The 57,671-nt window shown below is 39.8% G+C and carries 49 protein-coding genes and 1 other RNA gene (2 of these 50 cut by a window edge); 32 read left to right on the forward strand and 18 right to left on the reverse strand.

Annotated elements, in window-relative coordinates:
• Nucleotides 1-1,056: the 3' portion of an L-serine ammonia-lyase gene (locus U735_RS0114240; protein ID WP_031444466.1), read on the forward strand. The gene continues 369 nt to the left of window position 1, outside the view; 1,056 of the gene's 1,425 nt are visible here — the last part of the coding sequence; its start codon lies off the left edge, out of view; it ends in the stop codon at nucleotides 1,054-1,056.
• 554 nt (nucleotides 1,057-1,610) lie between these two features.
• Here the strand turns inward: U735_RS0114240 and U735_RS0114245 are convergent.
• Nucleotides 1,611-2,606, reverse strand: a complete 996-nt coding sequence (locus U735_RS0114245) for an IS110 family RNA-guided transposase (protein ID WP_031442240.1) — start codon at nucleotides 2,604-2,606, stop codon at nucleotides 1,611-1,613.
• Nucleotides 2,607-3,722: 1,116 nt separating this feature from the next.
• On the opposite strand from U735_RS0114245, the gene U735_RS0114250 reads away from it, so the two are divergent.
• The 3 genes from U735_RS0114250 to U735_RS0114260 are packed head-to-tail and all read left to right on the forward strand — an operon-like array spanning nucleotide 3,723 to nucleotide 9,530.
• Nucleotides 3,723-5,963, forward strand: a complete 2,241-nt coding sequence (locus U735_RS0114250) for a ligand-binding sensor domain-containing protein (protein ID WP_031444467.1) — start codon at nucleotides 3,723-3,725, stop codon at nucleotides 5,961-5,963.
• A gap of 53 nt (nucleotides 5,964-6,016) precedes the next feature.
• On the forward strand, nucleotides 6,017-7,390 hold the full coding sequence (locus tag U735_RS0114255) for a DUF3748 domain-containing protein (protein WP_180994033.1): 1,374 nt from the start codon (nucleotides 6,017-6,019) through the stop codon (nucleotides 7,388-7,390).
• Nucleotides 7,391-7,400: 10 nt separating this feature from the next.
• On the forward strand, nucleotides 7,401-9,530 hold the full coding sequence (locus U735_RS0114260; protein ID WP_051892157.1) for a two-component regulator propeller domain-containing protein: 2,130 nt from the start codon (nucleotides 7,401-7,403) through the stop codon (nucleotides 9,528-9,530).
• 144 nt (nucleotides 9,531-9,674) lie between these two features.
• Here the strand turns inward: U735_RS0114260 and U735_RS0114265 are convergent, their stop codons facing one another.
• Nucleotides 9,675-10,136 carry a 3-methyl-2-oxobutanoate hydroxymethyltransferase gene (locus tag U735_RS0114265; protein WP_031444470.1) on the reverse strand — a complete coding sequence of 154 codons (462 nt, stop codon included), beginning with the start codon at nucleotides 10,134-10,136 and terminating at the stop codon, nucleotides 9,675-9,677.
• 123 nt (nucleotides 10,137-10,259) lie between these two features.
• Between U735_RS0114265 and panB the strand changes: the two genes are divergently transcribed.
• Together panB and U735_RS0114275 are read left to right on the forward strand one after the other, a co-directional pair.
• Entirely contained in the window at nucleotides 10,260-11,078 is an 819-nt protein-coding gene (gene panB / locus U735_RS0114270) for a 3-methyl-2-oxobutanoate hydroxymethyltransferase (protein WP_031444471.1), read from the forward strand.
• Nucleotides 11,079-11,160: 82 nt separating this feature from the next.
• Nucleotides 11,161-11,859, forward strand: coding sequence for an RluA family pseudouridine synthase (locus U735_RS0114275; protein WP_031444472.1), 699 nt, complete (start codon nucleotides 11,161-11,163; stop codon nucleotides 11,857-11,859).
• 12 nt (nucleotides 11,860-11,871) lie between these two features.
• On the opposite strand, the gene U735_RS0114280 is transcribed toward U735_RS0114275, so the two are convergent.
• The gene (locus U735_RS0114280) at nucleotides 11,872-12,732 is read right to left on the reverse strand and encodes a DMT family transporter (RefSeq protein ID WP_031444473.1); all 861 of its coding nucleotides are present in this window, start codon (nucleotides 12,730-12,732) and stop codon (nucleotides 11,872-11,874) included.
• Nucleotides 12,733-12,741: 9 nt separating this feature from the next.
• Entirely contained in the window at nucleotides 12,742-14,286 is a 1,545-nt protein-coding gene (locus tag U735_RS0114285) for a hypothetical protein (RefSeq protein WP_031444474.1), read from the reverse strand.
• 147 nt (nucleotides 14,287-14,433) lie between these two features.
• Between U735_RS0114285 and U735_RS0114290 the strand changes: the two genes are divergently transcribed.
• Both U735_RS0114290 and leuB read left to right on the forward strand, forming a co-directional pair.
• A complete protein-coding gene (locus U735_RS0114290) occupies nucleotides 14,434-15,606 on the forward strand; it encodes a 2-isopropylmalate synthase (RefSeq protein ID WP_083260688.1) in 1,173 nt (390 codons plus the stop codon).
• A gap of 1 nt (nucleotide 15,607) precedes the next feature.
• The gene (leuB, locus tag U735_RS0114295) at nucleotides 15,608-16,726 is read left to right on the forward strand and encodes a 3-isopropylmalate dehydrogenase (protein ID WP_031444476.1); all 1,119 of its coding nucleotides are present in this window, start codon (nucleotides 15,608-15,610) and stop codon (nucleotides 16,724-16,726) included.
• Between the two features lie 167 nt (nucleotides 16,727-16,893).
• On the opposite strand, the gene U735_RS0114300 is transcribed toward leuB, so the two are convergent.
• The gene (locus U735_RS0114300) at nucleotides 16,894-18,117 is read right to left on the reverse strand and encodes a peroxiredoxin family protein (protein WP_031444477.1); all 1,224 of its coding nucleotides are present in this window, start codon (nucleotides 18,115-18,117) and stop codon (nucleotides 16,894-16,896) included.
• A 212-nt stretch (nucleotides 18,118-18,329) separates the two neighbouring features.
• Between U735_RS0114300 and pheT the strand changes: the two genes are divergently transcribed.
• On the forward strand, nucleotides 18,330-20,756 hold the full coding sequence (gene pheT, locus U735_RS0114305) for a phenylalanine--tRNA ligase subunit beta (RefSeq protein WP_031444478.1): 2,427 nt from the start codon (nucleotides 18,330-18,332) through the stop codon (nucleotides 20,754-20,756).
• On the opposite strand, the gene U735_RS0114310 is transcribed toward pheT, so the two are convergent.
• Complete coding sequence (locus U735_RS0114310; RefSeq protein ID WP_031444479.1) at nucleotides 20,748-21,314, reverse strand: fasciclin domain-containing protein; 567 nt, start codon at nucleotides 21,312-21,314, stop codon at nucleotides 20,748-20,750. The two genes, pheT and U735_RS0114310, sit on opposite strands and share 9 nt — an antisense overlap.
• A 249-nt stretch (nucleotides 21,315-21,563) precedes the next feature.
• Here U735_RS0114310 and U735_RS0114315 point away from each other — a divergent pair, with 249 nt between their 5' ends.
• A complete protein-coding gene (locus U735_RS0114315) occupies nucleotides 21,564-22,283 on the forward strand; it encodes a hypothetical protein (RefSeq protein ID WP_031444480.1) in 720 nt (239 codons plus the stop codon).
• Nucleotides 22,284-22,308: 25 nt separating this feature from the next.
• Here U735_RS0114315 and U735_RS0114320 read toward each other — a convergent pair whose 3' ends face one another.
• Together U735_RS0114320 and U735_RS0114325 are read right to left on the reverse strand one after the other, a co-directional pair.
• Nucleotides 22,309-23,436: a hypothetical protein gene (locus U735_RS0114320; protein WP_069859174.1), complete on the reverse strand. Its 1,128-nt coding sequence runs from the start codon at nucleotides 23,434-23,436 to the stop codon at nucleotides 22,309-22,311.
• 26 nt (nucleotides 23,437-23,462) lie between these two features.
• Nucleotides 23,463-25,091 (reverse strand): ABC-F family ATP-binding cassette domain-containing protein, encoded by a 1,629-nt coding sequence (locus tag U735_RS0114325; protein ID WP_031444482.1) that lies wholly within the window; start codon nucleotides 25,089-25,091, stop codon nucleotides 23,463-23,465.
• A gap of 173 nt (nucleotides 25,092-25,264) precedes the next feature.
• Here U735_RS0114325 and U735_RS0114330 point away from each other — a divergent pair, with 173 nt between their 5' ends.
• Entirely contained in the window at nucleotides 25,265-26,656 is a 1,392-nt protein-coding gene (locus tag U735_RS0114330; RefSeq protein ID WP_031444483.1) for a hypothetical protein, read from the forward strand.
• 173 nt (nucleotides 26,657-26,829) lie between these two features.
• On the opposite strand, the gene fsa is transcribed toward U735_RS0114330, so the two are convergent.
• From fsa to ffs, 3 genes are all read right to left on the reverse strand, one after another.
• The gene (gene fsa / locus U735_RS0114335; protein WP_031444484.1) at nucleotides 26,830-27,483 is read right to left on the reverse strand and encodes a fructose-6-phosphate aldolase; all 654 of its coding nucleotides are present in this window, start codon (nucleotides 27,481-27,483) and stop codon (nucleotides 26,830-26,832) included.
• Between the two features lie 72 nt (nucleotides 27,484-27,555).
• Nucleotides 27,556-28,365: an SDR family oxidoreductase gene (locus U735_RS0114340; protein ID WP_031444485.1), complete on the reverse strand. Its 810-nt coding sequence runs from the start codon at nucleotides 28,363-28,365 to the stop codon at nucleotides 27,556-27,558.
• Nucleotides 28,366-28,483: 118 nt separating this feature from the next.
• An RNA gene (gene ffs, locus U735_RS25340) (signal recognition particle sRNA small type) lies at nucleotides 28,484-28,582 on the reverse strand.
• Between the two features lie 203 nt (nucleotides 28,583-28,785).
• Between ffs and U735_RS0114350 the strand changes: the two genes are divergently transcribed.
• The 8 genes from U735_RS0114350 to U735_RS0114385 all read left to right on the forward strand — a co-directional run bounded on the left by U735_RS0114350 (nucleotide 28,786) and on the right by U735_RS0114385 (nucleotide 37,108).
• Nucleotides 28,786-29,826, forward strand: coding sequence for a glutaminyl-peptide cyclotransferase (locus U735_RS0114350; protein ID WP_031444486.1), 1,041 nt, complete (start codon nucleotides 28,786-28,788; stop codon nucleotides 29,824-29,826).
• Between the two features lie 2 nt (nucleotides 29,827-29,828).
• Entirely contained in the window at nucleotides 29,829-30,227 is a 399-nt protein-coding gene (locus U735_RS0114355) for an acyl-CoA thioesterase (protein ID WP_031444487.1), read from the forward strand.
• An 81-nt stretch (nucleotides 30,228-30,308) separates the two neighbouring features.
• Nucleotides 30,309-31,769, forward strand: a complete 1,461-nt coding sequence (locus U735_RS0114360; RefSeq protein WP_232233267.1) for a hypothetical protein — start codon at nucleotides 30,309-30,311, stop codon at nucleotides 31,767-31,769.
• 147 nt (nucleotides 31,770-31,916) lie between these two features.
• Nucleotides 31,917-32,648, forward strand: a complete 732-nt coding sequence (locus U735_RS0114365) for a LytR/AlgR family response regulator transcription factor (protein ID WP_031444489.1) — start codon at nucleotides 31,917-31,919, stop codon at nucleotides 32,646-32,648.
• A 141-nt stretch (nucleotides 32,649-32,789) separates the two neighbouring features.
• The gene (locus U735_RS0114370; protein ID WP_157365026.1) at nucleotides 32,790-33,314 is read left to right on the forward strand and encodes an LptM family lipoprotein; all 525 of its coding nucleotides are present in this window, start codon (nucleotides 32,790-32,792) and stop codon (nucleotides 33,312-33,314) included.
• A 106-nt stretch (nucleotides 33,315-33,420) separates the two neighbouring features.
• Entirely contained in the window at nucleotides 33,421-35,487 is a 2,067-nt protein-coding gene (locus tag U735_RS0114375) for a tetratricopeptide repeat-containing sensor histidine kinase (RefSeq protein WP_031444491.1), read from the forward strand.
• Nucleotides 35,488-35,510: 23 nt separating this feature from the next.
• Nucleotides 35,511-36,179 (forward strand): response regulator, encoded by a 669-nt coding sequence (locus tag U735_RS0114380; RefSeq protein ID WP_031444492.1) that lies wholly within the window; start codon nucleotides 35,511-35,513, stop codon nucleotides 36,177-36,179.
• A gap of 257 nt (nucleotides 36,180-36,436) precedes the next feature.
• Nucleotides 36,437-37,108 (forward strand): hypothetical protein, encoded by a 672-nt coding sequence (locus U735_RS0114385; protein WP_031444493.1) that lies wholly within the window; start codon nucleotides 36,437-36,439, stop codon nucleotides 37,106-37,108.
• A gap of 94 nt (nucleotides 37,109-37,202) precedes the next feature.
• Here the strand turns inward: U735_RS0114385 and glyA are convergent, their stop codons facing one another.
• Nucleotides 37,203-38,477, reverse strand: coding sequence for a serine hydroxymethyltransferase (glyA, locus tag U735_RS0114390; protein WP_031444494.1), 1,275 nt, complete (start codon nucleotides 38,475-38,477; stop codon nucleotides 37,203-37,205).
• Nucleotides 38,478-38,588: 111 nt separating this feature from the next.
• Between glyA and fahA the strand changes: the two genes are divergently transcribed.
• The gene (fahA, locus tag U735_RS0114395) at nucleotides 38,589-39,878 is read left to right on the forward strand and encodes a fumarylacetoacetase (RefSeq protein WP_031444495.1); all 1,290 of its coding nucleotides are present in this window, start codon (nucleotides 38,589-38,591) and stop codon (nucleotides 39,876-39,878) included.
• A 113-nt stretch (nucleotides 39,879-39,991) separates the two neighbouring features.
• A complete protein-coding gene (locus U735_RS0114400) occupies nucleotides 39,992-41,179 on the forward strand; it encodes a hypothetical protein (protein ID WP_031444496.1) in 1,188 nt (395 codons plus the stop codon).
• 76 nt (nucleotides 41,180-41,255) lie between these two features.
• Here the strand turns inward: U735_RS0114400 and ytxJ are convergent, their stop codons facing one another.
• Nucleotides 41,256-41,657: a bacillithiol system redox-active protein YtxJ gene (gene ytxJ / locus U735_RS0114405; RefSeq protein WP_031444497.1), complete on the reverse strand. Its 402-nt coding sequence runs from the start codon at nucleotides 41,655-41,657 to the stop codon at nucleotides 41,256-41,258.
• Nucleotides 41,658-41,822: 165 nt separating this feature from the next.
• Between ytxJ and clpB the strand changes: the two genes are divergently transcribed.
• Together clpB and U735_RS0114415 are read left to right on the forward strand one after the other, a co-directional pair.
• Nucleotides 41,823-44,423, forward strand: coding sequence for an ATP-dependent chaperone ClpB (gene clpB, locus U735_RS0114410; protein WP_031444498.1), 2,601 nt, complete (start codon nucleotides 41,823-41,825; stop codon nucleotides 44,421-44,423).
• A gap of 111 nt (nucleotides 44,424-44,534) precedes the next feature.
• Complete coding sequence (locus U735_RS0114415; RefSeq protein WP_031444499.1) at nucleotides 44,535-45,131, forward strand: TetR/AcrR family transcriptional regulator; 597 nt, start codon at nucleotides 44,535-44,537, stop codon at nucleotides 45,129-45,131.
• 7 nt (nucleotides 45,132-45,138) lie between these two features.
• Here U735_RS0114415 and U735_RS0114420 read toward each other — a convergent pair whose 3' ends face one another.
• On the reverse strand, nucleotides 45,139-46,749 hold the full coding sequence (locus U735_RS0114420) for a PorP/SprF family type IX secretion system membrane protein (protein ID WP_031444500.1): 1,611 nt from the start codon (nucleotides 46,747-46,749) through the stop codon (nucleotides 45,139-45,141).
• 96 nt (nucleotides 46,750-46,845) lie between these two features.
• Here U735_RS0114420 and U735_RS0114425 point away from each other — a divergent pair, with 96 nt between their 5' ends.
• Complete coding sequence (locus tag U735_RS0114425) at nucleotides 46,846-47,376, forward strand: SixA phosphatase family protein (RefSeq protein ID WP_031444501.1); 531 nt, start codon at nucleotides 46,846-46,848, stop codon at nucleotides 47,374-47,376.
• Here U735_RS0114425 and U735_RS0114430 read toward each other — a convergent pair.
• Nucleotides 47,373-48,119 carry a DUF6503 family protein gene (locus U735_RS0114430; RefSeq protein ID WP_031444502.1) on the reverse strand — a complete coding sequence of 249 codons (747 nt, stop codon included), beginning with the start codon at nucleotides 48,117-48,119 and terminating at the stop codon, nucleotides 47,373-47,375. The genes U735_RS0114425 and U735_RS0114430 overlap by 4 nt on opposite strands.
• A 137-nt stretch (nucleotides 48,120-48,256) precedes the next feature.
• On the opposite strand from U735_RS0114430, the gene smpB reads away from it, so the two are divergent.
• Nucleotides 48,257-48,718, forward strand: a complete 462-nt coding sequence (smpB, locus tag U735_RS0114435; protein ID WP_031444503.1) for an SsrA-binding protein SmpB — start codon at nucleotides 48,257-48,259, stop codon at nucleotides 48,716-48,718.
• Between the two features lie 8 nt (nucleotides 48,719-48,726).
• Here smpB and U735_RS0114440 read toward each other — a convergent pair whose 3' ends face one another.
• Complete coding sequence (locus tag U735_RS0114440) at nucleotides 48,727-49,368, reverse strand: protein-L-isoaspartate(D-aspartate) O-methyltransferase (RefSeq protein WP_031444504.1); 642 nt, start codon at nucleotides 49,366-49,368, stop codon at nucleotides 48,727-48,729.
• A 279-nt stretch (nucleotides 49,369-49,647) separates the two neighbouring features.
• Between U735_RS0114440 and U735_RS0114445 the strand changes: the two genes are divergently transcribed.
• The 7 genes from U735_RS0114445 (at nucleotide 49,648) to U735_RS0114475 (ending at nucleotide 56,010) form a co-directional block, all read left to right on the forward strand.
• Nucleotides 49,648-50,616 (forward strand): Gfo/Idh/MocA family protein, encoded by a 969-nt coding sequence (locus tag U735_RS0114445; protein WP_031444505.1) that lies wholly within the window; start codon nucleotides 49,648-49,650, stop codon nucleotides 50,614-50,616.
• 73 nt (nucleotides 50,617-50,689) lie between these two features.
• Nucleotides 50,690-51,577 carry a 3-hydroxybutyryl-CoA dehydrogenase gene (locus tag U735_RS0114450; RefSeq protein ID WP_031444506.1) on the forward strand — a complete coding sequence of 296 codons (888 nt, stop codon included), beginning with the start codon at nucleotides 50,690-50,692 and terminating at the stop codon, nucleotides 51,575-51,577.
• 83 nt (nucleotides 51,578-51,660) lie between these two features.
• Nucleotides 51,661-52,314: a YggS family pyridoxal phosphate-dependent enzyme gene (locus U735_RS0114455; RefSeq protein ID WP_031444507.1), complete on the forward strand. Its 654-nt coding sequence runs from the start codon at nucleotides 51,661-51,663 to the stop codon at nucleotides 52,312-52,314.
• 71 nt (nucleotides 52,315-52,385) lie between these two features.
• A complete protein-coding gene (locus U735_RS0114460; protein WP_031444508.1) occupies nucleotides 52,386-53,753 on the forward strand; it encodes an exonuclease domain-containing protein in 1,368 nt (455 codons plus the stop codon).
• Between the two features lie 3 nt (nucleotides 53,754-53,756).
• On the forward strand, nucleotides 53,757-54,584 hold the full coding sequence (locus U735_RS0114465) for an ion transporter (RefSeq protein WP_031444509.1): 828 nt from the start codon (nucleotides 53,757-53,759) through the stop codon (nucleotides 54,582-54,584).
• On the forward strand, nucleotides 54,584-55,495 hold the full coding sequence (miaA, locus tag U735_RS0114470) for a tRNA (adenosine(37)-N6)-dimethylallyltransferase MiaA (protein WP_031444510.1): 912 nt from the start codon (nucleotides 54,584-54,586) through the stop codon (nucleotides 55,493-55,495). The genes U735_RS0114465 and miaA overlap by 1 nt, the downstream gene beginning before the upstream one ends.
• Entirely contained in the window at nucleotides 55,495-56,010 is a 516-nt protein-coding gene (locus U735_RS0114475; RefSeq protein ID WP_031444511.1) for a gluconokinase, read from the forward strand. The genes miaA and U735_RS0114475 overlap by 1 nt, the downstream gene beginning before the upstream one ends.
• Before the next feature lie 340 nt (nucleotides 56,011-56,350).
• Here the strand turns inward: U735_RS0114475 and U735_RS0114480 are convergent, their stop codons facing one another.
• Together U735_RS0114480 and U735_RS0114485 are read right to left on the reverse strand one after the other, a co-directional pair.
• The gene (locus U735_RS0114480) at nucleotides 56,351-57,058 is read right to left on the reverse strand and encodes a response regulator transcription factor (protein ID WP_031444512.1); all 708 of its coding nucleotides are present in this window, start codon (nucleotides 57,056-57,058) and stop codon (nucleotides 56,351-56,353) included.
• Nucleotides 57,059-57,065: 7 nt separating this feature from the next.
• Nucleotides 57,066-57,671 carry the 3' end of a sensor histidine kinase gene (locus U735_RS0114485; RefSeq protein WP_031444513.1) on the reverse strand. 969 nt of this gene lie beyond the right edge of the window, so the window shows 606 of its 1,575 coding nt (coding positions 970-1,575); its start codon lies beyond the right edge, outside the window; the stop codon is at nucleotides 57,066-57,068.

A 57,671-nucleotide genomic window follows, 5' to 3' on the forward strand; every position in this document is an offset into this window, starting at 1 on the left:
CATGCCAACGGACTCACTTTTACCGCAACCCTATCCAATGGAAAGCAAATAAAAGAAACCTACTACTCCATTGGCGGGGGCTTTGTAGTCCAGGAAGAACGTAAAAACTCGAAAAAAAAGCTGGAAGTCTTCAAATCCTTCCCCTACCCCATAGAAAATGGCATGGAACTGTTGGCCAGCTGTAAGAAGGAAAACAGAACCATTTCCCAATTGGTTTTGGAAAATGAGCGATCACTGCGTTCCGATTCTGAAATAGACCAGGGACTTCGACATATTTGGGACACCATGTTGGAGTGTATGTATATAGGTTGCCATACCGAAGGGAACCTCCCCGGCGGACTCAATGTACGGCGAAGGGCCTATGACACCCACCAAAAATTAAAAGGCGACCTCCCCTACGCGACCCCTCAGGAATGGCTGCAAACCATTAGACAGACCGAGGTTAAATTCAGATCCATTCTAAAATGGGTAAGTTGCTTTGCCCTGAGCGTCAATGAGGTAAATGCCTCCTTGGGAAGAGTGGTCACCGCCCCCACCAATGGCAGCGCAGGGGTAATCCCGGCCGTGCTCATGTACTATATGGTCATAGAAAATCACGAAGCTAGCTTTGAACACGTCAAACAGTTTTTGCTGGTGGCGGGAGAAATTGGCAGTATTTTTAAAAAAGGAGCTACCATTTCCGCGGCCATGGGCGGTTGTCAGGCCGAAATTGGCGTGTCTTCTGCCATGGCCGCCGCTGCACTGACAGAACTTATGGGAGGTAGTCCGGAACAGGTACTCATGGCGGCAGAAATTGCCATGGAACACCACTTGGGCCTTACCTGTGATCCCATTGGCGGATTGGTACAGATTCCTTGTATAGAAAGGAACTGCATGGGCGCCATAAAAGCCATCAACGCGGCGGAACTGGCGCTGGACTCCGACCCTGCCAATGCAAAAGTACCCTTGGATAAAGTGGTCAATACCATGTGGGAAACCGCCAAGGATATGAGCACCAAATACAAGGAAACCTCTGAAGGCGGACTGGCCGTGGGTGTGTACCTGAGTGATTGTTGATGCTGGATAGTATTGAGAATGGAGTAGTGAGAATTGAGTAGTGAGTATTTAGAAATGAGATTCTAGAACCAGGAGACTAGAAACTGGACTAGGGACTTATGCTGGAATGTTTAAAGTTCAAGGTTGAATGTTCAAAGTTCAAAGACAGCCGTCACTTCGTAGCCTGCCTATCGGCAGGTAGGTGATCCGACGAAGGAGGATTGTATCGAGAAGTAGACGGTGTGCACCAAACATATACTCCTCTTGGGAGGGGCTAGGGGTGGGCTTTTGCGGGAGTCGAGACCTCATAGTTCATAATAAGCCTTAAGTAGTAATCAGTGAACAGTTTTCGGTTTAATGTTCAAGGCCGTCACTTCGTAGCCTGCCTACCGGCAGGTAGGTGATCCGACGAAGGAGGATTGTAGCGAGAAGTAGACGGTGTGCACCAAACAAATTCCCCTCATGAGAGGAGCCTGCCTTGCCGGTAGGCAGGCCTGTCCCGCTTTTTAGCTGGAGTTAGCCTGCCTGTATCCTATGGTTAAAACAAATTTTTTCTCATAAATTTTTTCTATAGTTCAGGATATATACCCCATGGTGTTGACATACGGTGTCCCTCTTACCACTACTGCAAATGCCCTGGCCAATAATTTGTTTCTTATTATATTCAGGGTACTCATTTTATTTTTTCCCGCATCTATTCTTCGGGTATAATAGGCCTTCATCTCTGGATTACATTGAATGGCGGAACCGGCGCAAAGATTCAGCAATGTCTTGCCTTCCTTATTGGCCAGTTGGCTTACCTTGGTCCTTCCCCTTATACTGGTCCCCGATCTGTTGGGAAAAGGGGCAATGCCACAATAGGAGGCGAATTTCCTCCACGATTTAAAAGCTGTGAAGCCAACGGTATGAACGATCATGAACCGGGCCGTTACCGCTCCGATGCCCTTGATGCTGACCAATAACCGATATATAATCTGCAGTTCTGGATCCTGCTCGATAAGCCTATCGAGTTCTTTTTCTATTTTGGTTATCTGCACATCCAGTACCCCGATAATATCGCGCTGTACCTGTAGCAATATGGGCCCCAGATCATTGTTCAGCACTCTTATTTGTTCCCCTAGAGTGGCAATATGCCCTGCGCGCTGTGAAACCAGTTTTCTGCGCATGGACATCAACCGTTTCAGGCTTATCAAAGATTCCTTTGGCATTTGATAGGGCCTTGCCTCTTCCCGGATGCGATATCCGTAAAGGGCGATACGTTTTGCATCCGCTCTATCATCCTTCCCCCTGGCAATGCCCAGGGACCGTTTGATCTCCAGCCCAGGGACCAAGAGAAAGTAATAGCCCTGTTCGCTCAGATAACGGACAAGTTGATGGGTGTAAAGGCCCGTGTGCTCAAAAACGAACAAAAGCTCATTTTTGGCCAGGCCACTAATTTTTATAGACCAATCCACCAAAAACACGATAGCTTCGGGAGTATTTTCAAAAACCTCTTGGGCCCCACTTTTGTGAAGGCAACAATCCAGTGTCAATTTACTGGCATCGATACCGATTACATCTTTTATTTTCATAATTTTATAATGTTTTAATATGGTTGCCTAAACTAAGACCTTTAAAAGATCTGGCTGAAATCCTATATGGTTCTTGGCAACCGGTTAGAAGAACGGGGACTGATACAGGCAATAGGTCACAAACCTTTGCGGCAGGAAAGTTCACCCCGTTCTTTTTTGTTTTACATTAAATTTATGAACATTTTAAAAGTTATGAGTCTCCCCCGGACCCCCTCTTTTCAACATTATTATAGATTATATTTATAATACAAATCTAAAGGCAGGCAGGGGGTGTGTTGCTTTACCAAGGACCCCAATCATTCCGCTAAGCTCGGGCTTTCAAAACCCTCCGTCTTCGCTTATGGCGAAGCCACCTCCCTTCGTCACAAGGGAGGAGCTTGTGTTGTCGTCACTTCGAGTAATCCGACGAAGGAGGATTGTAGCGAGAAGTAGACGGTGTGCACCAAACCTGTTCTCGATACAAAATGCCTAACGGCATTCCACTCGAACTGACGCTAGAGTTTATAATCTTAGCACCAAACAAATTCCCCTCTTGTTATCGTCATTGCGAGAGAAGCGAAGCAATCTGTGTTCTTATCTAGAGATTGCTTCGTCGCTATCGCTCCCTGCCTAGCCAGTCAGGCAGGCCTACCTGCCGGTAGGCAGGCTCGCAATGACGAATTCTTACTAAAATCTTACCCATTTTCAAATTAACCCATCACTACATTAACCCATTTGTAAATCATCAAATCACCACATTTACAAATTGATTCATTTCCAAATTGCTACATTACCCCATTGGTACATTTTCAAATTATCAAATTAACCAAATTATCAAATTGATTCATTGCTACATTAAACAATTGCTACATTCCCACATTAACCCATTAACCCATTAACCCCACCTCCTTAATACGCCAAATCCAAAATTTCAATTATTCTAACACTTTATTTGAAAATTAAAGAAGAAATGGATAATAAAGTCAATATATGATGTAAATCATGTAAAATATAGGAAGTCCAATACATTCAAATAAGGTTTATTTGTACAGGGCTGTAATACCTTTAGCTGGAAAAACCTAATAATGTTTTCGTTACAGACCGCCTGATCTATTGCAACCAAAAATATTTATTGATATGAGAAAAAGCTTTCGAAATTTATTATGGGGCGTACTCCTTGCGGGCGTATCCTGTTCAGAGGCCCCAAAAGGGGAAACAGCCGCAACATCCTTGCCCGTTTATAAGGATGTACCCTATCTGCAGGATTACAGCATAAAATATGACAAACAAGAGGATGACCTGCAATTATTCGAAGCTTTTATGGACCGTAACGGGGTTATTCAGGTTTCCTCTTCGGACGGAATTTTACGTACCCACGATGGACAATTTCTATATCCCGGTGTTCTTTTACAGGATAAAACCTACCGCCCGCTGACCGATAAAAATATTTCGGCCATGACCACCTATCAAGACCAGTTTGTATATCTGGATGACAAGGCAGTACTCAGCAATGCCTGGGCAGGAAGCCTATACCTAAAACACTCCTTACCCAAAGCAAATATTATTGCGCCAGGAAAGGATTTCGAATTCTTGATCGGCGATGGACAATCGCTTCAATATGTTTCCAAAAACAGTAATGGTTGGCAGGGAGCCCTATCCAAGGATAAGGCCATAGCCATTAAATTCGACCAAAAAACCAATGCCTTCTGGATTTTGGGGGAAGAATCCGTTAGCACCTTCAATCCGAAAGAAAAAAACTTAAAAACCGTCTTTGAGGGGAGTAATTTTACCTCCTTCGCCCTGTTGGACAATACATTGATATTGACCACCCTGGATGGCTATTTCGAAGTAGATGCCACTTCTGGACAACAAATTGGGGAGAAAAAGACCAAATTGCCCTGGACGGAAATCAATTATGTAGAAGAAATTGACGGAAATCTGTGGTTCGGTTCTACCAAAGGGGCATTTATGCTGAAAGATGATGGCAAATTTAATTACTACTATGGAAAACGTTGGATGCCCAGCAACAATGTTCAACACATTTCCAAAGGTACTGATGGTTCCATCCTTATATTGACCGAAACTGGTCTTGGACAAATCGTTTTTGAGGAAATGACACTTTTTGACAAGGCTCAATTTTATGAAAAACAGGTACGAAACAGGCATATTAGACTGGGGTTCAATGCCACTCTTGTGGATATGGACAATGGTAATTTTGATACGGGCCGACTCTCGGATTCCGATAACGACGGACTATGGACCACTATGTACCTAGCAGGACAAGTTTTCCGATACGAGGTAACCAAATCCGAAGATGCCCTTCAAAACTGTAGGGAGGCTATGGATGCCATGGAAAGGTTGTTCAGTATTAATCCTGTTCTAGGATTTCCTTCCAGGTCCTTTGAGCGAAGTGGGTATATAGAACAATTACATGATCCAGACAGATGGCAACATAGCAATGATCCTGAATGGGATTGGAAATCAACCACAAGTAGCGATGAGGCCATTGGTCACATTTTCGCCTATGGTGCCATGGCAGAGCTTATGGACAACGACCTAAAGGATCGTGCCATTGTTCTAATCGACACGCTAATGAGCCATATCGTTAGAAATGATATGTATATGGTAGACTACGATGGCAAACCTACCACATGGGGCCGTTGGAATCCGGAGTACGTAAATGCCCGTCCAAAAATGGTGGGAGATCGTAAAATAAACGCTTCCAATATTATTGGCATGCTGCAAACGGCCTATCATTTTACTGGAAAGGAAAAATATAAGGAAAAAGCTTTTGACCTAATGGACAACCACGGGTACTTGGACAATTTAATGTGGCCCATGAAAGATGTTGCCATGGCTCCGGACGATGCGGATGATTGGAGCAAAATGCTATCCGAATCCTGGAACCATTCCGATGACGAAATGTACTTTGTAGGCTATTGGGGCCTTTATAGATATGCCTTTAACGACACGCTAAAAACCAAATTCAAGGAAGCTATTCTAGACCATTGGGAAATTGAACGCCCAGAAAAAGAAGGTGCCTGGAATATTATGACGGCCCTCACCGGGACCCAGGAGTTCGACTTGGGGGAAGCGGCCTGGTACCTTAGGGAACACCCTATGGACATGGTTGCCTGGGAAGTCATGAACAGCCATAGAAAAGATATTACATTTATAGAACCTAATTTTAGGGAACAGACAACAGCAGAGGTATTACCCCCTGATGAGCGCCGAGTACAAAGACATAACGCAAACATGTTCACATTGGATGGTGGCCGAAATGGTACAGAGGAATTCTCTGCAGGGGATATCTGGCTACTCCCCTATTGGATGGGCAGATATTTAGGGGTTATTAGCGCTCCTCAAATTGAGGATTGAAAATTGAAAATAACAGAAACAGGTAAAATGGTATGGACATCCAAAAAAAACTCATGAAATTAAATTTAGAAAGTAAACCAATACTCCTTCTCTTCATGACGCCCATACTTTTTAGTGCTTGTGGAAAAGACAATTATAAAATGGAAAAGCAGATTACCCAGGATTTCACTTATAACCATGACTTGGACAACAACGACAATTTTTCCCCGGACGATGAATGGCTGGTATATGACACCCGAACCGAAACAGGTGGTATTGGGGCAAATGGTAAAATTGAAAAGGTACATGTTGAAACCGGCGAAAAAGTAGTTCTGTACGAACTAGAACAAAACAGGGCCTATGGTCCGGGCGTGGGAGCTGTCAGTTATAGCCACACCAACAATGAGGTGGTTTTTATACATGGATTATTGAATTGTACCCAGGATAAGCCGTATGAGCAATGGAGAAGAACCGGGGTAATAATCAAGGACGACCAACCTGGACAGCCCATTTTTATGGATGCCAGGGACATTTCCTTTCCGTTTACAGTGGGGGCCTTGCGCGGGGGAACCCATAGACATGAATTTAGTGGCGATGGAAAATGGATAGGCTATACCTATAATGATGCCATTATGAAGAAACTTGAAGATTCCACCGGTCTTACCCATAACCTTAGAACTATAGGGGTTTCCAAAAAAGATCATCCAGTATCAGTTGCGGAATCCCAGGACGGTGAGAATTTTTCTGGAGAATGGTTTAGTACGTTGGTGGTAAAAGTAGTACCAAATCCCGTTCCCGGATCTGATGAAATAAGTAGGGCGGCAGGTGACAGCTGGGTGGGACATTCCGGCTACTTGAAATCCGATGGCGCTACACAAAGGGCAAGGGCCTTTATAGGCTCCACAATAGGTAAAAATGGGGAACAGGTAGATGAGGTCTATATAGTGGATATCCCGGAAGATATCACCATTCCGGGAGAGGCTGCCCTTGAGGGTACCGAAACCAATTTGCCCGCGCCCCCTAAAGGAACCCGGCAACGTAGATTAACCTATACAGCCAATAACAAGTATCCTGGTTGCGAAGGTATTGTACGTTCCTCCTTTGGGGGAAGTATGCTTGCCTATATTGCCAAAGATGACCACAACATTAAACAGATCTTCACCATATCTCCCTGGGGAGGCGAGGCCATACAACGTACTTTTCACGACTCGGACGTGCAAGGCGGTATACGTTGGCATCCAAAAGAGCATCGCTTGGTCTATGTCTGGCAGAACTCCTTGGTAGGACTTAAAATAGAGGATGGCACAAGTACCATCTTGACAAAACCTTCCCAAAATCCACCAAAAAATCCGGTTTGGTCCCACGATGGAAATAAAATAGCCTACAACCGAATTGTTTCCAAAGACGGGAATACACCCACCATGCAAATATTCGTCATTGAAATGTAACCAAACCAATATGTATAGAATTCTATTTTCATTAGCCTTAGCCCTGATTTTTTCCTTGGGAATCTGTGCACAGGAGACCACATTTTATCAGGATGTTGCTTTTATAAATAACATTTCTGTTGGACTTCCCGAGGGCAGTATTGATCAGATATCAATAGTTGACAATACTCCTATAGCTACAACCACTTCTGGGCAGTATGAATGGAAGGATTCCAAATGGATCAGAAGTAAAAAGGGGTATTCGGCCGCTTCCCTACCCAAATTAAAAGGTCTACCAGAGGAAGCCGGTAGGGTCCTCAGCAACACAAATTTCGGGAATACCACCTATGTAGGTTGTGAAAACGGACTTTATGTGAAAATTGACAACAACAAGTGGAAACGGGAGCTTCCCTCGGACATAAATTATAGTTGGGCCCTAAAAGAGGTCGCAGCCCTAACAGTAGATACAAAAAACCGATTGTGGTTTGGTGCCAAACAAGGCATAGGCCGATTAGAGAAAGGTAAATGGACGCTGTTTACCGGAAAGGAAGGAGTGCCCTACACTAATTTCACCTGTGCAGCTTCCGGCCCAAAAGGTCAGGTGTGGTTTGGTACTGAATATGGAGCATTCAGAGTGGAAGAGAATGCTTTTTTCTATAGGGCAAACCGCAGATGGCTTCCGGACAACCACGTAAATTCCATTGCCGTTGATGCCAAGGGTACAGCCTGGATCGCCACCAAAAATGGCCTTGCCCAAATTGTTTCCCAGAAAATGACCTACCCCGAAAAGGCAGCCTATTTCACACAACAGGTAGAGGACAGACATAACAGAATGGGGTTTATCTGTCAAAGCCACTTAACAGAACAATTTGATATAAACACCAGCCAACTGGCCATCTCGGATAACGATGGGCAGTATACCGCCATGTATGGAGCCGCCCAGGCTTTCCGATATGCCATTACCAAAGATCCCGAGGCCCGGGAACTGGCCAATAGAAGCTTCTACGCCCTAAAATGGCTGGTAGACATTACCCATGAACCTGGGTTTCCCGCAAGGGTGATCATTCCTGTGGATTGGCATGAACCTGTTAACGAGCAGTACAATAGGGAATACAATCTCCGACGTCAGGAAATCGACCCTTTCTGGAAAGATATATTTCCCCGTTTTCCACTTAGTGATGACGGAAATTATAGATGGAAATGCGATACCAGCTCGGACGAATTGGCCGGACATTATTTTTATTACGGTATTTATCACGATTTGATAGCGGAAACCAAGGAAGAAAAGGATGCCGTTAAGCAGGTGGTCGCCGATGTAACTGATCACCTTATAAAACATGGTTTCAAATTGGTGGATTATGATGGGAAACCCACGCGTTGGGGGAGTTTTGACCCCGACTATTTTAATTCCATCTGGGGCTGGGATCAACGTGGACTAAATGCCATGATGATGCTTTCTTTTTTAAATGTTGCCTCGCATGTAACCGGAGATCCCAAATATGATGAGGTTGCCGAAATGTTGCGGGAAAAGGAAAATTATGATATCTATGCCATGCATGCCAAAGAATTTTTCCCGCCGGAGAATGCAGTGCCCTGGGACAATAATTTAGGACTAATGAGTCTGTATGGCCTCATCAATTACGAGAAGAATCCGGAAAGACAAATTATGTACCGTATTGCCCTAGAGAATGCATGGTTGCATATCAGTAAGCAGAAAAATGCCTTTTGGGACGGGCTCTATGGTGCTATGGCCGGTTTTTTTACCCAAAAGGTGGATGAAGGCTTTTTTAAGCCACAAGAGCTGTTTACAGAAAATCCCTTGTTTGCCAAGGCCAGTATTGACAGGTACTACAAGAGTAGCTTGGACAACCGCTATATGACAGAAACCCTACAACGTATTCCCTTGGACCTTATAGGATATGATATGGACAACACCCACCGCCTGGACATACAATTGGACCCAACTCCGGGACAAGTAAAGGATATGGGCTGGGGCAATGACACCTATGCGCTGCCCATTGATGAAAGGGGCCACGTAAGATTGGACAGGGATGCCACTGTTCTCCATGATAACGAAGGTAATGGCTATGCCGAGCACGAAGGCACCTTTTACCTCCTTCCCTATTATTTGGCGGCCTACCATAAACTAATTGAACCTTAGTTGGAAATAGTAAGTATATAATCGGTGTCGAACCTTATTGTTTTAATCAAATGAAAAGGTTTTATACAAAAGTGTTATTGAATGTCCACATAGATCATAATTATGGCTCTCCTCAAAATGTGTTGCCAAACCTTATTTTACCAATTACTCACAACCCTCTTTTCTTCTTGTATCAATCAAATAAATGATCTTATAAGTGCCTTGGTCATTAAACAGTTGAAAGGAATTAACGCCACAATGACTAAAACTATCGTTCACCCAAAATTCGTAGTTGGTCCATGCATTGGCCATAGCGCCGTCAATTTGAATATTATAGGACTTTATTTTTTCTTCAAATTTGGTGGTAACGGGTATGGATACTATGGATCTTAGAAAATGGCTAAAATTATCCGTTTTTACTACCTCCCTCCCATCCGCATCTTTTCCAATGGTCTGTAGCACAATATCCTTGGAAACCGTTTCCTTTAGGGCCATTGAATCCTGCTGGTGAAAAGCCTCGAAAAAAGAATCTATGGTCCTTTTAACCATTTCCTCCCCACTGTTTTGGGCATAGGCAAAATTAATTGCCAACAAAAAAACTAAAACGAAAATTCTAGTATTGTTCATATTTATAAGGTCTTGAACGTCACATAAAAAAAATCAAAAAATAAAAAAAATTGGAACTAACTATTGCTAGATTCACAATTTTTGGAACAAATCATTACTTTTATCCCACCAAATACAATCTAGATGTCCACTGCCAAAAAAGAATACAAAAGAGTAACAGTAAAATCTCTCGTTGATATGAAAAAAAACGGAGAGAAAATATCGATGTTGACGGCTTATGATTATTCCATGGCAAAAATTGTCGATGCCGCCAATGTGGATGTAATATTGGTAGGAGATTCTGCCAGTAATGTTATGGCCGGACATGAAACCACCCTACCCATTACCTTGGATCAAATGATCTATCATGCCTCTTCGGTTATACGGGCGGTAAACCGTGCTCTGGTAGTAGTGGATATACCATTTGGAAGTTATCAAAGCGACCCCAAGGAGGCGCTGCGCTCTGCCATCAGGATCATGAAAGAAAGTGGAGCCCATGCCGTAAAGGTTGAAGGTGGGCAGGAAATAAAGGAATCTGTAAAAAGAATTCTTAATGCAGGCATCCCCGTAATGGGACATTTGGGCCTAACCCCTCAATCCATTTATAAATTTGGCACTTATACCGTAAGGGCCAAAGAGGAAGAAGAAGCACATAAACTCATTGAAGATGCCAAACTTTTGGAAAAAATGGGGTGTTTTGCCATCGTTCTTGAAAAAATACCCGCCAAATTGGCCAAGGAAGTAGCAGAAAGTGTCTCCATCCCCATTATTGGCATTGGTGCAGGAAATGGTGTGGATGGACAGGTGTTGGTGATTCACGATCTATTGGGAATAACCCAGGAATTCAATCCAAGATTCCTGCGCAGGTATCTCAACCTGTTTGAGGAAATGGGCAATGCCATTTCCAAGTATGTAGACGACGTAAAAACGAGGGACTTCCCTAGCGACGAGGAGCAATACTAAATAAAAGTAAAATTATTCCCGCATAAGGCCCGCCATTTTATTGCGCGCATGTGCTATGAACTAGATAATCAATTCTTTACAAGTGTCCACAAAAATTATTTCCACCCCTGAGAATCTTCAGGTACTATACGAGGATAACCACCTTATTGCCATCAACAAAAGGGCGGGTGATATAGTGCAGGGCGATAAAACCGGGGACACTCCGCTCAGCGAAGTTGTAAAACAGTATCTAAAAACCAAACATAATAAACCTGGGAACGTTTATTTGGGGGTGGCACACCGGCTAGATAGGCCAACTACAGGTATTGTGGTCTTTGCCAAAACCTCGAAGGCCCTGCCCAGACTCAACAAATTGTTTGCTGAAAAAGATGCCCAAAAGACCTATTGGGCGGTAGTCAATAAAATGCCTGAGAAGGAATCGGATACCTTGACCCATTGGCTGAAACGAAATCCAAAACAGAATAAGTCCTACGGCCATAAAAAGGAAGTTCCCGATAGCAAAAAAGCCATTTTGGACTATAAGGTAATTAAGCAGCTAGACCGTTATTTTTTATTGGAAATCGATTTGAAAACAGGGAGGCACCATCAAATTAGGGCACAATTGGCGGCTATTGGGTCTGTTATAAAAGGGGATCTAAAATACGGGGCGGATCGAAGCAATAAGGACGGAAGCATACACTTGCATGCCAGAAGCCTTTCTTTTATACATCCCGTTAAAAAAGAATTGTTGCAACTTATAGCGCCACCCCCAGAGGATAGCATTTGGAATGCTTGTTTATGATATTTATAGCCATCATTTATAGGACCTTACACTCTCAATAACTACAGAACTTAAAATAAGTATTCCGCCCATTACCGTTGTCCAACTAGGAATTTCCGAGAGGAAAAACACCCCTATCAATATTCCGTATACCGGTTGCACACTGCTTAGGATACTCACCGTAGTAATACTAAAATGCTTAAAACAATTGAGGAATAGGGTATGCCCAATAGCAGTAGTGAACAGGGCCAATGTTAGCAGTGCCGGCCATTGGTCGGCAATGGCATCGACCTTATAAATAAAAAATGCCGGGGCCAATATAAACCCTACTATGCCCGTTTGGTAGGTCATCATTAAAGATCCGTTGTAATGGGCCGCCCTGGACTTTAGTATAATATTCCTGATAGCATAGACAAGTGCCGAAAAAACACCAAGACCCACGGCCACGCTATGGGTATTGCCGGTTTCAAAGTCGGGAGCCAGCAAATAAATGCCGCCCAATACCAAAAGTCCCAAAACAAAATGAATTCTTTGGAACGGCGTTTTTAAGATCAATGGCTCCAATAATGCTGTTATAATGGGGTAGGTAAACATGGACAACATACCAATGGCCACATTGGAAAGCTGTAGGGCATAAAAATAGGTCAACCAATGAATACCCATGAAAATACCACTTAAAAAAATAATAGGGTAATCCTTTTTGGCAATGCGGAACGATATTTTCTTCCACTTACAATAGAGCAAGAGAAACAAAAATGCCAATCCCGCCCTACTGGCTATGGTAACAGGTACCGGCAATTGTACATATCTACCCAGAGCTCCGGAAGTACTAATAAAAATCATGGCCAGATTAATCTCCAGCAAATGGTTTATGTGAAGGCTTTTACTTTTCAAGAATATATTTTATCGGGTCACGGACATGGCCTTCTCTTTAATAATTTGTGCTACGGGTTTATTTTGTAGATGACTTTCCAACCAAGAAATAATATCCAAATATAAGAAAGCACGTTTTTCATAGGGATGGTTTTCATATTTCTTTAATTCATCGTACAGTTTTTGGAACTCATTGGGCAATTCGTGTGGGAAAATATCGCCCAAGCGTCTTAAAAATTTGATCATTTCCTTCTGTACGGCATGTAGATCGTTCATTTTTAATAAGAACTTATAGGTGCTTTTCAGCTGCACTTCCAAATGATAGTCCATACCTGCCTCGTAATGGGCAATAAGACTTAGCACTCGGGCAAAGCACATTAAATCTTCCCGCATTTTTAGGTTCTTATTGTTAATGATCCTCTTTAAATATTGAATACAGGTTTTGTTGTCACCATATCCAAAATAAAGGCAGGCTATCTTATAGTACAATACCATTACGTGATGCTGGTCTATCCTATCCTTATGTTTATTGATACCGTATTCTACTATTTTGACCAAATATAGGCCCTTTTCAAAATTGCCCTCCAAGAAATGAAGGTTTAATTTATTTAAATTGATATATAAAAAGGCCAAGGACGCTATATTGTCATTGTCCGGAAATTCCTTGCTTCCCACAATTTTTTCCAATTTCTCCAAGGTTTCCTTGAATTGGGAGCTATATTTTACATAAAATAAGGATTCCAACAAATAATGATTTCCCTTTAAAAAGAATACGGGGTTTAAATAGATCATTTCCTTATTATCATAAAAAAGATCTACCCATTTACTGGAATACTTATAACAGGACAAAAAATCCTGGGTCAGGAAACTGTACCAAAGATGCGCCTTGTACAGCCAAAGTTTTTCCCTAAAGCCCAAGTCTTCCATCTTGTACTTTGGCATGTGCTTCTCGAAATATTTCTGAACCCTTTTAATATCCTCATCGCTTCTAACATAGCCAATTTTTAACATCTGTCCATATAGCTGTAGTGCCAGATTGGATAATTTACTGGTAATTACATTTTGTGCCGAAAGTTGTTTGGCCTGTACGGCAAGTTCATCTGCCCTGTCCGGAATACTACGGGTTATATACTGGGTCTCTATCAACTTCTCAAATTCAACAATTTCATAGGCCACGTTTTTCTCCTCATTTTCAATTGCGGTAGCCTTGGCCTTATCCAATATTTTGAGACTCTGCTTGTACAGTCCCTTTTGGTAAAGAATTGTGGCAAAATCCAATTGCTCCCGGATCTGCACCCTTATATTTTGATTTACCGGGTTTAACCTAAGGCTCACCAAGATCTGCTTGTACAGGTGGGCCTTAAGGTTGGACAACTGGGCCTTCTTTACTATCCCATTTTCCAGTATTAATTTTTCATCATATACCTTAATTTTATCCATTAAATTAAAAAGGGCAAGAAATTTGGCATCGGTATTCACTCCCAAGCGCCCAACATACAATTTAAATTGACGTTTCTCTGACTTGGAAAGTGATTTGACCAAAACGAATAATGCATCTTTATGAGCATTTGTCATCGTAATAATAAAGGTTTATATAATTGATAATCAGTGTTTTAAATACTTCAAAAAGTTATTTAACGTTGTAAATGCTATTTTGTAATTAGGACAAGCAAACCTACTAGTACTATATTCGTATAGCGCACATAAAATTACGTAAATATAATGAGCAAAGAAAAGGTACATATTTTTGACACAACACTTAGAGATGGAGAGCAAGTCCCCGGATGTAAATTGGATACGGACCAAAAATTAATTATTGCTGAGAGATTGGATCTTTTAGGGGTAGATATTATAGAAGCCGGTTTTCCTATTTCGAGCCCAGGAGATTTTAATTCTGTGCAGGAGATTTCAAAAATTGTAAAGAATGCAACGGTATGTGGACTTACGCGTGCTGTTAAGAAAGACATTGAAGTAGCTGCAGAGGCTTTGAAATATGCCAAAAGACCAAGGATACATACAGGTATTGGAACCTCCGAATCCCATATTAAATTCAAGTTCAACTCCAATAAAGATGCTATAATAGAACGGGCCATAGAGGCGGTAAGTTATGCCAAAACCTTTGTTGAGGATGTAGAATTTTATGCCGAGGACGCAGGAAGAACGGATAATGAATTTTTGGCAAGGGTCTGTGAAGCTGTAGTTAAGGCAGGAGCCACCGTATTGAATATCCCTGATACCACTGGTTACTGTTTGCCAGAGGAATATGGGGCCAAAATAAAATATTTAAAGGAAAACGTAAGCGGTATTCACAAGGCTATTTTATCCTGTCATTGTCATAACGACCTGGGATTGGCTACCGCAAACTCCATTGCCGGGGTAATCAACGGTGCCAGACAAATAGAATGTACCATTAACGGTATTGGTGAACGGGCCGGAAATACTGCACTAGAGGAAGTGGTAATGATCTTAAGGCAGCATCCTACCCTAAATTTGGACACCAACATCAACAGTAAATTGTTATACGACACCAGTCAGATGGTATCCCAAAAAATGGGAGTATATGTTCAACCCAACAAAGCCATTGTGGGTGCCAATGCATTTGCACATAGTTCAGGAATCCATCAGGACGGAGTAATAAAAAATAGGGAGACCTATGAAATAATAGATCCGGCAGATGTTGGGGTAAACGAGTCTTCCATTGTACTTACCGCTAGAAGTGGTAGGGCGGCCTTGGCCTACAGGGCTAAAAATGTAGGATACGAACTTACCAAGACCCAACTGGATGTGGTTTACCAGGAGTTTTTGAAATTCGCGGATAAGCAGAAAGAAATTTTCGACGAGGATATACATGATATCATCGTTGCCAGTGGCATTAAAATAAAAAGCATAGCTTAAAATGAATCTAAAGATAGCTCTTTTAGGGGGAGATGGCATTGGTCCAGAGGTCTTGGCCCAGTCTGTAAAATGTTTACAGGCTGTTGAAGAGACATTCAACCATCATTTCACTTATACAGAAGGGTTGATCGGAGCTGTAGCAATGGACAAATACGGCTCCCCGTTACCAAAGGAGACCATAGATCTTTGCAAGGCTTCTGATGCTATTCTTTTTGGGACTATAGGTACCCTGAAATATGATGAAAACCCAAGTGCAAGAGTACGCCCCGAACAGGGATTACTTCAGTTGCGCAGGGAATTACAACTTTTCACCAATATTAGGCCCGTAAAGATTTTTCCAACCTTGGTAAATAAATCACCTCTAAAAAAGCACGTTATTTTTGGAACGGATTTCGTTATCTATCGTGAGCTTACCGGTGGAATCTATTTCGGTGAAAAAAAACTAAGTGAGGACGGAACAGTTGCTTCCGACCTATGTGAATACTCCGAAAAGGAGATTAGTAGAATTGCCCATTTGGCCTTTAAAGCCGCCAAAAATAGACGTAAAAAATTGACATTGGTAGACAAGGCCAATGTCTTGGAGACCTCTAGGCTATGGCGCAAAGTGGTCATCAGAATATCGGAGAGCTATCCAGAAGTACAGTTAGATTTTTTGTTTGTGGACAACGCTGCCATGAAAATGATGTTGGATCCAAACGACTTTGATGTTATCCTGACCGATAATATGTTCGGCGACATTTTATCTGACCAAGGCAGTGCCATTTGCGGATCCAAGGGACTCCTACCTTCGGCCTCGATTGGTAATGAACATGCCATGTTTGAGCCTTTTCACGGTTCCTACCCCCAGGCAGCGGGAAAAAATATTGCCAATCCCGTAGCCTCAATTTTATCTACTGCCATGATGCTGAGCCATTTCGGATTGCATGAAGAGTCGCTAGCCGTGGTTATAGCGGTAGATAAGTCCATGAAAAAACATGTGGTTACCAAGGATTTGAACGCTTCAAGCAAATACGGCACCAGTCAGGTGGGGGATTTTATAGCCGGAAACATTATAGATTCTGATGAAAACCTCAATTATAACTACGAAAACATAGGGTTGGGAAGATCCACTATCATCTAATTACCGTTTAGTAGACTACCTCGGGGCAAGCGTTGGAGCACCTACTTGCGGAAGGCAGGTTTAAATCTCGATTATCGAGTAAAGTTCATTTTCTTTTTATGGATTTTTTCTTTCTAAAATAGGAAGGATAAATATCTGGGCCAAACTCTAATTTAATGCTGATTGCTTTATACCTCAAGTAGTTGAAGTATGAAGTTGTGAAAGTCTTTCTTAAAACTATCGTAATTGCTACCCGTTGCCGGACCGTTGAAACCAGTGTATATTTTTTGTACCTCACCCCTTTTGCCTATAATTATAGTTGTTGGAAAGGAAAGTACATGATTCAACATGGGTAATTTTTTTTGAGCCATTTCCTTATCTATACCTCCGTATTGAGCCAACAAAATGGGGTATTGAACCCCTATTCTATTTTTAAGCCTATTAATGGATTTATATGCGGCCTCCTTGGTTTTAGCGTATTCGAAAGCTAGGGCGATAACAGCTATTTTTTCATTGGAATGTTTTTCTACATAATCTACCAAAAACTTGGTTTCATCCAAACAGTTTGGGCACCAGGTCCCCATAATCTGAACGATCACTACCTTATCCTTAAAAACGGGATCAGTCAATGAAACCAAATCACCTTCAGAATCAGGGAACGAAAAGCTTAGCCTATCATACCCTTTTTTCAAATACGTCAAAGCCTCGGAATTGGGCAACTCGTAGTTTTCGTTTCTTTTCGCCACGAAAAACTCCTTGGAATGCTTTCCGGAGTAAAAAACTCCCACCATGGAGCTATCTGTAGTTTTGGCTTTGAACAAGTATGCCCGGGCGCCATCAAAAGTGGAGAACTTTACAGAGTCCACACTATTGATCCCTTCCAAAAAACGGTAATCTCCTGTGGCGGTCCTAAAGGTTCCGGAAACCTTGTCATCTACCTGCCTGAAGGTTCCCTTGGCCATATAGCTTTCCCCATTTCCAGGTTTGAACTCCACCTCCCAGTCACCAGAAATATTGGTATTGGGTATACCACTGCTCTTAAAGCGTTCCTCTATCCCATGGACCGCCTTAAAGGGCAAAACCCTTTCTTCATTTTCTTTAATAAATTTTCCTTTTATCTCTTTGTCCGTAAATTTTCCTGCCAAGTATCCTTCAAAAACCGGCAATCTAATGACCACAGAATCTTTCATCACCTTTATTTCGTCAATAAAAATAGTTTCATCGGCGTTGTACAATTCAATTGTGTTTGCTCCACTTGCGGTGTTCTTAAGGTTAAAATTGAAAGGTAAAAGTTGATGGTCACCTACTTCCAATTGGGCCAACCAAATGCCTTCTTCCAATACAATAGCATTAGAATCTTTACAGCTATTGAACAGTGTAAATAGAAAAAATATGAAGAAAATGTGCTTCATTTTTAAATTATAATTAAGTTGAGAGGGAACCTCTCTTAGGGGGGATTTTTGGCCAAATTCACATAATGATCGAGTGAATTGAAAAGAATGTTGGAAAAAACATAAAGTTAAGTAACAAAAATTTTTGGATATTAAAAAATAAAACATTCAATCAAATACGTATTGAATGTCTTCTAGCATTGTTTTATATTTGAGGTCTTTAAAAAAACTCGATGAAAATATCTTACAACTGGTTGAAGCAGTTCTTGAAAATTGACTGGGATTCCAATAGGACAGCTGAATTATTAACTGACTTGGGCCTAGAGGTTGAGGGTATTTCTCCTTTTGAATCTGTTAAAGGAGGATTGAGAGGAATTGTGGTTGGTGAAGTTTTAACCTGTGTAAAACATCCTAACGCCGATAAATTAAAATTGACCACTGTAAATATAGGTCTTGAAGCTCCTTTACAAATTGTCTGTGGCGCACCCAACGTAGAGGCCGGACAGAAGGTACCCGTGGCCACCATAGGAACAACCCTATACACTGGGGAAGGAGAAGCCTGGGTCATAAAAAAAGGAAAGATTCGTGGAGAGGAAAGCCATGGCATGATCTGTGCCGAAGATGAGCTTGGATTGGGCGAAAGCCACGACGGAATTATGATACTCCCTGATAGCTTAAAGGTTGGAACACCCTGTTCCGAAGTTTTCGAGGTTGAAGTGGATGAGGTCTTTGAAATTGGGTTGACCCCAAACAGGGCCGATGCCATGAGCCACTTTGGAGTTGCCAGGGATTTAAAAGCCGGATTTAAGCAAAAGGATATCCTTAAGGAACTGATTACCCCCCCTGTGACCAATTTCAATATTGTAAACAGATCATTAAAAATTGATGTTGAGGTAATCAAAAGCGAACTGGCTCCAAGATATTGTGGAATAACCATAAGCAATCTAATTGTGCAACCATCACCGGACTGGTTGAAAAACAGATTAAGATCTATAGGAATTACCCCAAAGAACAATGTAGTGGACGCTACCAATTATGTGTTGCACGAATTGGGGCAGCCCTTGCATGCCTTTGATGCTGCAAAGATCAAGGGAAACAAAATAGTGGTCAAAACACTTCCCAAAGGAACCAAATTTACCACTTTGGACGGGGTTCAGCGCACATTGAGCGATGATGATCTTATGATCTGCGATACCGAAAAGCCCCTGTGTATAGCCGGAGTCCTTGGCGGGCAAAATTCCGGGGTTACCGAAAGTACCAGTAGTATATTCCTGGAAAGTGCCTTCTTTAATCCAGTATCCGTAAGAAAAACTGCCAAAAGACACAGTATTAATACAGACGCTTCCTTCCGATTTGAAAGGGGGATAGATATAGATAATGTTGAATATTGCCTAAAACGGGCTGCTCTCCTTATCCACGAAATTGCAGGGGGAGATATTACTTCGGACATTGTAGATATTTATCCTAAAAAGAAGGACGACTACCACGTGTTTTTGACTTTCGACAAAATTAACAAGCTTATAGGCCAGGAACTACCTAAGGACACCATAAAATCCATTCTGGCATCATTGGATATAAAGGTTAAAAATGTTACTGAATCCGGACTGGGGTTATCAATTCCATTTTACCGTGTGGATGTACAGCGTGAGGTAGATGTTATTGAAGAAATTCTTCGTGTTTTTGGCTATAATAATGTAGAGTTCAAAGAAAAACTGAACGCTTCCATTGCCCCTACTTCCAAATTTGAGGATTATAAGATCCAAAACATTATAGGTAATTTTTTAGCTTCAAAAGGATTTAATGAAATATTGGCCAATAGCTTAACTTCCCCTGCCTATAATAAATTATCGGAAGATATTAGGGAAGAGCAAACTATTAGTATGTTAAACCCCCTTAGTACCGATCTATCGGTAATGAGGCAATCTATGTTGTTTTCAGGTTTAGAGGCCATTGCCCACAACAGCAATAGGCAAATGCACAACCTCAAAATATTCGAGTTTGGAAAGACCTATCATCAATATCAGACCCAGAGAGAGGAGAAAAAGCACCTAAGCATTCTTGTGACCGGGAACAGACTGGAAGATACTTGGACTACACCTCCAAAAAAGGCAGATTTCTTTTACCTTAAAGCTATTGTGGAAAATCTCTTGAATAGATTGGGACTTACCCATCTTATTTCCCAACCTGCTTCCAGTGATATTCTATCTGAGGGGATTTCCTTGTTATTGGCCAATAAGGCAATGGTTAGTATTGGAGTGGTAAAGAAATCCATTTTAAAGGAATTTGATATTAAGGAAGAGGTTCTATATGCGGATTTTGACTGGGACTATATTTTGGAAGCCATTGTGAACAGCAAAATTATTTATAAAGAGATTCCAAAATATCCCGAAGTAACGAGAGACTACGCCCTTTTAGTGGACGAGCAGGTAAGTTTTAAGCAGATTTACGACATCGCACTTCAGACCGAACGGAAATTTTTAACCAATGTAAACCTTTTTGATGTGTACAATGGTGAAAATTTGCCCGAAGGCAAAAAGTCCTATGCCGTAAGCTACACCTTGCAAGATGAAAACGGCACCTTGACCGACAAGCAGATAGATAAGATAATGAACAAGCTTTTACAGCGTTATGAAAGCGAATTAGGAGCAGAATTACGGTAAATTTGTCGCTGAAAGGGCATTGGGCAATATAACACTGTCTATCTCATGGATAATCCCATTGCATTGATTGGCATCGGCACTGGTTATTTTGGCCCTATTTCCAGCCTTGTCCGTAAGTACAATATCCAATCCGTCCATGGAAGCGAAAATTTTATCACCCTGTACAGTTGTAAAACTAGCTTTTCCATTCCCGTTGCACAAAGCCTTTAAAATTTTGGAGGCCGTTATGTTGCCAGCAACAATGTGATAGGTTAAAAGTGAAAAGAGCTCCTTTTTATTTTCAGGTAATAATAATTCCTTCAAGTTTACTTTGGAGAGTTTTCTAAAAGCCATATCAGAGGGCGCAAAAACAGTAAACGGACCATCCTCGTTCAATATCTTGTCCAAATTTGCCGCCTTTACAGCTTCCAATAATGTATAATGGTTACCAGAATCTGCGGCACTTTCTATAATGGAATTTTCCTTTTTTAAAAAACTATTTTCGGTGAACGACGTTTGGCCATAACCAAGGGAAGTGATTAAAAATAAAAGAGCGCAAACGGACACATAGCTTTTCATTGGTTCTGGGCTTGGGAATTTTAAAAAAATCGATAAACGGTTAAATTCGTCGACAATATACAATATTCAGTCTATTGTTCTAAAAAAAGTTATTAACTAATTTCAAAATATCACAATATTGAAATATGGGTTGTGAATACACCATTTTAATACAGGTTTTAATACATATTTCTAACTTTTAACGCTTTAGACCAAAAACAAAAACCTTAATTCCTTAACTTTATAACAATTGCTCTAAAAGAATATAATATGTTATTGAGAAGAACCAATATTCGGGAAAAACTTATTCTAACTAAGCAAAAGGACAAGTCTGCCGATAAAATTTTAGACGAAGTACATCGGCTTTTGGCCAAAGAGGATGAAGCAAGGAAAAGAATCGAGGTCAACCTTAATAGTAAGTACACAATAATTTCCAATGATTTTGATTGTGATCTATTGGAAACTGCAGAAATTTACCATCTACGTCATATAAAAAAAATAGCGGTGGACTATAGGTTGCGTTTTTTGGATTCCCGATATTTTAAAGGAGAAATTCCACAGGAAGCCATTTCCAAAATAAAAAATCTGGAAAAGGAGCATAAACTGGAATTAAAGGGATTTAAGATACTGGCACCCTCAAAACTTTTTAAATTGGAAGACAAGGATGATCCTATTTTATTTGCCCCGATCGGCAATGACCATTACTATTTAATACATAAATGGGGCCGCGATCTGCATCCCTTGAGGAAAATATTGATGTGGCCTTTCAAAAGCCTGGTAAATCTAATTTCTTTGGTAGTAGGTATTAGTTATATAATAACCTTGTTGGTCCCTAACGGATTGTTCTCTAAAGAAAGTTCCAGTTTTCAATTTTGGGTAATTTTCTTTTTTATGTTTAAATGTCTTACTTCCATAGTAATATTTTATGGCTTTGCCTTGGGCAAAAACTTTAATCCTGCCATCTGGAACTCCAAATACCTAAAAACCTAGGACCAATTCTTTATACTGAAATGTTTTAATTTTGAAACAATTCTACAGGAATGCCGTCCAAATCAACATTATCCAGAAATTTGGGATCCGGTATTGGCTTTATCCTCATTAGTCCTCCTTTGCCACTTCCCCCTTTTTTCCTATACCCTATCAAAATCAAATTATTCTTGGCATCATAGGAAACCATTGTGGTATCCTCTATTTCGTATTTTAGATTTCTCTCCTCCAGGCTAAGGAAATTTTCATAAATATATAGGACAGACATATTTTCCCTAAAATCATAAACCGCAGCAATATGGGGATAGGAACTTTTTGATCCCGATTCCATGGGGTAATACATTGCCTGGTTCCCAAAATATTCAGATTTGGCATACCCAAACTTTGGTTCTTTCCCCAACAGATAATTGGTGGTAATACCCAAAATCATTGTATTCCCATCAATAAGGCTATGCAAATTGGGATAACTTACCAGAATATTGCCCATGCCATCCTGTGATATCTTTAAAACATCGGTACCAAGGCCAACCTCGTGGGTAATGGCCCCGCTATCAATATTTATGGCCACAAGGGCGTATTTATTGGTGATATCGGTATCCAAACAGAGGATAAAGGCCTTATTGTTGGAAACCAAAAGTTGTATGGGTTCTTTGGCAAGGGACACATCTGTATAAGTGCTAGGGCTTTTTAACAGATCCAAAATCCTTATAATATAATCGTTCTCTTTATTGTCTTTGGGAACTACATAGGCCAACAAGGCTTTATTTCCAGAAAAAGCAAGGGATTTTACATCCCGGTCGCAATTTGAATCTTCCGCAAATACACTAGAATGGACCGCTGTACCATCGCTAAAGTCGTGGACGGTAAAGTTGGCACTGCAGTCCTCCTCGGGGATATAAAATCCCATTCTGGAGCCATTCCTATAGAATAGTTGCGGAACGGGCAACATCTCAAAAACGCCAGCTTCAGGGTCAACAATAATTCCCTCAGTATCTGCATTCAAAAGTGCAGTTTTCATAAGCCCGTCTTTATGAAGCAAAACGGTATAGTCGGCCAGCAGGCTTGGAGATTCGTCAATTTTATCCCCAACCCCTTCCTCAGAACAGCCTATGACAAGACATGCAATAAACATGCATATGAATAGGTAGGTTTTCATAAAGTAAGAATTTGGGTCCTACAAAATTACACCGGAACGGCGTACATTTTGTTGCGCTGCTCCTTTATAGTCTTATCGGACATATAATCATCAAACGTCAAATATCTATCAATATTACCTTTAGGAGTCAATTCTATTACCCTATTCGCCACAGTTTCAGCAAATTCGTGGTCATGGGTCGTAAAGAGAACGGTTCCTTTAAAATTCTTCAGGGAATTGTTGAAAGTGGTTATACTTTCCAGGTCCAAATGGTTGGTAGGCTCGTCCAACATAACCACATTGGCCCTCATCAACATCATTCTGCTCAACATACAGCGTACCTTTTCACCTCCGGATAAAACCGTACATTTTTTCAAAGCCTCTTCCCCGCTAAACAACATTTTTCCCAAAAAGCCCCGGATATTTACCTCTTCCCTTTCTTCTTCCGTTTTTGCCCATTGCCTAAGCCAATCTACCAAATTGATATCTTCGGTAAAGAAGGAGGCATTATCTGCAGGCAAATAGGATTGGTTGGTAGTAACCCCCCATTGAAAGGAACCACTGTCCGCCTTTCTATTGCCATTAATAATCTCGTAAAATGCCGTTGTGGCCCTAGAATCCCTAGAAATTATTGCCACTTTATCCCCCTTGGCAAGATTAATATTGACATCCTGAAACAAAACCTCACCCTCTTCTGTTGAAGCGGAAAGCTTTTCAACGTTCAATATCTGATCTCCTGCCTCCCGTTCCCTATCAAAAATGATGGCAGGGTAACGTCTGCTTGAAGGTTTTATATCCTCAATTTTTAATTTGGACAACATTTTTTTTCTGGAAGTGGCCTGTTTGCTCTTTGCCACGTTGGCGCTGAACCGCTGTATAAACTCTTGCAGTTCCTTGGCCTTTTCCTCGGATTTTTTGTTCTGCTGTGCCCTTTGTCTGGCAGCCAACTGACTACTCTCGTACCAAAAAGTATAGTTCCCGGAGTATAGGTTCATTTTTCCGAAATCTATATCGCCAATATGGGTACAAACAGAATCCAAAAAGTGTCTATCGTGCGATACTACAATAACGGTATTCTCATAATCAGCAAGGAAGTTCTCCAACCAATTAATGGTTTCATAATCCAAGTCGTTGGTAGGCTCATCCATTATCAACACATCCGGATTGCCAAACAATGCCTGTGCCAATAAAACCCTAACCTTTAGTTTGGAATCCAAGTCGCCCATAAGAGTATAATGAAATTCCTCCGTAATCCCAAGGTTTGACAATAGGGCTGCAGCATCACTATCGGCATTCCAACCGTTCATTTCCTCAAATTGCACCTGCAACTCCCCTATTCTATCTGCATTCTCATCACTATAGTCGGCATATAGGGCATCTATCTCCTTTTTTATCTTGAACAAAGGCTTATTACCCATTACCACGCTCTCCAAAACAGTATATTCGTCATAAGCATTATGGTTCTGTTCCAAGATAGACATCCTTTTCCCTGGTTCCAAATGAACATGGCCGGATGTGGGGTCTATTTGCCCCGAAAGAATTTTTAGAAATGTGGACTTCCCAGCTCCATTGGCACCAATAACACCATAACAATTACCTTGTGTAAAGGATACGTTTACTTCATCAAAAAGAACCCTTTTCCCGAATTGCACAGATAAATTTGATACTGACAGCATATGTAATATTTTAAAATTTGTGCAAAAATAACAAAAATAAACCCGTTCAAGCAACTATATTACAACGCCTTTAGGTGTCATTTTAACTAAGAGCCAATAGATTTAACTCACAATTAACAGCCTGTATCTGTTGAGTTTATTAGATTTGTTCACTATAAAGTAGCTATTCTCATATGAATAAACCTTTACTATATTCTTTTCTTATTGCACTAGTTGGTTGCGGTTCGATAGAAAAAAAATCCCCTGGTGCATTCTTTGCTGGTGAAATCGTAAATCCCACAAGCGAATATGTTGTTCTATTTAAGGATGATATTATCATAGATTCCGCCAAGCTTGATGGTGAAAATAGATTCAGTATCCAATTGGATACTGTTGTGGAAGGTTTGTACCATTTTGACCATAGCCCGGAATTACAGTACGTATATCTAGAAAAAGGAGACAGTTTAATGATCCGCCTGAATACTGAGGATTTTGACGAATCGTTGATATTTTCAGGAAGAGGTGAAGAAATAAATAATTTCCTTGTGGAGTTCTTCTTAAGCACGGAATCTGAGCCGGCATTAGTTTATTCCTATTCGGAACTTGATCCAAAGGACTTCTCCCATAAATTGGATTCTTTAAAAGAAATAAAAGTAAATGCCCTTAACGAGATTGTAACCGAAGTAACCCTATCTCCAAAAGCGGCGGACATGGCCAAGGCCAGTATAGATTACAATTATTACATTTATAAGGAAAAATATCCGTTTTGGAACAGAAGGAAGACAGGAAGAGATACCATACCTGCACTTCCCAACAATTTTTACGACTACAGAAAGTTGGTGGACTACAACAACGAAAACTTATCCTATCATAGGTACTACTACAATTTCATGAAGACGCATTTTAACAATCTAACCTATATGGGTTGTTATACAAAATGTAAGGACGCCCACTATGAAATAGTTAAGAACAAATTACATTTTAACCAGCACAAGTTAAAATTGATAGATAGCCTGGTTACCGAAAAGGACTTAAGGGATAATTTATTTAGAAATGTTGCCATGGACTATCTTATTAATGTTCATGATACCGACGAAAACAATAGGATTTTTATTGATGACTTTCACAGACTTTCAGGAAACAATAGGCACAGCGCCGAAATAGAAGCTATTTACCAAGGCGTAAACAATTTACAGCCCAGTAATAAAATGCCCAATATTTCAGTTATCAACACTAATGGAACTTTGGTTACCCTACAGGAAATTGCTGAAAAAGAGAAAAATGCCGTATTCTATTTTTGGTCAGGGACCCAGAGATCCAACTTTGAGAATGTACTTACGCGGGTAGCACAACTATCGGAAAACAAGCCGGAATTTACTTTTATTGGAATAAATTGTAATACGGACGCACTAAGGTGGCAATCCTTATTAAGTAGTAATCAATTGGATATGGAAAAACAGTTCCGTACCGATGATTTTGAAAATTTGAAAAATGCCCTGGTGATAGGTGGTCTCAATAAAGGTATTATCACCAAAGACGGACTTATTGTAGATGCATTTGCTGATCTTTATACTAGCTTTCAATAGGTTTTTTAGCTAGAAAAAACTTCACGTCTCGAGCTTTAAGAACATCCCGATCAATAATTCAACAATCTTTTACCTTTTATAGGTACACCAAAAAAAATCATTATCAAAAACAACAAAGCCTCTTTTGCTCAATGAGCGTAAGAGGCTTTGTAATATTTAGAAGTATTGCAAAACTAGTTGCCTTTCTGATAGTCTTCCAAAAACTTGGCCAGACCACTATCCGTTAAAGGGTGTTTTAAAAGACCTTCAATCGCTGACAAAGGTCCGGTCATAACATCCGCTCCAATTTTGGCGCAGTCAATCACATGCATAGTGTGCCTTACCGAAGCAGCCAATATTTGGGTTTCAAACTCATAATTATCATATATGTGCCTAATCTCAGATATCAAGTTTAGACCATCGGTTGAAATATCGTCCAATCTACCTATAAAGGGAGAAACATAAGCAGCACCAGCCTTAGCAGCCAACAAAGCCTGTCCACAGGAAAATACCAAGGTACAGTTGGTTCTTATTCCCTTATCAGTGAAATATTTTATAGCTTTTATACCGTCCTTTATCATAGGAACTTTAACTACGATTTGCTCATGCAATTCTGCCAATTCCTCACCCTCCTTGATCATACCTTTAAAATCGGTGGAAATCACCTCGGCGGATACATCACCATCTACAATATTACAGATATCCACATAGTGCTTTAAAATATTGTTTCTTCCGGTAATGCCTTCTTTGGCCATTAGGGAAGGATTTGTGGTTACCCCGTCCAATACTCCTAATTCCTGGGCTTCTTTTATCTGTGCTAAATTAGCGGTGTCAATAAAGAACTTCATGTTAATTGCTTTTTAAATTATTAATTTGAAAGATATAGCCTTTTTTGCATGCCTACCTTTTGTCTGGCAAAATTACAATTTATAATGGTTCATCAAGAGTTTCTCATATACTTTGTCCGGTAATATTTTTTTTAGAAACAATGAGAACTTTTGCATAAACTCCCCTACCTTATAATGCACTTTAGGGTTTTTTGTATTTATTATTTTAAAAACCATATGGGCCACTAATATGGGATCTTTACCACTATCCACATGCTCGTTCATCATTTTCAAGGTACTGCCATAAGATTCTTTGTAGGGCGAGTCCTCCAAAATTGGGGCGTGGTAACGGCCAGAGGCTATATTGGTAGCAAAATCTCCAGGGGCCAAATTGGTAATGTTCACTCCAAATCCTTTGACCTCCATTCTCAGGGCCTCCGTAACCAGTTCCAAGGCTCCTTTACTGGCAGAATACAATCCCCTATACGGTAAACCCATATAACCCGCAATAGATGTAATATTGATGATCAAACCCTTTTCCTGACGCCTCATGTGTGGCAAAACAGCCTTCGACATGTGTAACGGTCCGTTAAAATTGGTATCGAATGCCTTTAAAATTTCAGCGTGTGGTGTTTCCTCTATAGGACCTGTAATTCCAATACCGGCATTGTTTACAAGAACATCCAACCTACCTTCCTTTGCCATTAGCTCAGAAATAGCGTTTCCTATACTTTCCGGATTTCTTACATCCAATTCCAAAAGTTCAAAATCGGTAAAATTGGGATGATTGGCAACCTTCCTTGTTGTTCCGTAAACTTTAAAACCCTGTGATTTTAAATATATCCCGATCGATTTTCCAATTCCCGAAGAACCTCCGGTAACCAGTACAACCCTATGCTCCATTAATTAAAATTAAGGCTGCAAATTAACGAATAAAACAGGAATAGAAACGGATATAACAATGATATCTATGCCAAATGGCTCAAAAAAGCAGGATAAACATCTCACTTTAGGGTACAAAAAATGGCAAGCTACCTACATCGCACCGCTACAACCATATACCCTTGCTGCGTTCCCACCCTGGGGGATTCTACAGGAGCTGGTCGTGTAGGACTTGCCGATGCAAATATACAATCTTTTAATTTTTTTACAATCGTTTTCAGGTCTTAATTTTATTAAATATCTTGCCTTAAAAAGTCGCCAATTTTATTTCTGGATAGCGGGTTGATTTTAAGACAACTATATTAAATTCAAGCAAAATAAATGTTCAGCTCAGGCACTTTACCCACTAAAATTATATTATAATTATACCCATATTAAAAAATGAACGCCTTTAAATTAAACCTATTCTTCATAATTCCCCTGTTCTTTTTGGCCTGTGATGGTACCTCCAACCCCTCCAAGCTTTTCGAAATTCAGCTGGAAGGAAACCAAACCGAATTTCAAAAAAATCAGGCAGTGGGCATCTCTGTCAAAAATTTTAAGAATAAAGAGATTGATAAGATTACCTATACACTGGACAATAAGGAAATTACTCTGAACAATGATAAAATTACTCTTGATCAATTGGAACTTGGGGCCAAAACCTTGACCGCGAACATAAGCTTCGAAGGCGAAACAGTTGAAGTGTCCAAAGGAATTAAATTATTGGCAGAACACGCCCCCGAGATCTATACCTACGAAATTCTAAACGTTTATCCCCATGATATGGACGCCTATACCCAAGGATTGGAATTTCATAAGGATACACTTTACGAAAGCACTGGTAAAAAGGGGAAATCCTCCTTGAGGCAAGTAGATTTTAAAACTGGGGAAATTTTAAAAAAAATAGACTTGGACAATACCTATTTTGGAGAGGGCATCACTATTTTAAACAATAAAATTTATCAACTCACTTGGCAAAGTGGAGTTGGGTTTATATACGACCTAAAAGATTTTAAGAAAATAGATAGCTTTAAATACAACCAAAGCAAGGAAGGTTGGGGCTTGTGCAACGACGGAAACAAAATATTCAAGAGTGACGGCACCGAGAAAATATGGTATTTAAATCCTGAAACCATGGCCGAGGAGGGCCATTTTGAAACGGTAACCAATACCTCCATATTCAACAAGGCCAATGAACTTGAATATGTAGATGGAAAAATATACGCCAATGTCTATCAAAAGGAAAGTATGATGATTATTGATGCCAAAAGTGGTGCCATAGAAGGCGTTATAAATTTTGGCGGCTTAAAGGAGAAAGTTACGCAACATCAGAATCTGGACGTCCTAAACGGAGTAGCCTTTCATCCAGAAAGAAAGACCTTCTTCGTTACCGGAAAAAACTGGGACAAATTATTTGAGGTAAACATCCTTAAAAAATAACTATGGGAATTTTTGAAAAAACCATAAAGGTTGTAGAAGATGACCTGGATGACCTAAATCACGTCAACAATGTACGATATGTTCAATGGATGCAAGATATTGCCAAGGAACATTGGCAGACCAAAGCCCCTAAAGATTTGATAGACAATACGGTATGGGTAGTTTTAACGCATCATATTACCTACAAAAGTGCAGCAAAATTGGACGATGTTATTTTAATGAAAACGTATATCGATAAGACCAAAGGCCCCGTAAGCGTTAGGATTGTAGAAATGTACAATAAAGAAAATAATCAATTGCTTGTCAAATCCAAGACCGAGTGGTGTTTGTTAAACTCCGAAACCTTTAAACCAATGAGGATTTCCCCGGAAATAGAAAGTATCTTTCTTACCCAAACCTAAATATTCAATATAAAATCCGTGCACAAGACTTTTTGTATTTTTTCTGCCCTAGTTCTACTGCTAGTATTTTCCTCCTGTAGGATGGACTTCGATTATAAAAAAAGTAACGGCTCTTTGGAATTCTCCAAGGATACTGTTTTCTTGGATACTATTTTCAGCAACATTGGCAGTAGTACCTATACCTTAAAAGTGTATAACCGCAGCTCCACCGATATCAGCATCCCAACAATTCAGCTTAAAAACGGGGACAACAGCAAGTATCGTTTAAATGTGGACGGTGTAGCTGGTCAACTTTTTAGTGACACCCCTTTGTACGCCCAGGATAGTCTGTACATATTTGTGGAAACCACTGCCGATATTGGCAATACCGAAGCCAAAGAATTTTTGAACACCGATGCCATTCAATTCGACAAGGAAAACCATTTGCAAGAAGTACAATTGGTTACCTTGGTCAAGGATGCCATATTTTTATACCCAGCACGATCCTTGAACGGTGAACGCGAGACGATTGTTCTTGACATTAAGGAATCTGGGGAAGAAATTAAAGTGGAAGGTTTCCAACTGGGGCCAGATCAACTCAATTTCACCAAAGACAGACCCTATGTTATATACGGTTACGCCGCCGTGCCAGAAGGCAAAACCCTAAATATAGAAGCGGGCACAAGAGTACATTTCCACAAAGACTCAGGGATATTGGTAAAAGAAAATGCCTCCCTCCATATTAAGGGTGAATTAAGTGAAGACAGGAGTTTACTGGAAAACGAAGTTATTTTTGAAGGAGATCGACTGGAGTCCAACTATTCCGACATCCCGGGACAATGGGGATCCATCTGGATTTCCAAAGGCAGCATAAATAACAAAATAGAATACCTCACTATTAAAAATGCCACAGTGGGCATTTTAGTCCAAGGAGACAACAACCTAGTAGAAACCACTTTATCCCTAAAGAATTCCCAAATCTACAATAGTGAAAATGTTAACCTATGGGCAAAGACGGCGGTTATAAGGAGTGAAAATTTAGTTTTGGGAGCTGCAGGGAACATCTCCCTATATTGCAACCAGGGAGGAGATTACAGCTTTATACATACAACCATAGCCAATTATTGGAAATATGGGTTCCGCTCCGGCGCAGCACTGCTTTTGGACAATGCTACATTGAGCGGGGGTAGTTTAAACGACCTGAAAAGGGCAGACTTTAAAAATTGTATTATCTATGGAAGCAACCCAAAAGAATTGAACCTTGTTAAAGAGGAGAATTCTGCTTTTAATTTTTACTTTGAAAACTGTCTCTTAAAATTTAAGAATAAGTCCGAAAATGAACTGTACAATTTTGAGAATACCGCCCATTATGACAATATATTACTAAATTTAGATCCTGAATTTACATCTCCCATACAGAATGATTTTATTATCAGGGAAAATTCGAGTGCTTTTGGAGCAGGAAATCTGGCCACAGCAGGGTTGGTTCCCTTAGATATTTTAGGGGCGGACAGAACCAAAAACCCAAGCCTAGGTGCATATGAAGTAATTTTTACTGAATAAAGTAATAATATTCTTCATAGTCAGAAAGAAAAATCTTTCAAATAGTATATATTTAGCCAATAAAACGAAAACCCTAGTTTTTCTAAGGTTGAAATACACACCTATGCCTTTAAGTATTACTAATTTGCATTAAAATCATCTGAAATTATGGAATATACCTATACCATTTTGGACTCTGATGCCCAATCCAATTTACAGCTTCAACACTATATGGAAGAATACAGTGAATTCTATTGTTCAGGTGTAGCCACTAACAGTATAGATGGTCTAAATGGTATACTTAAAAAATCTCCTGATGTGGTATTCATCCATTTAAATGATAAGGCCCATGAGTATTTTCATATGATAATGGAAATGCATCAATACTTAAAAGAAATTCCCATTTTTATAGGAATTTCCAAAAGCAAGCAATTTGCCTTTGAAGCCTTAAAATGTCATTTTTTCGACTACTGGTTATTGCCTTATAACGAATTCGACATTAGAAAGACCCTCCTAAGGTTAAAATTAAAAACACCGAAAGAGCAGGAGCCCAAAACACTTTTACTTCAATCCTATAAAGATTATCGCTACATAAATACTCAGGAAATCATGTATTTACAAGCCGATAACAATGCCACCGACTTTTTTATGAAAGACGGAAGTACTATAAGTGCTTTTAAAACGTTAAAGACTTTTGAGAACAATTTACCGACGAATTTTGTAAGGGTTCATCAGAGTTATATCATCAATATCGACTTCGTTTCTAGGATCAACTACGGGAAAGGACTATGCACTTTAAAGCATGACAAACTACAATTACCCTTTTCCAAATCCTACAAAAACAACATTGACAACTTAAAAAAGGTCTTGGCCAAAAATACCATTTCTACTCTTAACTAGACAAATTCTCACAAAAACCATACACTTACTAATAGAACTCCCACATACACTAAAGATAATTCCTACATATATTTTTAGTGCCCCTTCATTGTTAATTTAGCTTTAGAAATAAACCTCATTAACCCTCGAAAACCACTAAAAATGAAAAGATTACTATCTATTTTTGCCGTATTACTACTAAGTATCGGCTTATTTGCAATGGGATCCAAAGGTGAGTTCCCAACTCAAGACAACGCCGTAGCCACAGACAAGGACAGCGTTCCAAGAGACAGAAGGGACCCACCCCCAGCAATGGACAATTTCCAATACAATGACAACGCCGTAGCCACAGACAAGGACAGCGTTCCAAGAGACAGAAGGGACCCACCCCCAGCAATGGACAATTTCCAATACAATGACAACGCCGTTGCCACAGACAAGGACAGCGTTCCAAGAGACAGAAGGGACCCACCCCCAGCAATGGACAATTTCCAATACAATGACAACGCCGTTGCCACAGACAAGGACAGCGTTCCAAGAGACAGAAGGGACCCACCCCCAGCAATGGACAACTTCCAGTTCAATGACAATGCAGTTGCTACCGACAAGGATAGCGTTCCAAGGGATAGAAGGGATCCACCACCGGTTATGTCCGAATTAACACCTTTCAACAGTGCCATAGCCTAAATTGGCTGACAAATTATTGCAATCAGATTGTAGTAGACCATACTGCATTAAAATATAAAGCCCTAAACAAATTTGTTTAGGGCTTTTTTTTTATCTTTCCTGCTCCATGGAAAAGAACTTGTCATATAAATTCTTGTTTTATCTACTAATTTTCCTACAACTTCTGATCATCGGTTGTAAGGAGGTTATGGAAAGTGCACCGAACCCAAGGTCTGCGCAAACAAATGACAGTATCGCCTACTGGTTGGATGAAAAAAATAGTAGTTCCGAAGAGAATTACAAATACAACCTTGGGAAAGCTTTTAATTATGCTTTGGAAACTCAAAATGATTCCCTAAAATCCAAATATTTCTCAAAAATCTCCTATTACTACTCTGTTCTAGGCGACTCCCTTCAGTTTAGACGCTCCAACAAAATTGCGCTCAAGCTTTCGGAAAAAATGAAAGATTCAAGTGCCTTGGCCAACAACCATTGGGATTTGGCTTATTTCTTAGGAGATATTGCAGTTGAAGACAGTGCCTATTATCATTTTTCCCAAGCGGAAAAAATATTTAAAGCACTGAAAAATGATTATCCCAGAGCCCGTGTTCTTTACAACATGGCTCAGGTACAAGCAAGTGTAAAAGACTATACGAGTAGTGAAATAACGACCATTGAGGCCATTGAATTATTCAAGCCGTTGAATAAAGATTACAATCTTTATATGTGCTACAACAATCTAGGATCGGTCACCAACGCTCTAAAGGAATATGATAAAGCACTTGAATATTATGGTAAGTCGTTATTATACCTGGACAAATCGGATAACGATAATCTAAACCGGTTCAACGTTATAAATAACATAGGTAAGGTTTATCATGACAAAGGACAATATAATAAAGCATTGGAATCATTTAAGCAAGTTATCAGCGCCGATAGCCTGTATAATAAGGATGCCAGATTATACTCCATTGCACTTTCCAATTATGCCAATGCCAAGAATAAACTGGGAGATACAACTGGTGTCCTCTCTTTATTAGAGAAAGCCATCAAAATTAAAGACAGCTTAAACGACACCAAGAGTTTAGCAATTACCTATTACGAAATAGCCGAATATTATTTGAGCAAAAAAGACACGGGCATGGCCATGCAATACGCCCAAAACTCCAAAATTATCTCGGAACAATCGAGCAATAATTTTCGCCTGCTCGAGTCCCTGGAACTTTTGGCCAAATTGGACCCCATTAATTCATCCCGATATACGCAGGAATATATAAAACTGAATGATAGTTTACTTAGGGAGGAACGTGCCGTTAGAAATAAGTTTACCCGGATTAGGTTCGAGACCGATGAATTTATTGAACAAAATGAACTGTTGACACGGCAGCGCCAATTATGGATCGGGATTGCCTTTACCCTATTTGTACTAGCTGCATTTATATTGATTACCATAGATCAACGTCGCAAAAATCAGAAATTGAGATTCGAACAAGCACAACAGAAAGCGAATCAGGAAATCTTTAATTTACTCTTGGCGCAAAACAAGAAGGTGGAAGAAGGTAAACAATTGGAAAAGAAACGGATATCTGAGGAACTTCATGACGGCATATTAGGACAAATGTTGGGAATACGTTTAATTCTTTCCGGACTTAACAATAAAACCGATTCCGATTCCGTTCTTAAACGCAGTGACCTGCTTAAGAAATTACAAGGTTTGGAGGAGGAAATCCGTACAATTTCCCATGAATTGAGCAGGGCATCGCAAGAAAAAATTCATAACTTTATTGTATCCATTGAAGAATTGGTCAAAACAATTCAAGATTCCTCGAAAATGAAATGTCATTTTGAGTATGACCATAAAATAGATTGGGACCAGTTAAAGGGAGATATTAAAATTAACATTTATAGGATTGTGCAAGAAAGTTTGCAGAATTGTATAAAGCATGCCAAGGCCACTAAAGTGGACCTATTGTTCGAATCCGAAGATGATCATGTGCGGATTATAGTATTGGACAACGGCGTTGGTTTTGACCAGAAGAAGGGAAAAAGAGGTATAGGACTTAAAAACATTAATTCCAGATTGGAGAAGTTGAAAGGAACTTATGACATTCAAAGTAAAATTGGACAGGGTACGAAGGTAATCGTTACCATTCCCTGTATTATGGAAGAAGAGGCAGAACCTGTACATGCCTAATATATTATGTAATTGATAATAGAATGAGAACTTTAAGAGTCTTAACGATAGATGATCATGAAATGATCACTACTGGATATAAATATCTTTTGGAAGCTGCCGAATTTGAAGAATTTCAGATAAAAGTAGAAACAGCCAATACTTTCGAAACCGGAAAGCAAAAAATAGAGGATTCGGCCAGATCTTTTAAATATGACCTATTGTTGTTGGATGTACAATTAACGGAGACCCATTTGGAGGAACCATATTCCGGTGAGGACTTGGGAATTTTCGCAAGAAAAATTATTCCGGATACCAAAATTGTCTTTATGTCCTCATTTAGTGATAATTATAGAATAAACAGCATTCTAAAAAATGTGAACCCCGATGGTTATATGGTAAAATCGGAAGTGGACGAAAAATCGCTGATTGCCATGGTAAAAGGCGTAATCAATTCCCCCCCTTACTATAGTCAAAAAGCATTGGTGGCCATTAGAAAAAAAGTCTCCAATGACCTATTATTGGACGATAATGACAAAAAAATACTCTATCACGTTTCAATTGGAACAAGGACAAAGGATATGGTCGATTTTATAAACCTGTCCCTAGCTGGAATAGAAAATAGAAAAAGACAGCTTAAGGTAATTTTTGGAGTAGAAAAACAGAACGATTTGGCTCTGGTCCATGAGGCTAGAAACAGAGGATTTCTTTAATCCAATCCTTGCCATTTCTCACACTTTTGAGGTGCTTTCCGACTCGAATACCCATAATTCCCAAAAAATATTGTCAGACACCTTTATTACCCTCCATTTAAGACGTTCCGAATGCCTCTTTACCGTTTAACGTCTACTTTTTCGACGAATACACCCTATTTGAATGAAAACCTTAGTTTTTCTAAGGTTTTTATCGAATTAAGGACAAAGCATTAGCCTAATTTTGACATAAGTTTTTTAATTAATTAGTATATAGGATGTCGAAATCGGGAAACGAATTTTTCAATAATCCAAAAATCGGAACACAGAGCACCGACCATATTGTTGGTTTAGAGGTTTTTAGAAAAGGTTTGGAAAAGCATTTTTTTGCGGAGGTTAGTATTGGTAATTATGGCTTAAAAGAAGAATCCGCCAATTTGATCATAGATATTAAGTGCAACCTTAGTCTGGACGAAGCTTTGTTTTACATCAACAAACCATCAACTTGCAGCGGTCGCCCTAAAAATTCCGGTGAAGAAAAGACAATATTATTCCTATTGGCATATTCGCAACTAAAAAAACTGAACACTACAACAATAGATATCAGCGAACTAACCATATCATTGACAGACACCACCATACTGATCAGTAAAATTTACGATCAAAGTATAGCGGACCAACTCGAAAACATCTTTACGGAACTTATTAACCACAATGTATACTATACCAAAGGTTTAAATGAGACACCTTTTGAAGTTTTTATACCTGTCTTTGAGGAGGACACCTTGGAAAGCGATGTTAAATTGAAGAATATCGTTTCGGACAACAACAATACGAACGACTATTTCGGATTTTGGGGCATGTATTATGACCAAACCGAAGAAGCGGCGATATATGACCTAAATACCAAAACTATCATATTCGGTGACATTCAAATCCTTAGTGAATAGGAGGATTTGCAATAAAAAAACTGTCCACAAAGAATCAAGTCTAAATAAATTAAGACCTGATTGTACACCTTATGGACAGTTTTCTAAATGTATATTAAGCGTTGAACAACTCTCTGGAATGCATTAGGGCATTAACTTTTTCCCTTACATCATCAATAATCTTCTCATCTTCAGGATTCATTATAACCTGATCAATAAACTCTACAATTACCTTCATTTGGTCTTCTTTTAAACCTCTTGTGGTAATTGCGGCCGTACCAAAACGTATACCACTGGTTACAAAAGGAGATTTATCATCAAAGGGAACCATATTCTTATTAGCAGTGATATCTGCTTTTACCAAGGCATTTTCAGCATCTTTTCCAGTGATATTCTTGTTTCTAAGATCAATCAACATCATATGGTTATCGGTACCACCAGAAATAATATTATACCCTTTGTCCATAAAAGCGCTTGCCATTGCCGCAGCATTTTTCTTCACTTGAAGCATATAGTGCAAGAATTCATCGGTCAAGGCCTCACCAAAAGCAATTGCCTTTGCAGCAATAATGTGCTCCAAAGGACCACCTTGATTACCTGGAAACACTGCCAAATCCAACAAAGCGGACATTTTTCTTAAAGAACCGTTCTTCAACTTCACCCCAAAAGGATTGTCAAAATCTTCACCCATTAAAATAAGGCCACCTCTTGGCCCACGCAAGGTTTTATGGGTCGTTGTGGTTACAATATGACAATGCGGAATTGGATCGTTAAGAATGCCTTTGGCAATAAGTCCGGCAGGATGGGATATATCGGCCAAAAGTATAGCTCCTACACTGTCTGCAATTTCCCTGAATCTTTTAAAATCCATATCTCTGGAATAGGCAGAAGCCCCTGCAATAATAAGCTTAGGCTGTTCTTTGGTGGTTATGGCCTGAATTTTGTCGTAGTTGAGTACGCCAGTCTCCTCATCAACCCCATAAAACACAGGATTGTATAATCTTCCGGAAAAATTTACGGGCGAACCATGGGTCAAATGACCACCATGCGATAGATCAAATCCAAGAATGGTATCGCCTGGCTGTAGACAAGCATGATATACAGAGGCATTGGCTTGAGACCCAGAGTGCGGCTGAACATTGGCATACGCGGCACCAAATAATTGCTTGGCCCTATCTATGGCCAATTGCTCTATTTCATCCACTACTTCACAACCTCCATAATAGCGCTTGCCTGGATAACCTTCTGCATATTTATTGGTCAATACGGATCCGGCAGCCTCCATTACTTGGGGACTGGTGAAATTTTCGGAAGCAATTAGTTCAATTCCATCTATTTGGCGTTCCTTTTCCGCCTCAATTAGTTCAAAAATTTGATTGTCGCGTTGCATAAAGTAATATTCTATTAAATAATGTGCAAAAATACGAATTGCCGACCGTTAATTCCTAGAAAATAATATATTTGATAAGATATTTATTAAACACAAGTTAACAACTCGAAAATGCCGTTAAAAACTAATCTTCCAGAAAAAAAAACATGGTTACCAGTACCAGACAATTCTGATTTCCCCATTCAGAATATTCCTTTTGGAGTTTTCCTGACCAGGGATGATATTATCACCATAGGCTCAAGAATTGGTGATTACGCAATAGATTTAGGGGCATTGCATCAATTGGGATATTTTAAGGACATCCCGTTGACCGATGATATTTTTTTACAGGACACCCTTAACGATTTTATCTCCGACGGTAAAAAGACCTGGCGTTTGGTCCGGAACAGGATCAGTGAAATATTCGACATCAACAACAACGATTTGAAGAACAACGAAGAACATAAAAATATTGTTCTTTTTACCATGGACGAAATAGAAATGCAGCTTCCGGTGCAAATTGGGGATTATACCGATTTTTATTCCAGTAAGGAGCATGCGACCAATGTAGGCAAAATGTTCAGGGATCCGGCAAATGCCCTTTTGCCCAATTGGCTGCACATACCGGTTGGGTATCACGGCAGAAGCTCCTCTATAGTACCCAGTGGCACTTCTGTTAGAAGACCCATGGGACAGACCCTTCCTGCGGGAGAGGAACAACCTGTTTTTGGTCCGTCCAAATTGGTGGATTTTGAATTGGAAATGGCGTTTATTACCACGGACGCCAATGTTTTGGGAGAACCAATTCCTGTTGAGGAAGCAGAGAATTATATATTTGGAATGGTACTTTTTAACGATTGGAGCGCCAGGGATATACAAAAATGGGAATACGTGCCTTTAGGTCCGTTTCTGGCCAAAAATTTTGCATCCTCCATTTCACCTTGGATAGTTACTTTGGATGCCTTGGAGCCTTTTAGGGTGGCAAGTCCGGAACAGACCCCTACACCCCTGCCCTATTTACAACAAACAGGAAAAAAAGGTTTCGATATAAATTTAGAAGTTTCCATAAAACCAGAAGGGGGTAAAGCAACTACTGTTACCCGATCCAATTTTAAATATATGTATTGGACAATGGCCCAACAACTAGCCCACCATACCATAAATGGCTGCAAAGTAAATAGTGGTGACATGATGGGTAGCGGGACTATTTCTGGCCCTACCCCTGATACTTACGGCTCCATGTTGGAACTTACTTGGCGTGGGGAAAAACCCCTTACCTTGGAAGACGGATCTAGCAGAAAGTTCATTGAGGATTACGATACAGTGACTATAACCGGGTATTGCAAAAAAGATAATGTCCGTATTGGTTTTGGGGAAGTTACTACCAAATTATTGCCCGTTTTTCAACAGAAAAAGAAATAAAGCATAAAAAAACAGCCCCATTTTGTACGATATCTAATAGTTTAACGTTCGTGTATAGGACTATTTTGGCATAGCTATTGAACTATGTCGATAATATTTTTAAACCAAACGTTATGAAACAAATATTACTCACCTCGTTGATGCTGTTCTTTTTAATCTCTTGCGGAGGGGTCAAAAAAACACAGGAAGCCCTAAATACGGGCAACTATGGCAATGCTATAAATACCGCCCTTAAAAACATTGCGGAAAACAAAACCAAGAAATCCAGTCAACCCTACATTCAAATGTTGGAGGAGGCCTACAAGAAAAATACAGAACGTGAGCTTCAAGAGATCGCCTTCTTAAAGAAAGATAACAATCCGGCCAACCATGAAATAATTTTTAATGGATATCAAAACCTAAAATCCATTCAGGAGCGCATAAAACCTTTATTGCCTTTAAAACTATATGACGAAAATAGGGATGCCCGATTTTCATTTAAGGATTATGATGAGGAAATAATAAAGTCCAAACGCGAATTGTCCGACTATTTGTACAGCAATGCCACGGCCCTATTAAATACAGGTCGATACAAGGAAGATTTTAGAAAAGCTTTTGATCAATTTTCATATTTAAATGATATAAACCCCAATTACAAGGATACCCAACTTAAATTGGAGGAGGCCCACGACAAAGGTCTGGATTACGTTCAGGTGGTAATGATCAATGATTCCGAACAAATAGTCCCCAATCGTCTAGAGCAGGAATTATTAAACTTTAATACTTACGGATTAAACGACCTGTGGACCGTTTACCACACCAACGCACTGGAGAATATTAAGTATGATTATGAGATGCAGGTGGCGTTCAGGAACATCAATATCAGTCCGGAACAGGTTACCGAAAAGCAGATCTCCAAGGAAAAGCAGATCAAGGACGGCTACAAATATGCCACAAACCAAGATGGGGAAGTTCTAAAGGACAGCCTGGGCAACAAAATAAAGATTGATAAATTTAAAACCGTTAAATGTAATTTTTATCAGTTCACCCAGCTGAAGTCGGTTGAAGTAGTCGGGAACGTAAGTTTTTTGGATTTGAACAGTCAGCAGCAGATTAATTCCTACCCATTGGCCAGCCAGTTTGTCTTTAACCACGTTTACGCCAAACACAACGGTGACACCAATGCGCTTGAGGAAGATATGGTCCCGTTATTACAACTATCTGCCGTTCCCTTCCCCAGCAATGAACAAATGGTTTATGATGCGGGAGAAGATTTAAAAGCCAAATTGAAAGGCATAGTCACCAGACATCGTTTCAATTAAACCTTTAGTAGGTCTTACTTAATTTTTTAGCCCCAATAAGAATACATTTAACTGTTAAGAAAGGTTTCCTTAACAGTTAAATGTATTTTTTTAAATCCAGTTGAGTAATTGCCCCATGGGATTCATGTGCTACTACGGTTCCGTTTTTAATTACGAGTAACTGTGGCGACTCGTGAACAACTCCAAACACATTGCTGGTTTCATTGGAAACAGAACGATATTGGTGCAGATCCAGGTAATGAAGATCTAAACTATTATTGGATATATCATACCCCTCATTAAACCGATTCATAACCATTCTACTTATACCACAGGTGGTGGAATGCTTGAATATTACCTGAGGCCTTACATTGGACCTTTCCTTAATTACCTCCAGCTGCTCTACGGATGCCAATGGCGCCCATGGCACAACCTTCGCTTCTTTTTTTTCCTTTTCGCTATTATTTCCCTTTCCAAAAAGCCCTTTTAGAATCCCCATTTCGTAATTTTAGTATTAAGTCCAAAAAACGTTGTCAACCTTACAAGCTGCCGAATTGTCGCTTAAAATCAAAAAATAAACGACATTTTGTCCTGTTGCAAACCGTGGTAAGGTTGTTGCTTTTAAGACTTCAAAAGTAAGCAATAACCTAAAAAAAACAACTATATGAATTTTAATAACTTCACTATAAAATCGCAGGAAGCCATACAACATGCGCAGCAAATGGCGCAAGGTTTGGGCCATCAACAAATAGAGAACGAACATATTTTTAAGGCAATTTCCGAGGTTGAGGAAAATGTACTTCCCTTTATCCTTAAGAAACTGAACGTTAACACCACCTTATTGAACCAAATTTTGGAAAAAGAACTGGAAAGTTTCCCCAAAGTATCGGGCGGAGAAATTATGCTTTCCAGGGAGGCCAATAAGACATTGACCGAAGCTAGTATTATTGCAAAAAAAATGGAAGATGAATATGTCTCCATTGAACATTTGCTATTGGCAATTTTCAAATCTAAGAGCAAAATAGCACAAATACTAAAGGATCAAGGGGTTTCGGAAAAAGATTTCAAGACAGCCATAAATGAATTGAGAAAGGGTGGCAAAGTTACTTCCCAGAGTGCGGAGGACACCTATAATTCCTTGAACAAGTATGCCAGAAACCTCAATGAGTTGGCAGACAGTGGAAAATTGGACCCTGTAATAGGAAGGGATGAGGAAATTAGAAGGGTTTTACAGATCTTGTCGCGTAGAACGAAAAACAACCCAATGCTGGTAGGAGAGCCTGGTGTAGGTAAAACCGCTATTGCAGAAGGCTTGGCCCATAGAATTGTACAGGGCGACATTCCTGAAAACCTAAAGGATAAAACAATCTATTCATTGGACATGGGCGCCCTTATTGCAGGTGCCAAATACAAAGGGGAATTTGAAGAGCGTTTAAAAGCGGTTATCAAGGAAGTAACCTCTTCGGACGGTAACATTGTTCTCTTTATTGATGAAATACACACTCTTGTTGGTGCCGGAGGGGGACAGGGCGCAATGGATGCAGCCAACATACTTAAACCTGCACTGGCCCGTGGGGAACTGCGAGCCATTGGCGCAACCACCCTGGATGAATATCAAAAATATTTTGAAAAGGACAAAGCCTTGGAACGAAGGTTTCAGAAAGTAATCGTGGATGAACCCGATACCGAAAGCGCAATATCCATTCTGAGGGGAATAAAAGAAAAGTATGAAGCACACCACAAGGTTAGAATAAAGGATGAGGCCGTAATTGCAGCCGTTGAATTATCGCAACGTTACATTACGAATAGATTTTTGCCGGACAAGGCAATCGATCTAATGGATGAAGCCGCTTCCAAACTTAGGATGGAAATAAATTCCAAACCAGAGGAACTCGATGTTTTGGATCGAAAAATAATGCAGCTGGAGATAGAAATTGAAGCCATTAAGCGAGAGAACGACACTTCAAAACTCAAGGCCTTGAATGTGGACCTTGCCAATTTGAAGGAGGACAGAAATGAAATATTTGCCAAATGGGAGAGCGAAAAAACTGTTGTGGACGATATCCAAAAAACAAAGAACGATATCGAAAACTTTAAGTTGGAAGCTGAAAGGGCCGAACGTAATGGGGATTACGGAAAAGTGGCCGAAATAAGGTACGGCAAAATCAAGGAAGCCCAAGAGCGATTGGAAAAACTGGAAAGCGAACTGGAAGAACAGCAACTTGGGGAAACCTTGATCAAGGAAGAGGTCACCAATGAGGATATAGCTGAAGTGGTAGCCAAATGGACAGGCATCCCCGTTACCAAAATGCTTCAAAGCGAAAGGGAAAAGCTCTTAAAATTGGAAGATGTGCTCCACAAAAGAGTGGTGGGTCAGGAAGAAGCTATTCAGGCTGTTTCCGATGCCATTCGAAGGAGTAGGGCCGGATTGCAGGACAGCAAAAGGCCAATTGGCTCCTTCCTGTTCCTAGGAACTACGGGGGTTGGTAAGACAGAATTGGCAAAAACCCTGGCGGCTTACCTATTTGATGACGAAAATGCCATGACCAGAATTGATATGAGCGAATATCAAGAGCGTCATTCGGTAAGTAGATTGGTAGGTGCACCTCCGGGATACGTTGGCTATGATGAAGGTGGCCAATTAACCGAGGCTGTACGTAGAAGACCCTATTCCGTGGTATTACTGGATGAGATTGAAAAAGCGCATCCGGACACCTTTAATGTTCTTTTACAAGTATTGGATGAAGGTAGGCTTACGGACAACAAAGGTCGTGTAGCAGATTTTAAAAATACCATTATCATAATGACCAGTAATATGGGAAGCCATATTATTCAGGAAAAGTTTGAGGACAACAAGGACATCTATAGCGCCACAGAGGCCGCAAGGGTGGAAGTATTGGGTCTGTTGCGAAAAACCATAAGACCTGAGTTCCTAAACCGTATAGACGACATTATCATGTTTACCCCTTTAAGCAAAGTGGACATTAAAAAGATAGTGGTACTACAACTGGATCAGTTGAAAAAATTGGTTGCCAAACAACAAATTACTATAGACGCAACCGAAGAGGCAATAGATTACTTGGCCAACAAAGGCTACGATCCGCAATATGGCGCTAGACCCATTAAAAGGGTAATTCAGAAAGAAGTATTGAACAATATTTCCAAAGAATTGTTAAGTGGTAAAATTCACCCAGGTGGAATTATCCTTATAGACTCGTTTGACGATCAGCTCGTATTCCGAAATGAGAGTGAACTGGCGAAATAAATGACCGTTTTTAATAGAAGGGCATCCGATTATAAATTGGATGCCCTTTTTTATTAACAATATATACCATGCAGTATAAGATTTTTTATATTAGCATAAAACTGTAAGGACATGTCTACAAAAGCCGAGAGAACAACCGCCTATATCATTGAAACTGTTGCGCCAATTTTCAATAAGCTTGGATATGTTGGAACTAGCATGAGCGACCTTACAGAAGCTACAGGCTTGACCAAAGGTGCCATATACGGTAATTTCGAAAACAAGGATTCCTTGGCACTGGCGGCTTTTGAATATAACAGCAAAAAACTACTGTCTGAAATAGATGATAAATTAAATTCGAGCGGGACTTCCCTAGAGAAGCTTTTTGTGCTTACCAATTTCTATAGGCACTACGATACTTTTATAGAGGAATTGGGAGGTTGCCCAATTTTAAATATTGGGATAGATGCCAATCACAATAATTCCCAACTGCTGGCCGCAACCAGGGAAACCATAAAAACTATAGAGGGGAAAATTGCCTTGTGTCTGGAAAATGGACTTAACAACAATGAACTTAGACTACCCGTAACACCACTTCAGTTTTCTAAACAACTTTTTACAATGATACAAGGAGCGGTGGCCATGGCCACTATAACAGGCGATAGAAAGTACTTACTGAATACGGTAACCTACTTGGACCAATTAATTGTCCGTGAAATAAAAAAGTAATCCGGCACTACTCCCCTATTATCCTAAATATCCAAGTTTTTTCGGCATATTTACCATTAAATTTATTATCCCTTGCCGCTTCAGCTTCACTCAGGGTATCAAATCTTTCCAAATATACATAGTCCCACTTGGTCTTTTCCAAATAGAAGTACTTAGCGTCAATACCTTTCTTCTTAAGGCTTTCCACAAAAATATCACGATATCTAGAAGTACCATAAACATTGCCTATAAGATAAAATCCGGCCTTCTGGCCTTGCAGTTTTTCCACTTCCTCGTAATGGCCCTGTGTTACAGCCTTGCCGGCCTTCTTCCTGTCTGCAATCATATCTAGGTCATCCTGGATTTTCTTAGCCAATGCCAATTCTATAGCTTTTATGGAATCCAATCTTTTTTGCTCCTTCATCTGGATAGCCTTGGCCAATGCCGCGGCCTCCTGTTCTTCTTTCAACCTTTTTGCCTCAGCCAATTCTTGTGCCACTCTTAATTCTTCTGCAAGCGCTTTCTTTTTCCTGCCTCTTACACGCTTTTGTTTTTTCTCTTTTTTAAGTGCATTTTTCTGGGCCAAAGCCTCAGCCTTGCTAAGCTCTTTTTGCATTTTCTCTTCCTCTGCAATACGATCCCCATCTTCCAATGGAATAACATCCTCAGTTTTCTCAAGTTCCACCGGCACCTCATCCTCCTCAAAACCTACTACCTTTTTGCGTGCATCAGGACTACTTAGCGTATAAGCCGCAATTATCTCAAATGAGGGATCCTGATCTTTGATTTCGGCATCCAAACCATATTCTATAAGGGCTCCCAATGATATATGCTTAAAAAATCTACCGCCCAATCCACCCGATATACCGTAGAAACTATTGAAGCCACCTTGCAACCAAAATTTATTTGATGACAATAATGCATTAAGTCCTACTTGGGTATCCCCATAGGGCACAGATTTTACATAGAGCATAGGAAGCAGATAGGCATTGTCCGCCCCACTGAAAAGCGTTAGGGGCAATCGATAGTCGATCATAGCCATATAAATCTTTTCATCGGATGCCGAAGCACTCTTATTAGTGGAAAAATTATAATCGAACAAATTTTCTGCAGTAAAACCAACACTGAATCCATCGACAGAAAATCTAACTCCAGGTGCAAATTGCATAATAAATGCATTTTTGGATAATTCCAATTGGGGCAGTAAAATTTCAGGATTTGGATTATACCTATCGTCAGCAATTTCACTATTATAACCAAAAACGTTCAAACCAACCGATAGTTGCATATTACTCCCAAAATCGAAGGCGTATGCATAGTTTAGCACTCCACCGGTATTTAAAAACACCCCTGTATTATTCTGCACAAAACCGACGCCTATAGAGGACTGAGTATTTATTTTTCTGGAATAATTTAAGAAAATGGAAGTAGGGTCGCCATCTATGGTCTGCCATTGATATCTGGACCACCAGGCAATAGACTCCGGATTGTTCCTGTCCAGTGAAAAAACCGGATTGAACAAACTGGCATTGAATTCGGTTAAATTATGCTGCCTTAAGTCGGTTGGAAGCGCAACTTCTTGGGCATGCGAAAACAATACCGCAAACAAAATAGCATAAATAGCGTACTTTTTATCCATATACAAAAGAACAAAAAACTACGGGCACTACATACTATTTTACTGTAATTTTAGTTACTTTACCAGTAGAAGCTAATACCAAAAATAGAATTGACCATGAAACATATAAATCTGCTATTGATTCTTTCCTTAACCATCGGTGTTATGTCCTGTAAGGAAGATCCGAAGTTACCCATGGAAAATGCAGAAGATTCTATTTCCACTTATTATTTCATAAGACATGCAGAAAAGGATCGCAGCGATCCTGAAAACATAGATCCTGAATTAAATCAGGACGGGTTGGGAAGAGCCATACGTTGGGCCGAAGTTTTTGATCCCGTTGCCCTTGATGCCATTTACATCACAGATTTTGAAAGAACTGCGATGACCGCAGCTCCTACGTCGGTAAAAAAAGAAATTACCCCCCAATATTACGACCCCAAGGCAATTATTATCGAAGAATTCAAAAGATTAAATCTAGGTAAAAACGTTCTTATTGTCGGCCATAGCAATACCACTCCGGAATTTGTCAATCTCATGTTGGGAGAAGAAAAATATGAACATATGGACGATTATGACAATAGTAGCCTATTTATTGTACGGATCATAAATGGAAAAGCCACCGATATTAGATTAAAAATGGACTAGTTGAAAGGTTCCACCGAAATATCTTCCAACTCTATTTTTGACAATAATTTCAATTTGTTTCTTTCATAAAAAACATCCACATCATAGAATTCGCTATCCCTTAGAGTGGCCTCATAATTTTCATAATCTACAAAACGGATACCTCCAAGGTAACGCTCATTGTATGCTACCCTAAAGCGTATCCCTCCCCCATCCACATAAAACTTGTACGCTAGGTAATCGGGCTTAAAGGTCTCCTTATTAAACCAGTACAGATAAATATCCTCAAAATCCTTTCCTCCGCCTTTCTGATCAAAAGTTACCTTCACCTTATAATATTCCTTATCCTTTACCGTAACAATCCCCAATAACTCCTTATTGACTGCAGGATCGTTCAACCCGTATGGCAGGTATGCAAAGTAATGCACGGAGTTCACAGAATTTGCATACAAATTGGCAATGGAATCCTTCAATGGCACAAGGCTATCGTTAACGAATCGACTAAACCCTCGGTTACCTCTTACATCTACTACCTTAGTGGAGTCGGTCAATCTAATCCGCTTTAAAATTCTTTTTCCATCTTCCCATTCAGAGGCATATTGATAATCCCTGAATTTATAGAATACATCATTGGTTCTATATTGTTCCCCTCCACTGACAGAAATGGCCTTATCCACTATTTCTTGGGCAGAAAGACGGGTGGGCGCTTTCTCCTTGCACGAAACTATCAGAAAAACAAGAGTTAAAAGGTATACTACTTTCATTTAATAACTTTTCACATTAATCGCAATGTTTACACATACATTACAAAAAAAACATATTTATATCCAAAAAAATTAATTCGATCTAAACTTATACCCTAATTGCCAATCGGATAATTGTTTCTATTTTTGTCAAACATATGCAGAAAAAAGTAAATATAAAGAACAAAAGGGCACGATTCGATTACGAGTTATTGGATACCTATACGGCCGGTATAGTTCTGTCTGGAACCGAGATTAAATCTATTAGGGAAAGTAAGGCTTCCATCTCGGAGAGCTTTTGTGAATTTAATGATCTTGGAGAGTTGTTTGTTATTAATATGCAGGTAGATGAGTATTCCCATGGAACTCATTACAATCACAAACCCAAAGCAGAGCGAAAACTTCTGCTCAACCGTGGTGAACTGAAAAAACTAGAAAAAGAGGTAAAAAATTCAGGTCTAACCATAATACCCTTAAATCTTTTTTTGAACGATAGGGGCTTGGCCAAGATAAACATCGCATTGGCCAGGGGTAAAAAGCTATATGATAAGCGCGAGACTATCAAGGATCGAGACAACAAGAAAAACCTGGATAGGATCAAGAAAAGCTTCAACAATTAGGACATCCCTTAATTTTTATCCTCCAATAAAGGCACAAATCTAAAGGACCCCAATTCCTTCTTCTCAAATTCTTTGGCAGATTTACGTACAAAAAGTGTCATGACTTGCTCGTCTGTCCCTACCGGTATTACCAATCTCCCCCCAACCTTGAGTTGGGCCAGTAAAGGATTTGGCACAAAAGGCGCCCCAGCGGTTACTATAATACTGTCAAATGGAGCCTCTTCCGGCAATCCTTTATATCCATCCCCAAATATGACTTTTTTGGGTCTATAACCCATTTTTTTAAAAAAGAGATTGGTCTTTTTAAATAGTTCCAACTGACGCTCTATAGTATATACCCTTGCCTTTAATTTTAATAATACCGCGGTTTGATACCCACTTCCCGTTCCTATTTCCAAGATCTTATGGTTGGGCTCTACCTGCAAAAGCTCGGACTGAAAGGCCACTGTGTAAGGTTGGGAAATGGTTTGGTCCGCACCAATAGGAAAAGCCTTGTCCTGGTATGCGTGATCCTCAAAACTGCTATCCAGAAATAAGTGTCTTGGAACGGCCCGGATAGCCTCTAGAACAGAATTGTCCACAATCCCTTTCTCAGAAAGAATGTCCGCCAACTTGTTGCGCATTCCCCTATGTTTTAATGTATCTTTCAATTGTTTGGTTTTGGTGGGTAAAGTTAAAAAACGAAAAACTTAAAATGAAGAAATCCGAAAATTTACCTGTGCAATCTAATCTATTCTTTAATCCGCAGGTAAATTTAACTTAGATTTCTTTAATTATAAAAACCCTAGTTTAATTATCTACCCTATTATTTTTGTCTTATTTTTCGACATTGAATTGTTGAGAAAAAAGATGGAGCATAATACTTAACTTTTGTTTTTTAGGCCCTTAAACTTGCAAACTATCCTTATTTTTGAGGAAAATAAATACATATGCTTAATGTTGGCGTCCTAGGAGCAGGACATTTAGGGAAAATTCACCTTAGATTACTGAATGAGTCCCAAAAATATAATTTGGTCGGATTTTACGATCCCGATGTCATCAACGGTAAAAAGGTAGCGGCAGAATTCGGCTATACTTTTTTCGACAATATAAACAAACTAATAGATGCCGTAGATGTGGTGGATATAGTTACCCCTACGCTTTCCCATTTTGATTGTGCCAAAAAGGCAATGGAAAAAGGAAAACATGTTTTCATTGAAAAGCCCATTACCAATACCCTTCAAGAAGCTGAAGAATTGTTGCTATTGGAAAAAAAGCACCAGGTAAAGGGACAGGTAGGCCATGTGGAAAGATTTAATCCCGCATTTATGGCCGTTAAGGAAAACATTAATAATCCCATGTTCATTGAGACCCATAGACTGGCAGAATTTAATCCAAGGGGAACCGATGTACCCGTTGTTTTGGATTTGATGATCCATGATATTGATGCCATCCTTAGCGTAGTAAAGTCGGAGGTCAAACAAATCAATGCCAGTGGGGTTTCGGTTATAAGCAACTCACCGGATATTGCCAATGCCAGAATAGAGTTTGAAAACGGCTGCGTGGCCAACCTGACGGCAAGTAGAATTTCCCTAAAAAACATGCGCAAGTCGCGCTTTTTCCAAAAAGATGCCTATATCGCGGTGGATTTTTTAGAGAAAAAAGTGGAAGTAGTAAAAATGAAGGACGCCCCAGAAAAACCGGGTGACTTTGATATGATCCTACAAAATGCCGAAGGAGTAAAAAAACAGATCTATTTTGAAAATCCCGATATAGCCTCAAATAATGCTATTCTGGACGAGTTGGAGACTTTTGCAGATGCCATAAACAACAATACCATCCCCGTGGTCTCCTTGGAACAAGGAACCCGGGCTTTAAGGGTTGCGCTAGAAGTAATTGCATCATTCCAAAAGAAATAGATGTATATTTTATGTTTATGTGATAAACAAAGGCATGATATAATAGAATAAAATTCCAAGTAAAACGCTACAAATGAAAAACATCGCAGTCATAGGAGCCGGAACAATGGGTAATGGCATTGCCCATGTAATTGCTCAAAATGGATATAAAACCAATCTTGTAGATATTTCACAGGAAGCCCTGGACAAGGGTCTGTTAACAATAGCTAAAAATCTTGACAGAATGGTGGCCAAGGAACTTATCACAGAAAATGATAAGAAATCCACTTTGGGAAACATAACTCCCTTCACCAAACTTGCGGACGGGGTTAAGAAGGTAGACTTGGTAATAGAGGCTGCCACCGAAAATACGGCCCTTAAATTAAAAATCTTTAAAGAATTGGATGCCATCTGCGAACCCACTGCCATTTTGGCTACCAACACCTCCTCCATTTCCATTACCCAGATTGCAGCAGCCACCAAAAGAGCGGACAAGGTTATTGGAATGCACTTTATGAATCCCGTACCCATTATGCAATTGGTAGAGATAATAAGGGGCTATAGCACCTCCAATGAGGTCACAAGAACCATTATGGATCTGTCCTCGAAACTTGGAAAAACACCAACGGAAGTCAATGACTATCCTGGTTTTGTTGCCAACCGAATTTTAATGCCCATGATCAATGAAGCTATAGAGACCCTGTTCCATAAAGTTGCAGGGGTTAGGGAGATCGACACGGTTATGAAATTAGGAATGGCCCACCCAATGGGTCCGTTACAGCTTGCGGATTTTATTGGCCTTGATGTTTGTTTGTCCATTTTAAATGTAATGTATGACGGCTTCAAAAACCCAAAATATGCCCCCTGCCCCTTATTGGTAAACATGGTAACCGCCGGAAAATTAGGTGTTAAATCGGGAGAAGGTTTTTATGATTATTCGGAATCCCGTAAGGCCGAAAAAGTTTCCAAACAATTTAATTAATAGTCCTTTGCACCCGTTTACTTTAATAATCAATTTAGCGGCGTTCTAGAGCCTAGTTTAGATTAATACCAAAAAACAATTGAATGTCCATTAAAGATAATTTAAAAACAATCAAGGATTCGCTTCCTTCACATGTTCAACTCGTTGCGGTTTCCAAGACCAAGCCGGTAGCCGATATCGAAGAAGCCTACGCTGCCGGACAAAGGGTTTTTGGTGAAAATAAAATCCAGGAAATGACAGAGAAGCAGCAAGTGCTTCCCAAGGATATTGAGTGGCACATGATAGGCCATATACAACGCAACAAGGTAAAGTATATGGCAGAATATGTGGCCCTGATCCATGGAGTGGACAGCCTAAAACTATTGCGGGAAATAAATAAACAAGCCAAGAAACATAACAGGGTTATTCCCTGTCTTCTGCAAATCCACATTGCCGAGGAGGACACCAAGTTTGGTTTTGACGAGAATGACCTTAGCGAATTGATCGCTTCAAATGAAATTAAACAACTTGTTAACATAAAGATAGTTGGACTAATGGGAATGGCCACATTTACGGATAATACCCAGCAAATAAGGAAGGAATTTAAGCATCTCAAAACCTTGTTTGAAAAAACCAAAGTAACGTTCCCCGATCTTTCGCAATTATCCATGGGCATGAGCGGCGATTATAATATTGCCATAGAGGAAGGCAGTAGCATGATACGAGTAGGCAGTAGCATTTTTGGATCCAGAAATTAGCCCGCAACCTAGCTGTTTCTTTGGCCGGAGAATACGTATCTTTGTTTAGTAATCTGAATTAGAAATTTTGCATGTACGTCATATTAGATATTGAAACCACAGGAGGAAAATACAATGAAGAGGGGGTTACGGAAATTGCTATCCATAAGTTTGACGGGCATAAAGTAGTGGACCAGTTCATAAGCCTGGTAAACCCAGAAAAAGAAATCCAACCCTTTGTGGTTAATCTTACCGGCATTAACAACAATATGCTTCGCACTGCTCCAAAATTCTATGAAGTGGCCAAACGCATTGTTGAGATTACGGAAGATGCGGTAATTGTTGCCCATAATGCCCAGTTCGACTATCGGATTTTGAGAACCGAATTTAGGCGGTTGGGCTTTAATTTTGAACGCAAGACTCTCTGTACAGTTGAACTGGCCAAGCAATTATTGCCGGATGCCGAATCGTATAGTCTGGGTAAATTGGTGCGATCCTTGGGAATCCCCGTAAGTGATCGTCATAGAGCCAATGGAGATGCCCTTGCCACATTGCAGCTATTTAAACTATTACTTTCCAAAGATCTGGACAAAACCATTTTTAAAAGCGTACTAAGAACCGAGACCCAAGGGGAATTATCGCCAAGACAGTTGGATATGGTAGATGAACTACCTTCGGAAACAGGGGTCTACTACATGCACAATAAGGACGGTGATATTATTTTGTTGGGCAAAAGCAGTAATATTAAAAAAAGGGTCAATCAGCATTTCACCAATAATAGTCCAAAGGCCAGAAGAATTCAGAAAGAAACCAAAAGGGTTTCCTATGAAAAAACGGGCAATGAATTGGCTGCCTTACTAAAGGAGAATGCGGAATTATTGCGGAACAGACCCAAGTACAATACCCACTATAAAAAAAGGTTGTTTTCTCATGGTATTTATAAATCATATAACCAGGATGGCTATATTGCATTGACGGCGGAGGCCATTAATCCTAAAAAAAGGGCAGTAGTTACCTTTAATAGCCTTGAGGGAGCAGAAAATTTTCTGCACAGCATCAGGGAGGAGTTTCAATTGTGCAATAAAATAAATGGACTGTCACAGGCAAAGATACATTGCTCCCATTATGAGGATAATAGTTGCCTGGGCGGGTGCATAAACCAAGAACCGGTAGAGATCTATAATGCAAGGGTATTACAGGCAATTGACAAGTACAGTTTCTCAAAGAAGAGCTTCTTGATCATGGACAAGGGAAGGGAAATTGGTGAGCGTTGTGGAATTGAGATCAAAGATGGTGTTTTTAAAGGTTTTGGCTATTTTAATTTAAACCATCAAATCAATAATATTCATATCTTGGAATCCATAATAACACCCATGGAAGGAAATGAAAACACGACGCACATTATCTCATCCTATCTCAGAAAAAAAAAGGTGTTGAAAATTATAGAACTAAATCAGTAGACTTTGAAAATTAAAAAAAGTTGGAAACAAAAGATCCATGAAGTAATCTACGGGACCCATACCCAGGCGGGAAGACTTTTTGATATTGTACTGCTTGTTGTAATCGTCTATAGTGTAATTATTGTAATGTTGGAAAGCGTCCCTTCATTTGATGAAAAACACCATAAATTTCTAAACTATTCCGAATGGGTAGTGACCATTTTATTTTCTATCGAATACATTTTGAGGATAATTTCTATCAACCGGCCTAAAAAATATATATTTAGTTTTTTTGGCATAGTCGATTTTTTATCCACCATTCCAAAATACCTTTCACTATTATTTGTCGGTTCCCAATACCTAACAGCTTTTAGAATTTTAAGATTGCTAAGGGTATTCCGAATACTAAAATTGGTACGCTTTGTTGGGGAATCCAACAATCTGGTAAGGTCCATTCACGCCAGCAGAACCAAAATATTTGTTTTTGTTTTCTTTATCCTCATAATTTCCATTTTATTGGGAACGGTAATGTACATCGTAGAAGGTCCTACACATGGTTTTACCAGTATACCACATAGTGTTTATTGGACCATAGTTACCCTAACTACAGTTGGATACGGGGATATCTCCCCTGAAACCCCCTTAGGACAGTTTATTGCCACCGTTATTATGATTATTGGTTATGGCGTAATTGCGGTACCCACCGGGATTGTTTCTGCTGAATATGCTGCTGGCATGACCAACAAAAAAAATATAGCCCCAGGGAAGACCTGTCCGGATTGTGGTACGGAAATCATGCGTATTGATGCCCATTACTGTAGGGAATGTGGACATAAATTAAGTGATGATTAATGAGTAAAAAAAATCTTATTTCCATTGTTGGGCCCACTGCGATAGGAAAGACGACCTTGGCCATAGCCCTTGCCAAACACTACAAAACAGAGATTATTTCCGCCGATTCCCGTCAGTTTTATAAAGAAATGTCCATTGGGACCGCTGTGCCGTCCCAGGAAGAATTAGCAAGTGTTCCACATCATTTTATTCAGCACAAAAGCATTTTTGACGAATACACCGTAGGGGATTTTGAAAGGGAAGCTATAAAAAAACTTGAAATACTTTTTGAAGATAACGACATTGTTGTCATGGTAGGCGGAAGTGGTCTATACGTTGATGCCATTAAGGACGGACTGGATAGTTTTCCAACAATAGACCCTAAAATCCGGGAAACATTGAACGAAACTTTGGTAACCCAAGGCATTTTAAGCCTTCAGGAAAGACTTAAAATTCTGGACAGGGATTATTATGACCAAGTAGACCTAAGCAACCCGCACAGGCTTATTAGGGCTCTGGAGGTGTGTATTGGCTCAGGCCTCCCCTACACCTCATTCCTAAATCAAAAAAAGCCCGAACGGAATTTTAATACCATTACCATAGCCATAAATGCAGATAGGGAGATTATCTACGACCGTATAAACCAAAGAGTGGATATAATGCTGGAGCTGGGCTTATTGGAAGAGGTTGCCTCTCTAAAGGACCAACAGACCCTGAATGCCTTGCAAACGGTAGGTTATAGGGAATTATTTAGTTATTTTAAGGGCGACTACGATCTAAATACCGCTATTGCCGAAATAAAGAAAAACACCAGAAGGTTTGCGAAAAGGCAATTGACATGGTTACGAAAAAAAGAGGACATCCTTTGGGTGGATTATGAATACAACTTGAACGAAATTCTGGAGAAGATAGATCAAAAACGCACTGGATAATGGCTTTATACAATAAAAACATTCTATTTGTAATTGGGGTTTCCGGCACAGGTAAATCCACCATTGCGAAGTTGTTGGCAGAAAAACTGAACCTACCATTTTTTGATGGGGACGATTTTCACTCGGAAGCCAACATAGAAAAAATGTCCAATAAAATCCCCTTGACGGATGAGGACCGTTACGAGTGGCTGGTAACTCTAAACAAATTGGCCGTGAACAACCAAGAAACAGGGGCTGTCATTGTCTGCTCCGCCTTGAAGGAATCCTACAGAAACATACTTGCAAATAAAATTGAAGAAAAAGTAGTCTGGATTTCCCTGGAAAGTTCTTTCGAATTGCTATTGGAACGCCTACAGAAGCGAAAGGGTCATTTTATGCCTGCCGAATTATTACGGTCCCAACTGGACACTTTTGAACCTCCTACCAAAGCGATAAAAATATCGATAGTTCCCAGTCCACAAGAAATTGTGGACCAAATATTAAGGGAATACAAAACTCATTATATTAAGGGGTAAAACAATGGGGTACTTTAGTCAACCGGACCCAAGGAAAATGGTTTAAAACCAAAAACCCCGCCTTGTTGGCTGGGTTCGTTCTACTATTGTGTTTACAAAAGCCTGTGCCTTTTAATTAATCTCGACATAAAAATAATCGCAAGACATTGATTTCGTGTAAATTAAAAATGCTACTGGCCCATCGAGCCTGTCTGCTGTAGACAGGCTCGACCGGACAAAATTATCATAAATAACTCATTAACAATTAAATACAAATACAAACTCACGTTAAATAGAGTTTTTAAAAATAAAAAGCACCAAGAAAAAACCTGGTGCTTCAAAAATTTTAGTTGCGTGGTGACTACTCGGTTTTAACCACCAATCTAAACCCTTCTCCATGGATATTTAATATCTCCACGTTTTCATCCTTTTTAAGATATTTACGCAGTTTGGCAATATAAACGTCCATACTTCGTGAAGTAAAATAGTTATCATCCCTCCAGATTTTAGTCAGGGCCAATTCACGCGGCATTAAATCGTTCTCGTGCAAGGCCAAAAGTCTAAGCAACTCATTTTCCTTGGGCGATAGTTTAATGGCATCTTCATCTTTGTATTTCAAGAACCTAAGCTTGGAATTCAATTGAAAACCACCGATAGTAAATTCAAATTGTTTACTATCAGCTAGGGAGCTGGAAGACTTTCTCTGAATTATGGCTTTAAGTTTCATCAAAAGCACTTCGGAATCAAAAGGCTTGTTCAAATAATCGTCAGCACCTGCTTTATATCCTTTAAGGACATCTTCTTTCATAGTCTTGGCCGTAAGAAAAACGATGGGTACGTTTTCGTTCTTTTCACGGATTTCCTTGGCTAGGGTAAAGCCATCCTTATATGGCATCATGACATCCAAGATACAAACATCAAAATTGTCCTTCTTGAATTTTTCAAAACCTTCCATTCCGTTTTTTGCCAACGTAACGTCAAAATCGTTCATTGCCAAATAATCTTTAAGTACAATTCCAAAATTGGGATCGTCCTCTACGAGTAATATTTTCTTATCTACTGTTTCCATTATTGTTTTAAATTAAAGGTAGTTTTATATAAAAAGTGCTTCCTTTACCTTTTTCACTTTCCGCATAAACCTCACCTTGATGATCATCAACTATTTTTTTTACGTAAGCAAGCCCTAAACCGTGCCCCTTAACATTGTGTATATCTCCTGTATGCTCCCTATAGAACTTTTCAAAAACCTTTTTCAGTACCGCCTTGCTCATTCCAGCGCCCTGGTCCTGTACTTTTATTATGATATAATTCCCGACCACTTCGGTAAAAACATCTATCTTGGGCACTTCCGGCGAATATTTCACAGCATTGTCCAATATATTCACTATCACATTGGTAAAATGCATCTCATTGGCCAAAACCTCCGAGCGTTCCGCCTTTAAATGCGGCTTAATATACCCTCCCCGGTCTGCAACTATAAGCTCTACATGGGTAATGGCATCTTCTATTATGTCGTGTATATCTGCCCTATCCTTACTAATATCCAACTGATTTTTTTCCAACTTGGATATCCTTAATACATTTTCTACCTGCGCATGCATTCTCTTGTTTTCGTCCCTTATCATTTGCAAATAGCGCAGCACCTTCTCCTTGTCGTCTATAATCTTAGGATTCTTTATTGC

It is taken from the genome of Arenibacter algicola, from assembly GCF_000733925.1.
Classification (GTDB): domain Bacteria; phylum Bacteroidota; class Bacteroidia; order Flavobacteriales; family Flavobacteriaceae; genus Arenibacter; species Arenibacter algicola.

Coding starts and splice junctions, on each gene's coding strand:
- U735_RS0114245 (WP_031442240.1), bottom strand. CDS start 2,606: ATGAAAATAAAAGATGTAATCGGTATCGATGCCAGTAAATTGACACTG.
- U735_RS0114250 (WP_031444467.1), top strand. CDS start 3,723: ATGAGAAAAAGCTTTCGAAATTTATTATGGGGCGTACTCCTTGCGGGC.
- U735_RS0114255 (WP_180994033.1), top strand. CDS start 6,017: ATGAAATTAAATTTAGAAAGTAAACCAATACTCCTTCTCTTCATGACG.
- U735_RS0114260 (WP_051892157.1), top strand. CDS start 7,401: ATGTATAGAATTCTATTTTCATTAGCCTTAGCCCTGATTTTTTCCTTG.
- U735_RS0114265 (WP_031444470.1), bottom strand. CDS start 10,136: ATGAACAATACTAGAATTTTCGTTTTAGTTTTTTTGTTGGCAATTAAT.
- panB (WP_031444471.1), top strand. CDS start 10,260: ATGTCCACTGCCAAAAAAGAATACAAAAGAGTAACAGTAAAATCTCTC.
- U735_RS0114285 (WP_031444474.1), bottom strand. CDS start 14,286: ATGACAAATGCTCATAAAGATGCATTATTCGTTTTGGTCAAATCACTT.
- U735_RS0114290 (WP_083260688.1), top strand. CDS start 14,434: ATGAGCAAAGAAAAGGTACATATTTTTGACACAACACTTAGAGATGGA.
- leuB (WP_031444476.1), top strand. CDS start 15,608: ATGAATCTAAAGATAGCTCTTTTAGGGGGAGATGGCATTGGTCCAGAG.
- U735_RS0114300 (WP_031444477.1), bottom strand. CDS start 18,117: ATGAAGCACATTTTCTTCATATTTTTTCTATTTACACTGTTCAATAGC.
- pheT (WP_031444478.1), top strand. CDS start 18,330: ATGAAAATATCTTACAACTGGTTGAAGCAGTTCTTGAAAATTGACTGG.
- U735_RS0114310 (WP_031444479.1), bottom strand. CDS start 21,314: ATGAAAAGCTATGTGTCCGTTTGCGCTCTTTTATTTTTAATCACTTCC.
- U735_RS0114315 (WP_031444480.1), top strand. CDS start 21,564: ATGTTATTGAGAAGAACCAATATTCGGGAAAAACTTATTCTAACTAAG.
- U735_RS0114320 (WP_069859174.1), bottom strand. CDS start 23,436: ATGAAAACCTACCTATTCATATGCATGTTTATTGCATGTCTTGTCATA.
- U735_RS0114325 (WP_031444482.1), bottom strand. CDS start 25,091: ATGCTGTCAGTATCAAATTTATCTGTGCAATTCGGGAAAAGGGTTCTT.
- U735_RS0114330 (WP_031444483.1), top strand. CDS start 25,265: ATGAATAAACCTTTACTATATTCTTTTCTTATTGCACTAGTTGGTTGC.
- fsa (WP_031444484.1), bottom strand. CDS start 27,483: ATGAAGTTCTTTATTGACACCGCTAATTTAGCACAGATAAAAGAAGCC.
- U735_RS0114340 (WP_031444485.1), bottom strand. CDS start 28,365: ATGGAGCATAGGGTTGTACTGGTTACCGGAGGTTCTTCGGGAATTGGA.
- U735_RS0114350 (WP_031444486.1), top strand. CDS start 28,786: ATGAACGCCTTTAAATTAAACCTATTCTTCATAATTCCCCTGTTCTTT.
- U735_RS0114355 (WP_031444487.1), top strand. CDS start 29,829: ATGGGAATTTTTGAAAAAACCATAAAGGTTGTAGAAGATGACCTGGAT.
- U735_RS0114360 (WP_232233267.1), top strand. CDS start 30,309: ATGGACTTCGATTATAAAAAAAGTAACGGCTCTTTGGAATTCTCCAAG.
- U735_RS0114365 (WP_031444489.1), top strand. CDS start 31,917: ATGGAATATACCTATACCATTTTGGACTCTGATGCCCAATCCAATTTA.
- U735_RS0114370 (WP_157365026.1), top strand. CDS start 32,790: ATGAAAAGATTACTATCTATTTTTGCCGTATTACTACTAAGTATCGGC.
- U735_RS0114375 (WP_031444491.1), top strand. CDS start 33,421: ATGGAAAAGAACTTGTCATATAAATTCTTGTTTTATCTACTAATTTTC.
- U735_RS0114380 (WP_031444492.1), top strand. CDS start 35,511: ATGAGAACTTTAAGAGTCTTAACGATAGATGATCATGAAATGATCACT.
- U735_RS0114385 (WP_031444493.1), top strand. CDS start 36,437: ATGTCGAAATCGGGAAACGAATTTTTCAATAATCCAAAAATCGGAACA.
- glyA (WP_031444494.1), bottom strand. CDS start 38,477: ATGCAACGCGACAATCAAATTTTTGAACTAATTGAGGCGGAAAAGGAA.
- fahA (WP_031444495.1), top strand. CDS start 38,589: ATGCCGTTAAAAACTAATCTTCCAGAAAAAAAAACATGGTTACCAGTA.
- U735_RS0114400 (WP_031444496.1), top strand. CDS start 39,992: ATGAAACAAATATTACTCACCTCGTTGATGCTGTTCTTTTTAATCTCT.
- ytxJ (WP_031444497.1), bottom strand. CDS start 41,657: ATGGGGATTCTAAAAGGGCTTTTTGGAAAGGGAAATAATAGCGAAAAG.
- clpB (WP_031444498.1), top strand. CDS start 41,823: ATGAATTTTAATAACTTCACTATAAAATCGCAGGAAGCCATACAACAT.
- U735_RS0114415 (WP_031444499.1), top strand. CDS start 44,535: ATGTCTACAAAAGCCGAGAGAACAACCGCCTATATCATTGAAACTGTT.
- U735_RS0114420 (WP_031444500.1), bottom strand. CDS start 46,749: ATGGATAAAAAGTACGCTATTTATGCTATTTTGTTTGCGGTATTGTTT.
- U735_RS0114425 (WP_031444501.1), top strand. CDS start 46,846: ATGAAACATATAAATCTGCTATTGATTCTTTCCTTAACCATCGGTGTT.
- U735_RS0114430 (WP_031444502.1), bottom strand. CDS start 48,119: ATGAAAGTAGTATACCTTTTAACTCTTGTTTTTCTGATAGTTTCGTGC.
- smpB (WP_031444503.1), top strand. CDS start 48,257: ATGCAGAAAAAAGTAAATATAAAGAACAAAAGGGCACGATTCGATTAC.
- U735_RS0114445 (WP_031444505.1), top strand. CDS start 49,648: ATGCTTAATGTTGGCGTCCTAGGAGCAGGACATTTAGGGAAAATTCAC.
- U735_RS0114450 (WP_031444506.1), top strand. CDS start 50,690: ATGAAAAACATCGCAGTCATAGGAGCCGGAACAATGGGTAATGGCATT.
- U735_RS0114455 (WP_031444507.1), top strand. CDS start 51,661: ATGTCCATTAAAGATAATTTAAAAACAATCAAGGATTCGCTTCCTTCA.
- U735_RS0114460 (WP_031444508.1), top strand. CDS start 52,386: ATGTACGTCATATTAGATATTGAAACCACAGGAGGAAAATACAATGAA.
- miaA (WP_031444510.1), top strand. CDS start 54,584: ATGAGTAAAAAAAATCTTATTTCCATTGTTGGGCCCACTGCGATAGGA.
- U735_RS0114475 (WP_031444511.1), top strand. CDS start 55,495: ATGGCTTTATACAATAAAAACATTCTATTTGTAATTGGGGTTTCCGGC.
- U735_RS0114480 (WP_031444512.1), bottom strand. CDS start 57,058: ATGGAAACAGTAGATAAGAAAATATTACTCGTAGAGGACGATCCCAAT.